54 protein-coding genes are annotated in these 57,201 nt (G+C 65.8%); 27 read left to right on the forward strand and 27 right to left on the reverse strand.

The window, feature by feature from the left end; all coding sequences use genetic code 11:
• Positions 1-295: 295 nt before the first annotated feature.
• Positions 296-928 (reverse strand): TetR/AcrR family transcriptional regulator, encoded by a 633-nt coding sequence (locus DY467_RS17180; RefSeq protein ID WP_164637725.1) that lies wholly within the window; start codon positions 926-928, stop codon positions 296-298.
• Positions 929-1,010: 82 nt separating this feature from the next.
• Between DY467_RS17180 and DY467_RS17185 the strand changes: the two genes are divergently transcribed.
• On the forward strand, positions 1,011-1,751 hold the full coding sequence (locus DY467_RS17185; RefSeq protein ID WP_164637727.1) for a 3-oxoacyl-ACP reductase family protein: 741 nt from the start codon (positions 1,011-1,013) through the stop codon (positions 1,749-1,751).
• Positions 1,752-1,758: 7 nt separating this feature from the next.
• Here the strand turns inward: DY467_RS17185 and DY467_RS17190 are convergent, their stop codons facing one another.
• Both DY467_RS17190 and DY467_RS17195 read right to left on the reverse strand, forming a co-directional pair.
• Positions 1,759-2,175: a Ros/MucR family transcriptional regulator gene (locus tag DY467_RS17190; RefSeq protein ID WP_011157358.1), complete on the reverse strand. Its 417-nt coding sequence runs from the start codon at positions 2,173-2,175 to the stop codon at positions 1,759-1,761.
• A 186-nt stretch (positions 2,176-2,361) separates the two neighbouring features.
• Positions 2,362-3,237, reverse strand: coding sequence for a DUF2892 domain-containing protein (locus DY467_RS17195; protein WP_164637729.1), 876 nt, complete (start codon positions 3,235-3,237; stop codon positions 2,362-2,364).
• 266 nt (positions 3,238-3,503) lie between these two features.
• Here DY467_RS17195 and DY467_RS17200 point away from each other — a divergent pair, with 266 nt between their 5' ends.
• Positions 3,504-4,286 (forward strand): class II aldolase/adducin family protein, encoded by a 783-nt coding sequence (locus DY467_RS17200; protein WP_107355003.1) that lies wholly within the window; start codon positions 3,504-3,506, stop codon positions 4,284-4,286.
• Positions 4,287-4,450: 164 nt separating this feature from the next.
• On the opposite strand, the gene DY467_RS17205 is transcribed toward DY467_RS17200, so the two are convergent.
• Positions 4,451-4,588, reverse strand: a complete 138-nt coding sequence (locus DY467_RS17205) for a hypothetical protein (RefSeq protein ID WP_164637732.1) — start codon at positions 4,586-4,588, stop codon at positions 4,451-4,453.
• A gap of 161 nt (positions 4,589-4,749) precedes the next feature.
• Between DY467_RS17205 and DY467_RS17210 the strand changes: the two genes are divergently transcribed.
• Positions 4,750-6,747 carry a methyl-accepting chemotaxis protein gene (locus DY467_RS17210; RefSeq protein WP_164637734.1) on the forward strand — a complete coding sequence of 666 codons (1,998 nt, stop codon included), beginning with the start codon at positions 4,750-4,752 and terminating at the stop codon, positions 6,745-6,747.
• A 40-nt stretch (positions 6,748-6,787) separates the two neighbouring features.
• On the opposite strand, the gene DY467_RS17215 is transcribed toward DY467_RS17210, so the two are convergent.
• From DY467_RS17215 to DY467_RS17245, 7 genes are all read right to left on the reverse strand, one after another.
• Positions 6,788-7,075, reverse strand: a complete 288-nt coding sequence (locus DY467_RS17215; protein ID WP_107355001.1) for a DUF3325 domain-containing protein — start codon at positions 7,073-7,075, stop codon at positions 6,788-6,790.
• Complete coding sequence (locus DY467_RS17220; RefSeq protein WP_164637834.1) at positions 7,072-8,646, reverse strand: PepSY-associated TM helix domain-containing protein; 1,575 nt, start codon at positions 8,644-8,646, stop codon at positions 7,072-7,074. Before DY467_RS17220 ends, DY467_RS17215 begins: the two co-directional genes overlap by 4 nt.
• A 61-nt stretch (positions 8,647-8,707) precedes the next feature.
• Complete coding sequence (locus DY467_RS17225) at positions 8,708-8,989, reverse strand: DUF3649 domain-containing protein (RefSeq protein WP_164637736.1); 282 nt, start codon at positions 8,987-8,989, stop codon at positions 8,708-8,710.
• The gene (locus DY467_RS17230; protein WP_164637738.1) at positions 8,986-9,720 is read right to left on the reverse strand and encodes a cobalt ABC transporter substrate-binding protein; all 735 of its coding nucleotides are present in this window, start codon (positions 9,718-9,720) and stop codon (positions 8,986-8,988) included. Before DY467_RS17230 ends, DY467_RS17225 begins: the two co-directional genes overlap by 4 nt.
• A gap of 112 nt (positions 9,721-9,832) precedes the next feature.
• Positions 9,833-12,133, reverse strand: coding sequence for a TonB-dependent receptor (locus tag DY467_RS17235; protein WP_164637740.1), 2,301 nt, complete (start codon positions 12,131-12,133; stop codon positions 9,833-9,835).
• A gap of 342 nt (positions 12,134-12,475) precedes the next feature.
• A complete protein-coding gene (locus DY467_RS17240; RefSeq protein ID WP_164637742.1) occupies positions 12,476-13,882 on the reverse strand; it encodes a M20/M25/M40 family metallo-hydrolase in 1,407 nt (468 codons plus the stop codon).
• Positions 13,883-14,067: 185 nt separating this feature from the next.
• Positions 14,068-15,678, reverse strand: coding sequence for a helicase HerA-like domain-containing protein (locus DY467_RS17245; protein ID WP_164572694.1), 1,611 nt, complete (start codon positions 15,676-15,678; stop codon positions 14,068-14,070).
• A gap of 336 nt (positions 15,679-16,014) precedes the next feature.
• Between DY467_RS17245 and DY467_RS17250 the strand changes: the two genes are divergently transcribed.
• From DY467_RS17250 to DY467_RS17340, 19 genes are all read left to right on the forward strand, one after another.
• Complete coding sequence (locus DY467_RS17250) at positions 16,015-16,383, forward strand: DUF2267 domain-containing protein (protein ID WP_164637744.1); 369 nt, start codon at positions 16,015-16,017, stop codon at positions 16,381-16,383.
• Between the two features lie 17 nt (positions 16,384-16,400).
• Positions 16,401-16,808: a DUF4332 domain-containing protein gene (locus DY467_RS17255; protein WP_012495381.1), complete on the forward strand. Its 408-nt coding sequence runs from the start codon at positions 16,401-16,403 to the stop codon at positions 16,806-16,808.
• Between the two features lie 65 nt (positions 16,809-16,873).
• Entirely contained in the window at positions 16,874-17,731 is an 858-nt protein-coding gene (gene folP / locus DY467_RS17260; RefSeq protein WP_164637746.1) for a dihydropteroate synthase, read from the forward strand.
• Positions 17,728-18,093, forward strand: a complete 366-nt coding sequence (gene folB, locus DY467_RS17265; RefSeq protein WP_107343809.1) for a dihydroneopterin aldolase — start codon at positions 17,728-17,730, stop codon at positions 18,091-18,093. Before folP ends, folB begins: the two co-directional genes overlap by 4 nt.
• Before the next feature lies 1 nt (position 18,094).
• Positions 18,095-18,586 carry a 2-amino-4-hydroxy-6-hydroxymethyldihydropteridine diphosphokinase gene (gene folK, locus DY467_RS17270; protein WP_164637748.1) on the forward strand — a complete coding sequence of 164 codons (492 nt, stop codon included), beginning with the start codon at positions 18,095-18,097 and terminating at the stop codon, positions 18,584-18,586.
• Positions 18,587-18,743: 157 nt separating this feature from the next.
• Positions 18,744-20,615 (forward strand): methylmalonyl-CoA mutase subunit beta, encoded by a 1,872-nt coding sequence (locus DY467_RS17275; protein ID WP_164637750.1) that lies wholly within the window; start codon positions 18,744-18,746, stop codon positions 20,613-20,615.
• Positions 20,612-21,076 carry a GFA family protein gene (locus tag DY467_RS17280; protein WP_164637752.1) on the forward strand — a complete coding sequence of 155 codons (465 nt, stop codon included), beginning with the start codon at positions 20,612-20,614 and terminating at the stop codon, positions 21,074-21,076. Before DY467_RS17275 ends, DY467_RS17280 begins: the two co-directional genes overlap by 4 nt.
• A gap of 62 nt (positions 21,077-21,138) precedes the next feature.
• Positions 21,139-23,298 (forward strand): methylmalonyl-CoA mutase, encoded by a 2,160-nt coding sequence (gene scpA, locus DY467_RS17285; protein WP_164637754.1) that lies wholly within the window; start codon positions 21,139-21,141, stop codon positions 23,296-23,298.
• Between the two features lie 65 nt (positions 23,299-23,363).
• Positions 23,364-23,621: a type II toxin-antitoxin system Phd/YefM family antitoxin gene (locus tag DY467_RS17290; RefSeq protein ID WP_164637756.1), complete on the forward strand. Its 258-nt coding sequence runs from the start codon at positions 23,364-23,366 to the stop codon at positions 23,619-23,621.
• A gap of 5 nt (positions 23,622-23,626) precedes the next feature.
• Positions 23,627-24,028: a type II toxin-antitoxin system VapC family toxin gene (locus tag DY467_RS17295; protein WP_246701567.1), complete on the forward strand. Its 402-nt coding sequence runs from the start codon at positions 23,627-23,629 to the stop codon at positions 24,026-24,028.
• Between the two features lie 35 nt (positions 24,029-24,063).
• A complete protein-coding gene (locus DY467_RS17300; RefSeq protein WP_107343802.1) occupies positions 24,064-24,378 on the forward strand; it encodes a nucleotidyltransferase family protein in 315 nt (104 codons plus the stop codon).
• Positions 24,379-24,405: 27 nt separating this feature from the next.
• Complete coding sequence (locus DY467_RS17305; RefSeq protein ID WP_319942051.1) at positions 24,406-24,723, forward strand: HepT-like ribonuclease domain-containing protein; 318 nt, start codon at positions 24,406-24,408, stop codon at positions 24,721-24,723.
• 40 nt (positions 24,724-24,763) lie between these two features.
• A complete protein-coding gene (locus tag DY467_RS17310; protein ID WP_164637762.1) occupies positions 24,764-25,552 on the forward strand; it encodes a DUF3298 and DUF4163 domain-containing protein in 789 nt (262 codons plus the stop codon).
• A gap of 196 nt (positions 25,553-25,748) precedes the next feature.
• Positions 25,749-26,342 carry a beta-class carbonic anhydrase gene (locus DY467_RS17315; RefSeq protein WP_164637764.1) on the forward strand — a complete coding sequence of 198 codons (594 nt, stop codon included), beginning with the start codon at positions 25,749-25,751 and terminating at the stop codon, positions 26,340-26,342.
• An 86-nt stretch (positions 26,343-26,428) separates the two neighbouring features.
• Positions 26,429-27,418 carry a methylmalonyl Co-A mutase-associated GTPase MeaB gene (gene meaB, locus DY467_RS17320; RefSeq protein ID WP_164637765.1) on the forward strand — a complete coding sequence of 330 codons (990 nt, stop codon included), beginning with the start codon at positions 26,429-26,431 and terminating at the stop codon, positions 27,416-27,418.
• Entirely contained in the window at positions 27,415-28,065 is a 651-nt protein-coding gene (locus tag DY467_RS17325) for a pyroglutamyl-peptidase I (RefSeq protein ID WP_164637767.1), read from the forward strand. The genes meaB and DY467_RS17325 overlap by 4 nt, the downstream gene beginning before the upstream one ends.
• A 66-nt stretch (positions 28,066-28,131) precedes the next feature.
• Complete coding sequence (locus DY467_RS17330; RefSeq protein ID WP_164637770.1) at positions 28,132-28,410, forward strand: hypothetical protein; 279 nt, start codon at positions 28,132-28,134, stop codon at positions 28,408-28,410.
• 104 nt (positions 28,411-28,514) lie between these two features.
• Positions 28,515-29,873, forward strand: a complete 1,359-nt coding sequence (locus DY467_RS17335; RefSeq protein ID WP_164637772.1) for a TIGR03808 family TAT-translocated repetitive protein — start codon at positions 28,515-28,517, stop codon at positions 29,871-29,873.
• Positions 29,874-30,005: 132 nt separating this feature from the next.
• Complete coding sequence (locus tag DY467_RS17340) at positions 30,006-30,245, forward strand: PilZ domain-containing protein (protein WP_011157331.1); 240 nt, start codon at positions 30,006-30,008, stop codon at positions 30,243-30,245.
• Between the two features lie 100 nt (positions 30,246-30,345).
• Here DY467_RS17340 and DY467_RS17345 read toward each other — a convergent pair whose 3' ends face one another.
• The 7 genes from DY467_RS17345 to DY467_RS17375 all read right to left on the reverse strand — a co-directional run bounded on the left by DY467_RS17345 (position 30,346) and on the right by DY467_RS17375 (position 38,978).
• The gene (locus DY467_RS17345; RefSeq protein WP_164637774.1) at positions 30,346-30,789 is read right to left on the reverse strand and encodes a four-helix bundle copper-binding protein; all 444 of its coding nucleotides are present in this window, start codon (positions 30,787-30,789) and stop codon (positions 30,346-30,348) included.
• A gap of 165 nt (positions 30,790-30,954) precedes the next feature.
• A complete protein-coding gene (locus DY467_RS17350) occupies positions 30,955-33,264 on the reverse strand; it encodes a TonB-dependent receptor (RefSeq protein ID WP_164637776.1) in 2,310 nt (769 codons plus the stop codon).
• Positions 33,265-33,417: 153 nt separating this feature from the next.
• On the reverse strand, positions 33,418-33,852 hold the full coding sequence (locus DY467_RS17355; RefSeq protein ID WP_349627651.1) for a hypothetical protein: 435 nt from the start codon (positions 33,850-33,852) through the stop codon (positions 33,418-33,420).
• A gap of 222 nt (positions 33,853-34,074) precedes the next feature.
• The gene (locus tag DY467_RS17360) at positions 34,075-36,141 is read right to left on the reverse strand and encodes a methyl-accepting chemotaxis protein (protein WP_164637778.1); all 2,067 of its coding nucleotides are present in this window, start codon (positions 36,139-36,141) and stop codon (positions 34,075-34,077) included.
• A gap of 442 nt (positions 36,142-36,583) precedes the next feature.
• Positions 36,584-37,102 (reverse strand): TIGR03809 family protein, encoded by a 519-nt coding sequence (locus DY467_RS17365; protein WP_164637780.1) that lies wholly within the window; start codon positions 37,100-37,102, stop codon positions 36,584-36,586.
• A gap of 476 nt (positions 37,103-37,578) precedes the next feature.
• Positions 37,579-38,412 (reverse strand): hypothetical protein, encoded by an 834-nt coding sequence (locus DY467_RS17370; protein ID WP_164637782.1) that lies wholly within the window; start codon positions 38,410-38,412, stop codon positions 37,579-37,581.
• A complete protein-coding gene (locus DY467_RS17375) occupies positions 38,409-38,978 on the reverse strand; it encodes a sigma-70 family RNA polymerase sigma factor (RefSeq protein WP_012495371.1) in 570 nt (189 codons plus the stop codon). Before DY467_RS17375 ends, DY467_RS17370 begins: the two co-directional genes overlap by 4 nt.
• Positions 38,979-39,365: 387 nt before the next feature.
• Here DY467_RS17375 and DY467_RS17380 point away from each other — a divergent pair, with 387 nt between their 5' ends.
• Both DY467_RS17380 and DY467_RS17385 read left to right on the forward strand, forming a co-directional pair.
• Complete coding sequence (locus DY467_RS17380; protein WP_164637784.1) at positions 39,366-40,526, forward strand: GGDEF domain-containing protein; 1,161 nt, start codon at positions 39,366-39,368, stop codon at positions 40,524-40,526.
• Positions 40,527-40,563: 37 nt separating this feature from the next.
• Positions 40,564-41,673 carry a DUF2336 domain-containing protein gene (locus tag DY467_RS17385; RefSeq protein WP_164637786.1) on the forward strand — a complete coding sequence of 370 codons (1,110 nt, stop codon included), beginning with the start codon at positions 40,564-40,566 and terminating at the stop codon, positions 41,671-41,673.
• Positions 41,674-41,695: 22 nt separating this feature from the next.
• Here DY467_RS17385 and DY467_RS17390 read toward each other — a convergent pair whose 3' ends face one another.
• The 4 genes from DY467_RS17390 to DY467_RS17405 form a co-directional block, all read right to left on the reverse strand.
• Positions 41,696-43,921, reverse strand: a complete 2,226-nt coding sequence (locus tag DY467_RS17390; protein ID WP_164637788.1) for a TonB-dependent receptor family protein — start codon at positions 43,919-43,921, stop codon at positions 41,696-41,698.
• 59 nt (positions 43,922-43,980) lie between these two features.
• The gene (locus DY467_RS17395) at positions 43,981-44,325 is read right to left on the reverse strand and encodes a DUF2946 family protein (RefSeq protein ID WP_234822347.1); all 345 of its coding nucleotides are present in this window, start codon (positions 44,323-44,325) and stop codon (positions 43,981-43,983) included.
• A gap of 116 nt (positions 44,326-44,441) precedes the next feature.
• Positions 44,442-45,080, reverse strand: a complete 639-nt coding sequence (locus tag DY467_RS17400) for an NrsF family protein (protein WP_164637838.1) — start codon at positions 45,078-45,080, stop codon at positions 44,442-44,444.
• Positions 45,081-45,082: 2 nt separating this feature from the next.
• Positions 45,083-45,628 carry a sigma-70 family RNA polymerase sigma factor gene (locus DY467_RS17405; protein WP_164637790.1) on the reverse strand — a complete coding sequence of 182 codons (546 nt, stop codon included), beginning with the start codon at positions 45,626-45,628 and terminating at the stop codon, positions 45,083-45,085.
• 254 nt (positions 45,629-45,882) lie between these two features.
• Between DY467_RS17405 and DY467_RS17410 the strand changes: the two genes are divergently transcribed.
• The 3 genes from DY467_RS17410 to DY467_RS17420 all read left to right on the forward strand — a co-directional run bounded on the left by DY467_RS17410 (position 45,883) and on the right by DY467_RS17420 (position 49,102).
• Positions 45,883-46,620, forward strand: a complete 738-nt coding sequence (locus tag DY467_RS17410; RefSeq protein ID WP_164637792.1) for a hypothetical protein — start codon at positions 45,883-45,885, stop codon at positions 46,618-46,620.
• Between the two features lie 85 nt (positions 46,621-46,705).
• A complete protein-coding gene (locus DY467_RS17415) occupies positions 46,706-47,485 on the forward strand; it encodes an enoyl-CoA hydratase (RefSeq protein ID WP_164637794.1) in 780 nt (259 codons plus the stop codon).
• A gap of 198 nt (positions 47,486-47,683) precedes the next feature.
• Complete coding sequence (locus tag DY467_RS17420; RefSeq protein WP_164637796.1) at positions 47,684-49,102, forward strand: TolC family outer membrane protein; 1,419 nt, start codon at positions 47,684-47,686, stop codon at positions 49,100-49,102.
• A gap of 420 nt (positions 49,103-49,522) precedes the next feature.
• Here DY467_RS17420 and DY467_RS17425 read toward each other — a convergent pair whose 3' ends face one another.
• The 5 genes from DY467_RS17425 to DY467_RS17445 form a co-directional block, all read right to left on the reverse strand.
• Complete coding sequence (locus tag DY467_RS17425; RefSeq protein ID WP_107343781.1) at positions 49,523-49,849, reverse strand: hypothetical protein; 327 nt, start codon at positions 49,847-49,849, stop codon at positions 49,523-49,525.
• A 199-nt stretch (positions 49,850-50,048) separates the two neighbouring features.
• Entirely contained in the window at positions 50,049-53,171 is a 3,123-nt protein-coding gene (locus DY467_RS17430) for an efflux RND transporter permease subunit (RefSeq protein ID WP_107354968.1), read from the reverse strand.
• Positions 53,172-53,331: 160 nt separating this feature from the next.
• Complete coding sequence (locus DY467_RS17435; protein WP_107343779.1) at positions 53,332-54,570, reverse strand: efflux RND transporter periplasmic adaptor subunit; 1,239 nt, start codon at positions 54,568-54,570, stop codon at positions 53,332-53,334.
• A gap of 218 nt (positions 54,571-54,788) precedes the next feature.
• A complete protein-coding gene (locus DY467_RS17440) occupies positions 54,789-56,186 on the reverse strand; it encodes a CoA transferase (protein WP_164637798.1) in 1,398 nt (465 codons plus the stop codon).
• A 50-nt stretch (positions 56,187-56,236) separates the two neighbouring features.
• The gene (locus tag DY467_RS17445; protein WP_164637800.1) at positions 56,237-57,187 is read right to left on the reverse strand and encodes a LysR family transcriptional regulator; all 951 of its coding nucleotides are present in this window, start codon (positions 57,185-57,187) and stop codon (positions 56,237-56,239) included.
• Between the last annotated feature and the right edge of the window lie 14 nt (positions 57,188-57,201).

Genomic DNA, 57,201 nt, shown 5'->3' on the forward strand with positions numbered 1-57,201 from the left:
GGCCAGCCACGCCAGCGGGCTTTCACTGTCGTCCATCGTGACGCGCGCTAGCCCGTCGGCCGTCATGATGTCGCGCTCCGTGAGATCCAGATGACTGGCACGAAAACCGTCGACTTCGGCCCTGCCCTGCGCGCGTGGTGTGGTGGACTTCCGTCCGCGACGTTTGACCTGCATCTCGGTCCGACCTTTCCTAGAGCTTGATCTAAGAAAATATTCCCACAACGAGACCGGCGCCGCAAGGGCATCAAACACGCAGGATCGGATTTTTTTCCTCAGCCAGCAACCCGCGCGGCCATCATGCGCCCCAGTGCGTCAGAGCATGGCGGGCCGCCGCCGCCAGCTCGGCACGGCTGGCACCGTCGCGGGCCAGGATCGACATGCCGGCCTGGACGGCCTGATAGAACCGGGCAACCGCATGGATGTCGGACGACGCCGGCAACTCTCCCGCCGCAACGGCCTCGCTCAAGCGCGCTTCGAGGCGCTGCAGCGTGACCGCACGGGCGCTGCGCACCATCTCGCCTAGTTCGGCGTGTCCTTCGCTGCCCACGGCCGACAACGTGACCATGCAGCCGGGCGGATGATCGTCAGGCGCCCCGGTCAGCGCGGAAGCGGAGTCGAGCAGAAAAGCTTCCAGCGCCTCGCGCGCGGTCTGCGCAGTGTGGAACCGACCCCAGACCAGTTGCTCGTAATTCGCTTCGTAGTGTCGCAGCGCCTCGGCGTAGAGCGCCTCCTTGGAGCCGAATGCGGCGTAAAGGCTTGGCGGGCCGATTCCCATCGCCTCGGTCAGGTCGGCGATCGAGGTCGCCTCATAACCCTTGATCCAGAACAGCCGGGTGGCCTCTGCCAGCGCGCGCTCCCGATCGAATGCCCGCGGCCTTCCGCGCGGCCGTGCGGGGCGATCGTCGAAGGGCTGATCTGATTTCTGCATTAATCGCTATATAAATCGCTTGCCGACCTCCGGCAATTCGCCTACGAATTATATATCGATTACTACAAAAAAAGAGGATGACATGGTTGAGCTGACGGGTAAGCGGGCGCTGATCACCGGAGCCTCGCGCGGCATTGGCGCCGCAATTGCGAAGGAACTGGCCGCCAAGGGCGCGGACGTCGCCATCACCTATGAGCGCTCAGCCGAACGCGCCGCCGAGGTCGTGCGCGTGATCGAGGGCGAAGGACGTCGCGGCTTCGCGCTTCAGGCGGACAGCGCTGATCCGGCGGCCTTGAAGTCCGCAGTCGACGAGGCTGCGACCAAGCTCGGCGGCCTCGACATCCTGGTCAACAATGCCGGTATCGGCCGCGTCGGTCCGATCACCGAGCTCAGCCTCGCCGACATCGATGCGCTGCTGAACATCAACGTGCGCGCAGTGGTGCTCGCGTCGCAAGCCGCGATCCCTCACCTCGGACAGGGCGGACGGATCATTTCGATCGGTTCGACCCTCGCCGAGCGGGTGCCGTTCGCCGGCTCGACCGTTTATGCGATGACCAAGTCGGCGCTGCACGCATTCACGCGCGGCCTGTCGCGCGAGCTCGGGCCGCAGGGCGTCACCGTCAATCTGGTGCAGCCTGGATCGATCGACACCGACATGAACCCGGCGAGTGGCGAACAGGCCGACCAGCTCCGCGCCCTGACGGCGCTCGGGCGCTACGGCAAGCCTGAGGAGATCGCCGCCGTGGTCGCGTTCCTGGCCAGTCCGTCCGCAGCCCTGATCACCGGTGCGATGATCACCGCTGACGCCGGCTTCTCGGCTTGACGGCGGATTACTTCCGCCGGCGGCGCTGCTGGCCGAGACCCATCTTCTTGGCCAGTTGCGAGCGCTCCACCGCGTAGTTCGGTGCCACCATCGGGTAGTCCGCGGGAAGTCCCCACTTCTCGCGGTACTGCTCCGGCGTCATCTTGTACTGCGTACGCAAATGCCGCTTCAGCGACTTGAAGCGTTTGCCGTCTTCCAGGCAGATCAGATATTCCGGCGTCACCGATTTCTTCACCGGAACGGCCGGCTTGGCCGGCTCCTGCGGCGCCACCTCGGGGCGACCGGCCGACAGCCGCTGCAGCGCGGCGTGGACCTGACCGATCAGCGCCGGGATCTCGCTCGCCTGGGTCGCATTGTTGCTGACATAAGCCGAGACGATCGATGCGGTCAGCTCGATGTAGCTCTTGCCTGGGGTGTCACTCATCGGCCGTCCTTCGTCGTCGGTTCGAAACGCGCCGCGCGGCAGGCCGCGGGCGCGTTGGTCAAATTGTTGGGATACTCGGTGGTATTTTGCAGATCGCCGCCGCGCGGCGAATCTAACCTTGCCAATACCGAAGTCTATTTAGGGTGGTGCAGTCCAGCAAGGTAGACCAACAGACGAACCCGCGCCTTAGCTGCGCTGTTCGAGATGCTCGCGCAATTCATCGATCGACTCGAACCGCATCATGCCTTCCGGCATCTGCGCCTCGATCGAACCGTCGGAATACAGCGAATAGGCCATGCCATCGACCACGCCGGATTTCAGCACGGTGACCTGCTGCATCTCCTCACTGCGCGGAGCCGGCGTCGGCTCCAGCAGGCCGGACCGTTCCGGCGGCGGCGGCGTCTCGTCACCACCCGCTGCGGACCGCTTGCGCGGCCAGGCATCCTCGAAATTGCGTGCTGAGCCTCCCAACAGGTCGCCGGACGGCGCCTCGCCGCCGGCCTGGGCCGCGCGCTCCCGCTCGCGGCGGGACGAGGCGAACAACAGATTGCGCCGCTTCGGCGGCGTCTGCTCGTCCTCGGGCTCGGGCGACGACGTGTCGAGCGGCGCAGAAGGCGGTGGCGGTGGTGGCTTGATCTCGAGCGGCGCCGCAGCCCGCTGGCGCAGCCGGTCGCGCGCTGCGGCCTCCTCCTGCCAGGGCATCACGCCTGCGGGCTCAGCAGCGGGCGAGAGCGGCTGAGGCGGCGCGGACGGCTCCGACCGGTCGCCGGGGAACAAGGCATCACTGTCGGCGCCCGCAGCCGGCGGTTGGGGAAACGCGGTCCGCTCCGGAGCCCGGGTGACGCTGGTCTCGATGTCCTCGGTGCCGAGGCCGGCGCCGATCGACCGCAGCTCACGGATCACCGCCGACAGGCCGAGCAGCAGCGCGCCAGTGCAGAAGCCGATCACGCCGGACAGGATCAACGTGTTGCCGAAGCTGAATTCCTTGACCGGGACGCCGACGATGATCGACGCCGCTCCGGCCAGCAGGAAGACGATGCCGGCGACCAGAAGCAATATCATGCTGTACTCCACTCCGGGGCGGAGCGCCTCGGTAGCCCGCGTTACGATAGCGTCATCCGTCCCAGATCGGCAATCGCCTCAGGCCTTTGCGAACAACTTGTTGGCGCCGCGGTTGCGGACCCTGCCGCCTTCCCGGCAGGATTGGGGCACCGCCCCGCCACATGCCTGCTGCGCTCCGGTCGGCGCTTGCTGCAAGGCATTCGCAGCACTAGGCTTCCGCCAAGTCAACGCGCCGGGCAACGGCGCCCACACCGAAGAGGAAGCGCATGTCCCCAGCCGAAGCCGCACGCCTGAGAGAAGTCCCCTCCGACATGACCGAGGCCGAGTGGGAGCAGCGGGTCAACCTCGCCGCCTGCTATCGCCTGGTCGCGCTGTACGGCTGGGACGATCTGGTCGACACCCACATTTCGGCTCGGGTGCCTGGCCCCGAGCATCACTTCCTGATCAATCCCTACGGGCTGATGTTCGACGAGATCACCGCCTCGAGCTTGGTGAAGGTCGATCTCGACGGCAACCAGCTCACCGAGAGCCCGTACAAGATCAACCCGGCCGGCTTCACCATCCATTCGGCGATCCATGAGGTCCGCGAGGACGCCGGCTGCGTCATTCACCTGCACACCCCGGACGGCACCGCGGTGGCGAGCTGCATGGACGGCCTGCTGCCGATCAACCAGACCGCGCATTTCGTCACCGGCGACCTCGCCTATCATGACTATGAAGGCGTCGCGCTCGATCACGACGAGCGGCCCCGGCTGCAGCGCGACCTCGGCGACAAGAACCACATGCTGCTGCGCAATCATGGCACGCTGACCGTGGGCCGCACTGTCGCCTCCGCGTTCGAGCGGATGTATCATCTCGAGCGCTCCTGCACGATGCAGGTCCGCACCAAGATGCTCGGCCCGACGGCCTACCCGCTCGAGCAAATGGTGATCGACAAGAACCACGACCTGATCGCCAATCGCGACGCGATGGAGCTGCGCTCCACCAAGCTGGTGTGGCCGCCGCTGCTGCGCAAACTCGACCGCATCGATCCGAGCTATCGGAGCTGAGCGGGCCAACACTGTCACGCGAGCGCAGCGAAGCGATCCAGAGGCTCAGCATACCGAGCTGGATTGCTTCGTCGCTTCGCTCCTCGCAATGACGGCTGAACGCGCGGTTGAAATCTGCAAAGGCGATGCTATCCTCTCCGCATCACCCTCTACGCTATTGGAATTCAAACGCCGCCCAATTCCGGGCGGCGTTTTTGCGTCGGCACGCGACCATCGGCGCCGACATCGATTTGTGACGTAATTATTACGCCGCGCTTTTCATCACCACCATCGCGCTCATCAACGTCGCGCCGCGCGCGCAAGTAATCGCTCCTCGAAAGATATCTCTGCTTCTGAAAATTCCACCTCGTAGATTTACCGAATGTTGGTCTCTGCCGTCCATGGGTGCGCCGCCGCCAACTAACAGATGGCGACTCGCGAAGAAAATAACCTTCGCAAAACTGTCACCAACCTCGGTTGCCCGATGCGTCAGTTGTATTCCGCTTCGAAACACGTTCTGAAATCTCTGTTCAACCGCATCAAGATCGGTCTCCGCTTCAAGATCGCAGTGCTCGGTTTGATCGGCGTCGCCCTGGTCGGCTCCGCCTGCCTGCTCGGGCTGAGAGAGGCAGCCGAGGCGGAGCGCAGATCGGAAGCCAGCGTGGCGCTGCGCTTTGACGTCATGCAGCTGTCGGCCGACTACCTGCAGGCGGGATTGATCGCCAACGAATTCCTGCGCACGTCGGACGACAAGCTGATCGCAAAGCACGAGGCGGTCGCGACGGCGGCCAAGCACCGGCTCCAGGACATCGAGCAGCGGCTCGGCCGAACCGACAGCGACGCGGCGGCGAAGCAATCGACGGCACTGCTTACGGGCCTCAATCTCTATCTCACACGTTTCCAGAATCTGCTGTCGGCCAAACGCGTGCTCGGTCTCACCGAGCAGGACGGATTGCAGGGCAAGCTGCGCGAAGCGACCAGGCGGCTCGAAGCGAAGCTGGCTGAGATCGACGATCCCCGCCTGTCGGTGCTGATGCTGACGATGCGTCGCCTGGAGAAGGATTTCATCCAGAAGGGCCGCGAGAAGGACGGGGACGATCTGATCGAACGGGCCTCCGATTTCGCTGGCGCGCTGGCCAAGAGCGATCGTGCCGCCGACCAGAAGAAGGAGCTAACGACGCTGATCGGCGGCTACAAATCGAGCTTCCTCGCTTTCATGGTCAGCCAACAGAGTCTGAACGAAGAGACCGAAGACTTCGGTTCGGTGTTCGCGCGCACCCGGCCGACGCTGGACGCGCTGATGACGAGCGCAGAGGCGCGCTATCGGGCTTCCCAATCGAGCGCGGCCCAAGTCCGAAAACTGCTCAACTGGATCATCGGCGGCGTCACCTTGGGCGTGGCGACACTCGCTCTCCTGGTCGGTCAACGCATCGCCGGCTCGGTGACGCGGACCACCGCGGCCATGCAGCGGCTCGCCGCTGGGGATTTCGACGCGGTGCTGCCGGGACTGGAGCGGCGCGACGAGATCGGCGAGATGGCGCGCGCTGTCGAAGCCTTCAAGGCAGCGTCGCAGCGCGCCGCGCGCGAAGAGGCTGAAGCTAAGATCGCGCAGCAGCAGATCGAGGCCGAGCGCCGCAGGGACGGCATGCACAAGCTCGCCGACGGCTTCGAGGTCGCGGTCGGCAAGGTAATCGAAACCGTGTTTCTAGCGTCGAGCTCGCTTGAGTCATCGGCGGGCTCGCTCACCCACACCGCCGAGACGTCACGCCAGCTCACGATCGCGACAGCGTCGGTCTCGTCCGAGGTGAGCGCCTGTGTCGGCACAGTTGCGGCGTCGGCCGAGCAACTCCTCGCCTCCGTCGACGACATCGGCCGGCGGATCGAGGAGTCGACGACGATGACGGCCGCAGCCGTGCGGCAAACACGGCAAACCAGCGAGCACGTGCTGCAGCTCGCGCGCGCCGGCGATCGCATCGGCGATATCGTCGGGATGATCCAGACCATCGCCCGCCAGACCAATCTGCTCGCCCTGAACGCCACCATCGAAGCCGCACGGGCTGGCGACGCGGGGCGCGGCTTCGCCGTGGTCGCCTTCGAAGTCAAAGCCCTTGCCGAGCAGACCGCCAAGGCGACGCACGATATTCAGCGGCAGGTCGCGGATATCCAGCAAGCGACACGTTCGTCGGCCGGCTCGATCGACCAGATCGTCGGCCTGATCGAACGGGTCTCGGAAACGATCGCGACCATTTCGGCCGCGATCGAGACGCAGGGGCTGGAGACGCGGACCATGTCGGACCACGTGGCGAAAGCTGCGAGCGAGACCGTCCATGTCGCGACCAGCATCGAACAGGTGCAGCGCGGCGCCGAACATGTCGAAAGCGCCTCGCGCGAAGTGTTCGCTGCGGCGCAGTCGCTGGCGAACGACAGCAACGTGCTGCGGCGGGAAGTCGCCGACTTCCTAGGCTCGGTACGTTCGGCCTAGGCGCCGGCGACCGCGAGCGAAGGGGGGCGGAGTCGCGGGCTCACTGGCGCAATCCGACCCGGCGGCCGTAGCCGATCAGCGCACAGTACACCAGAGCGGCCGCCAGCGTGGTGTGGCCGCTGAATTTGACCAGGCCGAAGCCCCAACCGGATACGTCCACCAGCACGGCAAGCGCGAGCGTCAGCAAGCAAGCACCGATCGCGCGCAGGGCGATCACCACCGGCCGCCGCAGCGAGCGACGCAGGATCTCATGCTGCGGCCGGCGCATGGCGAATGCGAATGCAGCGAAGCCCAGCAGACACAGGGCTTGAGCGAGCGCGTGGCTCATGTCGCCGCCTCGCCCGACATCGTTGGGAGCGCGTCGCGCTTCGCTAAGCTGCGCGGCGGGCGAACCCGCGCGCCCTGACGCGCGGTGCGGATCGCCAGCACGGCGTGCAGCAGTGCCAGCATCCAGCACATCAGGTCGGTGCCGACGAACACCCAATCGCCGACCGCGAAGCTGTGCCACAGCGGACGCTGGGTCGTCATGGCGTTGAGCACCGGGATCAGCGCCAGCAATCCAGCGGCCGCCCACAGCTGCTCGACCCAAGCCGCCCGCGCCGGCCGCAGCAGTGCGTGGAGCAAGGTCAGCCCCCAGACGATGAAGAACACATGGATTTCCCAGAACGCCCGGTCCGCCATCGCAGTCGGCAACAGGCGGTTCGCCCACAGGAACGCCGTCATGGCGATCGAGAGTCCTGCGATGCTGGCGATGTTGAGCCGCTCGACCAGGCGAAATCCAAAACACGGCCGCTCCGGATCAGGCAGCTTCTGCCGCCGCTTCACCGTCCACATCACCAGGCCGGTACCGACCATCGCGGTGCCCATGAAGCTGACGATGAAGTACAGCCACCGGGTCTCGAGGTCGCTGAACCGTCCGATGTGCAGCGCGTAGAGTACGCCGCGGGTTTCGGCCGCCGCACCGACGCGATCATGCACAGAGAGTAATTTGCCGCTGACGCCATCGAATTCCAGGTAGTCGGGACTCATCGAGACGCGCCCGGCATCGCCGCGGGTCACCGCGATGCGGGCTGCCGCGTTGCCCGGATTGGCCGCGTTGACGCGCCCGACATCGGACGTGCCCCAGCGCATCTGCGCCTGCCGCACCATCGCTTCGATCGAGCCGAGCAGCGCCGCGTCTGCGGCGGGATTGCCGGGCGGGATGAAGGCATTGAGCTCCGCCATCAGTTGCTGGCGCTCGGCCGGCGTCTTGATGGCGGCGCGCTCGCCCCATGGCACGTACAGCGCCATCAACGTCACCAGCCCGGTGTAGGTGATCATCACATGAAACGGCAGGCCGAATACCGACAACGCGTTGTGCGCGTCGAGCCAGGAGCGCTGGCCCTTGCCCCAGCGGAAGGTGAAAAAGTCGGTGAAGATCTTCTTGTGGGTGATCACGCCAGCGACGATCGCAATCAGCATGAACATCGCCGCGAGACCGGCGAGCAGCCGTCCCCAGAACGGCGACATGTAATAAAACTGAAAATGGAAGCGGTAGAAGAAGTCGCCGCCAAGCGTCCCCCGAGCTTCGACCTGACGGCCGGTCACCGGATCGAAGTGGCCTTCTCCGAAGCCACGCGCATCCTGCGCGACGGGAAGCCGCCAGAACGCATAGACGCTGTTGCTGCGCCCCTCGGGAAGCTTGATGCTCCACTGCGTCGCGCTCGGCGCAATCCGGCCGATTTCATCGGCGACACGCTGCGCCACCACCGCCGGGTCCAGCGCCTGCATCACGCGCGGCAACTCGGGCCGCATCCACTGCGACAGTTCCTCCTTGAAGAACGACACGGTGCCGGTGAGGAACATCGCATACAGCACCCAGCCGAGCAGCAGCCCGGTCCAGGTGTGCAAGCCCGACATGCTCTGCCGGATGCCGCGATGGGCGGCTTGTCGATCATGCTTGGTCACGCGATGCGCCCCCTCAGGAAGCAAACCACGCCAGCGGCGCCAGCACCGCGACGACGACGGCTAGGCCGATCCATGCTCTCAGCGCGCTCCGCGCCGCGAACGCCCAGATCACCACAGCCGTACACACCGCGAAGCTCGCCAATTGACCCGTGAGCACCGCCTGCGGCTTGCTGATCGGCAGCGCCAGCACTGCGACGCTGAGCAGCGCCGCGATCCCGTAGCCGCCGGCCGCCGCCGCGACGATGCGCGCGATCAACGGACCGATCGTCCGCGCGCGATGTACCCGCGCGGTCATTTGCTCGGCGCGGCCGGCGTCGCCGGCGGACCGGGCGGAAGCGGCGGCAGGCCGTCGGCCTTCTCGTAAGTGACGGTGGTGGCGTAGCTCACCGCATCATAAGGCTCCGCCCCCTTGGCACCGAAGCGCTCGCCAGCGGTTTTGTCGTTGAGGCTGACTTCGGCGACGTAAACGCCCTTCCACGGCATGTCGAAGCTGACCAGCCCCTGCGCGTCGGTGTGCGCTTCCTTGGCCCAACCCGACTGCGTCGTCAGCGTGACCTTGGTCTTCGGCTTCGGCTGATCCTTGAACACCAGCTTGAACTGGCCAGGCTGCCCGGTCGGCACCAGGTCGAGCACCAGCTTCGGCTGCTGCGCGGCAAAGCCAGTGATCAGCCGCGCGGCCGGATAGAACCAATTCCGCACGTCCTTACCCTGCTGCTTCCAGGTGTACAGTGGATAGTTTGCGTCCTCGGCCACGATGCTGTCACCGGCCGCAGCGGCGAACGGCAGCTTGAACCCGCTCGGGGTCTTGCTCGCCTCCGCCTTCTGCTCACCCTTGGCGGACAACAGCGTGCCGGTGACCTTGCTGAATTTATCGAGCAGCCCGGGCGAGGCTTCGCGCAGATTCTCGCCGAACTCGCCGAACCGGACCACGGCCTGGCCGTCCGCCTGCTCGATCCAGATCTGATGCGCCTGCGCGGACGCGGCGGCGCCGAGCAGCGCAACGATCGCGAGAGAGAGCTTGTTCATGTCGTGCTCCTTGTTGGCTTGAAGATCGCGTGCCGGACGACAGGCCTCCGACACGTGGATGCCCGGCACGAAGGCCGGGCATGAAGTCGTTGCGTGCGCTGCGCGCGTTCGATCAGAAATCGAACGCCGCCGAGAGCAGATAGGTGCGCGGCGCACCCACGGTGACGTAAGTGCCGGTGGTGAGCCAATAGGTCTCGCCAGTAACGTTCTCGATATTGGCGCGGAAGGTGACCGGCTTGCCGGTGAGTGCCGTCGTGGTGTAGCGCGCGCCGATATCGAGACGGGTCCAGCCCGGGAAGCTCAGCGTGTTGGCCGTGGTGAGATAGGCGCTGCCGGTGTGGATCACTCGACCGTTAAGCGCGAGCCCGCTGACCCATGGCGTATCCCAGTCGAGCCCGGCGGAGAACGTCCTGTCAGGAACGCCGGCCGCGGCATTGCCGCGCTGCGTCGGGTCGGTCGGATTGGTCAGTTCGGGATTGATGAACGTCGCACTCGCCATGCCGCGCAGCCCGGGCAGGATCAGGCCATAGACGTTCAGCTCCAGGCCTCTGTTGCGCTGCTCGCCGTCGTAGGCCTGCGCATTAGCCGCCGTGGTGATCAGGCTCGGACGGGCGATCTGGAACACCGCTGCGGTGGTGGTGATGGTGCCCCAGTCGACCTTGACGCCGGCCTCCTGTTGCTTCGACTTGTACGGCGCCAGGATCGTGCCAGCGTTCGAGAAGTTGCCGCCGACAATGGTGCCGCGCGTGAGACCCTCGGCGTAGTTGGCATACAGCGACACGTTGGTCCACGGCTTGACGACGATACCGGCGAGCGGTGTCGTGGCGCTGGCGTCGTAGGTCGAGGTCAACGCGCCGATGTTGGTGCCGGTGGTGGCGTAACTCTCCTGCTTCACCATCTGATGACGGCCGCCGAGCGTCAGCAGCACCGACTCGTTCAGGAACGACATGGTGTCGACCACCGCGACGCTGGTCAGCGTGCTGTCGGAGGCGTGCCGCGGCGCGTAGCGGTCCGACGTCACCGCCGGCAGCGGCGCCGGGTTGTAGATGTTCGACGCGGTGGTGCCGCCCTGGATGTAGGCGTTGCCCGCCTCCTGGAAGAACCCGGTATAGGCGACGTTGAGCTTGTGGCCGATGAAGCCGGTGTCGAACCGCGACCGGAAGCCGACATTGCCGCTGACGGTCTTGGTGTAAGAATCGTAATACGTATTCTGGACGTTGAAATTGCCGAGCGCATCCACCGCCGTCGCCGAGCGCGGGAAGGTCTGGTAGTTCGAGCCATCACGATAGCCAACGCCCGCATAGGCGGTCAGCCAGTTGGTCAGGTCGTATTCCAAAGCGGTTGCGGCCGTGTTGTCCTTCTGGCGCAGCCTCGTGTCGGGATACCAGTTGCTGCGTGCATCAGGCGGCGCCGGAATCGCAGTGGCGGTCGGCAGCAGGCCGATCTGCGGGCGGAAGTTGTCGGTGTTGTCGTTTTGCGAGAATAGATCGAGCGTCCAGCGAAGCCGATCGCCGCGATAGTCGATCGCCACCGCACCCAGACCCGACTGGAAATTTCCGTCTCTGATCGAGGCTTCACCGTTACGACCAACGCCGTTGAAGCGAACGCCCCACTCCTTGTTGGCGCCGAACCGCTGGCTGGTCTCGAGATGCAGTCCGTAATTCGCCGCGCTCATGAAGAACGGCGTCAGTCGCGAGAACGGCTCGTCAGTAGCACGCTTGGTGACGATGTTGATGCCGCCGCCGACGGCTCCGCTCGGCGCGATGCCGTTGATCAGCGCGCCTGGACCCTTGAGCAACTCGATCCGCTCGATGATCTGGGCCGGAACGCGCTGCGACGATGCGAGGCCATACAGACCGTTGAGGCCAACGTCGGTCGCCCTGACCTCGAAGCCTCGGATGATGAAAGTGTCGTCGAAGCCGTCGCTACCGGTCGACAGCCGCACTGAGGAATCGTTGATCAACGTGTCGGCGGCGGTGCGAGCCTGCTGGTTCTCGATCAATTGCGAGGTGAAGTTGACGGTCGAGAACGGCGTGTTCATCACGCTGGTCGCGCCGAGCAGGCCGAGCGTGCCGCCCCGCGCCACCTGGCCGCCCGCATAGGCCGGCGCCGGCGCGCCGATGGTGCGGGTCGAGCCCATCGTGGTCGGCGGCGCGGCCGGTGGGGGCGGCGGCTCGGCGGCGCGGCGCGGCGCTACCCGCGCGGCGCGCTGCGGCGTGGCGCGTGGCTGCGCGGTGCGTGTGGTCGACCGTGTACGCTGCTGCGGCGCATCGACCGAGACCGGCGGCAACACGCGCGCTTCGGACTCCTGGGCAGGCGCCGAGGATGGCGCGAGGCCGGCCGCGCACAGCGTCAGCACGCCGGTCGCGACGCCCAGATACAAACGATTGTTGCTGGCCTTGAAGTTGCTCACACCACGCCCCCGGTCACTCGTTGGTGTCCGGGTAGGAGATGAGGGATGGTGAGGCAACGGATGCGATTTAGAATTGATATACGCACGCCATCGCAAGCGCCCGGCACTTAGAACGAGTCTAGTAAGCGACCTCTCCGCTCAGTATCACGCCGGTGAACGCAACGCGGCGAGCCGGGCGCCAAGGAACACCTTGGCGCATCGCGGCTTCGCGCAGTTTGCTACTCACCACGCGGGAGCGAAACAGCCATGGAACCGATTTGGAAAGATTCTGGATTTGCGCGCAGTGGCGCAAATCCAGAGCAGGCCTCGCGCAATGCGAGGTGACGATCTGACGCGACGGTTTCAGCGCGGCGCGTCAGCCAGCGCACCGAGAATCCGCACCCACGAACGGATGCCCTTCTGGAAGCTGGTGAGGTTGTACTTCTCGTTCGGCGAATGGATGTTGTCGTCGTCGAGACCGAAGCCGATGAGCACACTGTCGAGCCCGAGCGTACGCTTGAAATCGGCGACGATCGGGATCGACGCGCCGGAGCCGATCAGCACCGCTTCCTTGCCCCACTCCTCGGTCAGCGCGCGGCTCGCCGCGGTGAGCGGCTTCATGTCCCACGGCAGCGCGATCGCTGCGCCGTTGGAGTGATCGAGAAACTCGGCGCGGCAATCGCCCGGCAGCCGGGCGGTGACATAAGCGCGGAACGCATCGCGGATTTTGTTGGGGTCCTGCCCTTCGACGATGCGGAACGACACCTTGGCAGAGGCTTCCGCCGCGATCACGGTCTTCGATCCCTCGCCGGTGTAACCGCCGACGATGCCGTTGATGTCGCAGGTCGGTCGCGAGATCAGCTGCTCGATCAACAGACGATCGTCCTCACCGGCCGGAATCGACAGCCCGATCGGGCCGAGAAAACTCTCGGCGGTCAGGTTCAGTCCCTTCCACTGCGCCAGGATCTCCGGCGGCAGATCCTTCACGCCGTCATAGAAGCCCGGAATGGTGATGCGGCCGTGCTCGTCGTGCAGGCCGCCGAGAATCCGCGTCAGCACCCGGATCGGATTCTGCGCGCCGCCGCCATAAACCCCGGAATGCAGATCGCGGTTCGCCGCCTTGATCTTCACCTCTTCATAGACGAGGCCGCGCAGCGAGGTGGTGATCGCCGGCGTCGCCGGGTCCCACATTCCGGTGTCGCAGACCAGCGCGAAGTCGGCGGCGAGGTCCTTCTTATGCGCATCGAGGAACGGTACGAAGTTCTTCGAGCCGACCTCCTCCTCGCCCTCGATCACGATGGTCAGGTCGATCGGCAGTTCGCCGGTGGCGTCCTTCCACGCCCGGCAGGCTTCGATAAAGGTCGAGAGCTGACCTTTGTCGTCCTGCGCACCACGCGCCACGATGATCTTGCGGCCGTCGGCATGGTCGGCGATCACCGGCTCGAACGGCGGCCGATGCCACAGCTCCAGGGGATCGACCGGCTGCACGTCGTAGTGGCCATAGAACAGCGCGTGCGGCCGGTTGCCGGTGTTGCCCTTGGCCTTCGCCACGATCGCCGGATGACCGGCGGTCGGCCTTACCTCGGCATCAAATCCGATCGACGCGATGTCGGCGCAAAGATGCTCCGCCGCCGCCTTGCAGTCCGCCGCAAACGCTGGATCGGCCGAGATCGACTTGATCCGCAGCAGTGCGAACAGCCGCTGCAGCGCGGAGTCGAAATCGGCATCGGCGCGGGCAAGCACCGTTTGAACGTGAGAGCTGGCGGACATGCTGTGTTCCTCGTGTGAACTCGTCATGCCCGGCCTTGTGCCGGGCATCCACGTCTTGCGGCAGGCACCGCCGGTAGACGTGGATGGCCGGGACGAGCCCGGCCATGACGCATGATAGGCAAATAGCTCGAACTATGAAGACGTCAGGATGCAGCGCGCGTCTGCAAACCTGCGATCCTCTCGCCTCACCGTCGCAGCATTCCGCCGAGCGTGCCACGCACGATCGAGCGACCGACCGAACTGCCGAGCGAGCCGCCGACCTTCTTGCCGAGCTCGGCGGCAACGCCGCCGACCACCGTGGTGGCGACGGTGCGGGCAACATTGCGAGCGACGAGTTGGCCGGTGGTGAGCTTGCCGCGCGGCGTGTTGGTGCCGAACACGGTCGAGAACAGCCCGCCGAGCTGACCGAGAATGCCGCCCTCGCCCGGTGCCGCATCTTCATTCGCTGACTTGCCGTCGATCCGGGCGCGCAGCTTCTCGTAGGCGGATTCGGAATCCACCGCGGTGTCGTATTTGCCTCGCACCGGGCTCGCGGCGATGATCGCCTTGCGCTCTTCCGGCGTGATCGGTCCGATCCGCGCCGACGGCGGCCGCACCAGCACGCGCTCGACCATCGCCGGCGTGCCGTTGCCTTCGAGGAACGACACCAGCGCCTCGCCCTTGCCGAGCTCGGTGATCGCCTTGGCCGTATCGAGCTTCGGGTTCGGTCGGAAAGTGTCGGCCGCGGCCGCCACCGCCTTCTGGTCGCGCGGCGTAAAAGCGCGGAGCGCGTGCTGCACCCGATTGCCGAGCTGCGCCAGCACCCGGTCCGGCACGTCGATCGGGTTCTGGGTGATGAAGTACACGCCGACGCCCTTGGAGCGGATCAGCCGCACCACCTGTTCAATTTTGTCCATCAACGGCTTCGGCGCGTCGTTGAACAAGAGGTGCGCCTCGTCGAAGAAGAACACCAGCTTCGGCTTGTCGGGATCGCCGACTTCCGGCAGCTCCTCGAACAGCTCCGACAGCATCCACAGCAGGAAGGTCGCGTACAGCCGCGGATTGGTCATCAGCTTGTCGGCGACCAGAATATTGACGAGGCCGCGGCCCTGGCTGTCGGTGCGGATGAAGTCCTTGAGCTGCAGCGCCGGCTCGCCGAAGAACTTCTCGCCGCCCTGGTTTTCCAGGACCAGAAGCTGACGCTGGATGGTGCCGACGGTCTGCTTGGTGACGTTGCCGAGCGACTGCGCGGCCTGGCGGATATCGGCATTGACGTCGCCGGCTTCGGCCACCTTCTGCGCGATCGGCGCTATCGCATCGAGCATCGCGCGCAGATCCTTCATGTCCATCAGCGGCAGGCCCATGTCGTCGGCGACACGGAATGCGACGTTGAGCACGCCCTCCTGCACGTCGTTGAGATCGAGCATCCGCGACAACAGCAGCGGTCCCATCTCGGAGACGGTGGCGCGCACCGGATGGCCCTGCTCGCCGAACACATCCCAGAACACCGTGGTGAACTGGTCGGGCTGGAATTTCAGCCCGATCTCCTGGGCACGCTTGAGGATGAAGTCCTTGGCCTCGCCGACCTCGGCGATGCCCGACAGATCGCCTTTGATATCGGCCGCAAACACCGGCACGCCGGCGCGGGCGAAGCCTTCCGCCATCACCTGCAGCGACACCGTTTTGCCTGTACCGGTGGCGCCGGTGACCAGGCCGTGGCGATTGGCGAGCGCCAACGTCAACCACGCCGGCTGTTCGCCCTTACCGATAAAAATCTTGTCTTCGGTATCACCGCTCGCGATGCCGCTCGCCGCCATTTCTTCGTTTCCTCGCACAGAACATTCCAACCGGCGATCGATCGCCCGGCGCAACACTCATCCTGCCAATCACAATGGAACCATTCAACGATGATCGCGGCGAGACGTTGGCGCGATATTCACCCTACCGCGCGCAAACGACGCTCGATGCGTGGCTTCGCGCTGCCCCAGCAGCATATCTCGCGTCGTCGCCTTTGCAATGTTGCAACACTTGCGGAGCGAAATGCCGCCGAGTCGTCGACTCGATGACGAGGGTCGCTTGTGTTTCGTTGCGGAGCGGATCAGGATGATTTTAGAACATGGACCGGTGATAAGAACCGGCGTGGCGGGGGCGTTATGGACGAGTTGATTGAAAGACTGGCCGACAAGGCCGGTCTGGAGAAATCTGTTGCCGACAAGACCATCGGCATCATTCTCGCCTTTCTCCGCAATGAAGGACCGCAGGAGCCGGTCCAGGCTTTGATCGACAGCATTCCGGGTGCCGAGGCTGCGATCGAAGCGGCAGGCTCCTCGCGTGGCGGGCTGAGCCGCCTGATCGGCGGCGGCGTGATGGCGATGGGGACGAAGCTGCTCGGCCTCGGCCTCGGCATGTCCCAGATCCAGACGATCGCCCGCGAACTGTTCAAAGCCGGTCGCGACAGAATTGGGGCGGAGAAGATGGGCGCCATCATCGAAGGCACGCCCGGCCTCCGCCAGTTCACCTGAACCTAGTATCGAGTGCCATGACATATCCAATCGCTCAGCTCGACGGCATCACCGAGGTTGCCGCGAGCAAATTGAAATCGGTAGGAATTCGCACCACCGAAGCGCTGCTCGAAGCCGCCCGGACCGTGAAGGGCCGCAAGGCGCTCGCCGCGAAGACCGGCCTCACCGAGCAGCAATTGCTGCAATGGGCCAACCTCGCCGATTGCATGCGGGTTCCCGGTCTCGGCAAGGCGAAGGCCGATCTGCTGCGCGCCGCCGGCGTCTCGACGCTGCGCGAGTTCACCCACCGCAATCCGGCGCGGCTGGCGCAGAACATGAAAGAGGCCAATCTCAAGCGCAAACTGGTGCGCGCGCTACCCTCCGAGAAAGAAGTCGGTCAACTGATCGAGCAGGCGCGCAAGCTGCCATTGAAAATCACCTACTAAGGTCCGGCGCGCCGGCGCAGCCCGCCGCTTGACAGGCTTTCGCGGACCGCGCAAAGCGCTGGCGCATGACCGCTTCCCCATCGCTGACCGCATCGCCCGCCGCTCCGGCCAACCCGCCACAGCTGCGCGATCTGCTGGCGCGTCCCGCCGCGGCGGTGATGGGCATTCTCAACGTCACGCCGGACTCGTTCTCCGACGGCGGCGATTATCTCGCCCCCGAGCAGGCGCGTGCCCATGCGGCCGAGATGATCGCGGATGGCGCCGAGATCATCGACATCGGCGCCGAGTCCACCCGTCCCTACGGCTCGCAGCCGGTGACCGCGGCCGAAGAGCTGCGGCGGCTGCAGCCGGTGCTGGAAGCGGTGGTCGCGCTCGGCACGCCGGTGTCGATCGACACCATGAAGGCCGAAGTCGCCGCCTGGGCGCTCGACCATGGTGCCGCGATCGCCAACGACGTGTGGGGATTGCAGCGCGATCCCGAGATGGCCGGCGTCGTCGCTGCGCGCCGCGCCCCAGTGATCGTGATGCACAATCGCGACGCCGCCGATCCAGCCATCGACATCGTCGCCGACATCAACGGGTTCTTTGAGCGCTCGCTGACGATCGCCACCAAGGCCGGGATCGCCGAGGAGCTGATCGTGCTCGATCCCGGCATCGGCTTCGGCAAGACGCCGCAGCAGAGCATGATCACGCTGGCACGGCTGCGCGAGTTCTCAAGCTTCGGCCGCCCGCTGCTGATCGGCGCCTCGCGCAAGCGCTTTATTAGTACGATCGTGCCGAGCGAACCGAAGCAGCGGCTCGGCGGTTCGCTCGCCGCGCATCTGATCGCCGTCGAGAACGGCGCCAAAATCATCCGCGCGCACGACGTCGCCGCGACCTCACAGGCACTGAAAGTCGCCCACGCCATCAGGGACAGCCGATGAACGACACCATCTTCATTTCCGGCCTGGTGCTGCACGCCCGCCACGGCGTGATGGAGCACGAGACCGAAGTCGGCCAGCGTTTCGTGATCGATCTCGAACTCACCGCCGATCTGTCTGAGTCCTCGCGCACCGACCGGCTCTCCGACACGGTGTCGTATTCGAACGTGGTGGCGTGTACCACCGCGGCGTTCAAGGACGCCAACTACCGGCTGCTCGAGCGCGCGGCTGGCGCGGTCGCCGATGCGATCCTGACGAGCTTCGACAAGATCACCGCGGTGAAGGTGACGGTGCACAAGCCGCACGCACCGATCCCGGCGATCTTCGACGACGTCGGGGTGATCATCACCCGCAGACGGAGCTGAGATGCCGCGCGCCCTGATCGCGCTCGGCGGCAATGTCGGCGACGTTCGCGCCACGTTCGACAAAGCGATCGCCAATATCTGCGGCATGACGCAGGCCGAACTGATCGCGCGCTCCCCGGACTACGCGACGCCGCCGTGGGGCGATGAGCAGCAGGACCGCTTCGTCAACGCCTGCGTGGCGATCGAAACCGCGCTCGATCCGCACGCGCTGTTGTTCACGCTGCACAAGATCGAGAAGCGCTTCGGTCGCGACCGCGCCAACGAACGGCGCTGGGGTCCGCGGACGCTCGATCTCGACCTGCTCGCCTATGACGACGCTGAGATCAATCGGCCGGACCTGACGCTGCCGCATCCGCGGCTGTTCGAGCGCGCCTTCGTGCTGGTGCCGCTGCTCGACATCGTGCCGGACCAGGTGATCGCCGGCCGCTCGCTGAAAGATGCCCTCGCCGGGCTGTCGACTGCCGGGATCGAACGGCTGCCGGACCGCGGCTGAGCCGCCGCTTCTGGGAATATCCCGCAACACGGTCCGCCGCAGTGCACAGGGCGCAATCTCGTCCTTATTGCCTCAAACAACCGTTTGGCATCGCCGTCCGCACGTGGCATTTTCCGGCCAAATCACGTTCCGGTATTCTGGGAGTTCGATTTCACCGATGTCTTCTGCAAACCAAGAGCTGCGGCTCGCCGCCGATTTCGCCCCGGCCGGCTATGAAGACTGGCGCAAGCTGGTCGACGGCGTGCTGAAGGGCGCACCGTTCGAGAAGCTGATCAGCAAGAGCTACGACGGCATCCAGATCGATCCGATCTACGTGCGGGCGCGCAACGCCGCCCCGATCGCCGGCCGCGCTCCCGCGGCGCCGTGGCGGATCATGCAGCGGGTCGATCACCCGGAGCCGAAGGAAGCCAACAAGCAGGCTCTGCAGGACCTCGAAAACGGCGCCACCGGCCTGACGCTGGTGTTCGCGGGCAGCGTCGGCGCGCGCGGCTTCGGTCTGCCGGCCACTCAGGAAGCGATCGCGCAGGTGCTGGAGGGTGTCCACCTCGACGCCGGCATCGCGATCGAACTGCAGTTCCCGCCGCAATCCTGTGACGTGGTCCGCCACCTCGCCGACCTGATCAAGAGCCGCGGCACCGATCCGGCCGCCTGCGACATCCGCTTCGGCATCGATCCGCTCGGCGCTCGCGCCGTGCAGGGGGCGAGCGCCACCGAGTGGAGCGAGATCGCCAAGGGCCTCGGCGACGTCGCCGCCGGCCTCGCCAGCGCCGGCTTCAAGGGCCCGTTCCTGGTCGCCGACGGCCGCGTGATCCACGATGCCGGCGGCTCGGAGGCACAGGAGCTAGCCTACGTGCTCGGCTGCAGCGTCGCCTATCTGCGCGCGCTGGAGGCCGCCGGTGTCGCGCTGGATGCCGCCCGCGGCATGATCTACGCGCATCTGTCCGCGGATGCCGATCAGTTCCTGACGCTGTCGAAGTTCCGCGCGCTGCGGCTGCTGTGGGCGCGGATCGAACAGGCCTGCGGCGTGACGCCGAAGCCGCTGTTCGTCTCCGCCGAGACCGCATGGCGGATGCTGACCCAGCGCGACCCCTACGTGAACATGCTGCGCGCCACGATGGCGACCTTCGCCGCCGCGCTGGGTGGCGCCAATTCGGTGCAGGTGCTGCCGCACACGCTGGCGCTCGGCCTGCCCGACGCATTCGCCCGCCGCGTCGCCCGCAACACGCAGCTGGTCCTGCTGGAAGAGTCCAACCTCGATAAGGTTGCCGATCCGGCTGCGGGTGCCGGCGGCATCGAAGCGCTGACCAAGGAACTGTGCGACGCCGCCTGGACCCAGTTCCAGGAGATTGAACGTGCCGGCGGCGCGCTCGCCGCACTGCAGGCCGGCCTGATCCAGCCGAAGGTCGCGGCCAGCCGCGCGGCCCGCGACAAGGCGATCGCCAAGCGTCGCGACGTTCTGACCGGCGCCTCCGAATTCCCGAACCTGCACGAGGCACAGGCCAAGGTGCTCGACGTCAAGCCGGCCGCGGTGCCGCCCGCCGGTGAGGCGAAGATCAGCTTCACGGCGCTGACGCCCATTCGTCTGGCGACCCCGTTCGAAAGCCTGCGCGACAAATCCGACGCCGTGCTGGCCGCGAAGGCGTCGCGGCCGAAGGTGTTCCTGGCCAATCTCGGCACGCCGGCCGACTTCACCGCGCGCGCCACCTTCACCAAGAGCTTCTTCGAGACCGGCGGCATCGAGGCGATCGACAGCGAGGGCTTCACCGAGGCGGCTGCACTCGCCGACGCCTTCAAGGCATCCGGTGCGGCGTTCGCGTGCCTGTGCTCGTCCGACAAGGCCTACCCGACCTATGCGGCCGCGGCCGCCCAGGCGCTGCGCGCCGCGGGCGCGAAGCGGATCTATCTGGCCGGCCGCCCCGGCGAGCAGGAGAGCGCGCTGCGCGAAGCCGGGGTGCAGGAGTTCGTGTTCGCCGGTGGCGACGCCTTGGCGACGCTCAGCGACGCCTGGAAGGGCATCGAAGCGGCATGACGGGGACCGGCAAAGCGGTGCTCTCCGGCGGCTGCCAGTGCGGCGCGATCCGCTACGCGCTGTCGGCCCCGCCGCTGAGCACGGCGCTGTGCCATTGCCGAATGTGCCAGAAGGCGACCGGGGCACCGTTCGCCTCGATGGCCGAGGTCGCCAAGGACAACTTTGCCTGGACCCGCGGCCAGCCTGCGTCGTTCCGTTCCTCCTCGGTCGCCGAGCGCGACTTCTGCAAGGACTGCGGCACCCCGCTGGGCTATCGGCTGCAGTTCTCCGACAGCATCGAGATCCTGACCGGAACCTTCGATCGGCCGGACCGGGTGGTCCCGACCATGCAATACGGCACCGAAGCGAGGCTCGGTTGGACCGGGACGATCGCGAACCTGCCGAGCAAGACCACGTTGCAGAACTACGGGCCCGACAGGCTGGCACAAGTGTTCAGCTATCAGCAGCCGGACCACGATTAACCCGACGAAATGACGAGAAACGGCAGCCGTGCTACGATGGGCTGTAGTGAGATCAGATAAAAATGAGCAAGATTCCGAACTTCGCCGAGATCGCATTCCAGCCCACCGCCGCCCCTGCCCCTGCAGGTGAGGCCCAGCCGTGGCTGACGCCCGAAGGCATTCTGGTCAAGCCGGGCTACTCCGAGGCGGATGTCGCCGGCATCGATTTTCTCGACACCTGGCCGGGCGTCGCGCCGTTCCTGCGCGGCCCCTACCCGACCATGTACGTCAACCAGCCGTGGACGATCCGGCAATATGCCGGATTCTCGACCGCTGAAGACTCCAACGCGTTCTATCGCCGCAACCTCGCCGCCGGTCAGAAGGGCCTGTCGGTGGCGTTCGACCTCGCCACTCACCGCGGCTACGACTCCGATCATCCGCGCGTCGCCGGCGACGTCGGCATGGCCGGCGTGGCGATCGACTCGATCTACGACATGCGCACGCTGTTCGCCGGCATCCCGCTCGACCAGATGAGCGTGTCGATGACCATGAACGGCGCGGTGCTGCCGATCCTGGCGCTGTATGTCGCCGCCGCCGAGGAACAGGGCGTCTCCCCGGAGAAGCTGTCGGGCACCATTCAGAACGACATTCTGAAAGAGTTCATGGTGCGCAACACCTACATCTATCCGCCGGTGCCCTCGATGCGGATCATCTCCGACATCTTCGCCTACACCTCGCAGAAGATGCCGAAGTTCAACTCGATTTCGATCTCCGGCTATCATATGCAGGAAGCCGGCGCGACGCAGGACCTCGAGCTCGCCTACACGCTCGCCGATGGCGTCGAATACGTCCGCGCCGGCATCGCGGCCGGTCTCGACGTCGACAAGTTCGCGCCGCGGCTGTCGTTCTTCTGGGCGATCGGCATGAACTTCTTCATGGAAGTCGCCAAGATGCGCGCGGCGCGTCTGCTGTGGGCCAAGCTGTTGACGCAGTTCGACCCGAAGCAGCAGAAGTCGCTGAGCCTGCGCACGCACTGCCAGACCTCCGGCTGGTCGCTGACCGCGCAGGATGTGTTCAACAACGTGATGCGCACCACGATCGAAGCGATGGCGGCCACTCAGGGCCACACCCAGTCGCTGCACACCAACGCGCTCGACGAAGCGCTGGCGCTGCCGACCGATTTCTCCGCTCGAATCGCACGTAACACCCAGCTGTTCCTGCAGCAGGAGAGCGGCACCACCCGGATCATCGATCCGTGGGGTGGCTCGTACTATGTCGAGCGGCTGACCCACGACATCGCCGTCAAGGCCTGGGCTCACATCCAGGAAGTCGAAGCGCTCGGCGGCATGGCCAAGGCGATCGAAGCCGGCGTGCCGAAGCTGCGCATCGAGGAAGCCGCGGCCAAGACCCAGGCGCGCATCGACACCGGCCGGCAGTCGGTGATCGGCGTCAACAAGTACAAGCCGACCGACGAGGCTCCGATCGACGTGCTCAAGGTCGACAATTCGACAGTGCGCCGGCTGCAGATCGACAAGCTCGGCCGGTTGAAGAAGGAGCGCGTCCAGGCCGACGTCGACGCCGCGTTGTCGGCGCTGACACGCTCGGCTTCGGAAGGCAACGGCAACCTGTTGGCGCTGGCAATCGACGCCGCGCGCAAGAAGGCCACCGTCGGCGAAATCTCCGACGCGCTCGAGAAGGTCTATGGCCGGCATCGCGCCGAGATCAAGTCGATCACCGGCGTCTACAAGCGGGAGGTCGCATCGATGGCGGACCGGATGGAGAAGGTGCAGGCACTGATCGATGCGTTCGAGGACGCCGAGGGTCGTCGCCCGCGTATCCTGGTCGCCAAGATCGGCCAGGACGGCCACGACCGCGGCCAGAAGGTGATCGCCTCGGCATTCGCCGACATCGGCTTCGACGTCGACATCGGGCCGCTGTTCGCGACGCCGGAGGAAGCCGCCCGGCAGGCGGTCGAAAACGACGTCCATATCCTCGGCGTGTCGTCGCTCGCCGCCGCGCATCTCACCGCGGTGCCGGAACTGAAGGCCGCGCTGAAGAAGCAGGGCCGCGACGACATCATGATCATCGTCGGCGGCGTGGTCCCTCCGCAGGACTACGACGCGCTGGTCAAGTCCGGCGCCGAGGCGATCTTCCCGCCCGGCACCGTGATCGCCGACGCCGCCGAGGAGCTGATCCACAAGCTCAATGCCCGGCTCGGCCACTCCAGCCAGGCGGCGGAGTAGCTGCGGGCTTCAAGACAATGCCGGCTTGATTTGACGAACTAGTCTAACCAGACTAGTTTGTCTTCATGAAGCAGGTCGGCATTTTCGAAGCGAAGACCCACCTGTCGAGCCTTCTCGACGAGGTCGAAAACGGCGCCGAAGTGACAATCACGCGGCACGGCAAGCCTGTCGCGCGGCTGGTTCAGGCGAGTAATGAGCTGTCGGCCGATACGATCGCGCGACGGCGTCAGGCGATCCGCAACTTGCGCAGCTTGGCGCGCGACCTCAAACTGAATCCGACCCACGACGAGATCAAGAGCTGGATCAACGAGGGACGCCGTTGATCGTCATGGATGCATCCGCCGCCCTGGCGATGTTTCTGGATGAGCGCGAGCACCTCACCAACGATGAGGTGTTTGAAAGCTTGGCGGACCAGCAATTCGTCGTCCCGGCGCATTGGCATGCTGAAATCGGCAATGCGCTTACCACGAACGTTCGTCGTGGTCGGCTCCCTTCCGACAAGCTCGAATACGCGCTGCACAACCTGAAGATTCTCGAGGTGATCACGCAATCACCTCCGGAACTTGACGAAGTCGCCGGTGCGGTCCGTAGGGCGCTGGATTCCGGACTGACCTATTACGATGAGCTCTATGTCCGACTGGCCGAAGTCAGGAATCTTCCGCTCTTCACCTTCGACAGCCAGATGAGAAAAGCGGCGCGACAGCGCGGCGTCGAGATTCTTCCCGTGTGACTGCAGCGCCAAAGGCAATCTGCTATACTGACACTATGACCGCCGTCGCCGACATGCCGTTGGACACCATCCTCGCCAGATTGCGCGAGAGGGGTGATGCATTGCGCGCAGAAGGCGTGGCCAAGCTATATGTGTTCGGCTCGCGTGCCCGCGGTGACGCGCGACCGGACAGTGATCTGGACGTGCTGGTGGAAGTGCTGCCGGATACCGAGCTGACTTGGAAGACGCCGCTCGAGATCGGCTACATCTGCGAAGCGGCCACAGGCATCCCAGCGCACGTCATGCTGCCCAGCGAGTTAACACCACGTATCAGAGAGCGAATGGCCGACGATCTTGTCGAGGTGCTGTGAATGCCCCCTTCAACGGAAGACAGGCTGTTGGACATTCTGCGCTCGACGTCTCGCGTCCTAAGCCTCGTCGAAGGACGCAGCTTCGATGAATTTTCGCAAGACGAAGTGCGCCGTATGGCGGCCGAGCGTTATCTGGAGATCGTTTGCGAGGCAGCACGCAAACTCCCGGATGAGCTGAAGCACGAGGCGATCGACATAGACTGGCGTAAGATGACCGACTTTGCCAATCGGCTGCGTCATGCCTACCACGCGATCGACGTCGAGATCGTCTGGGACATTATCCATCATCATGTCCCTCCTCTGCGTTCCTTCGCCGAGCGGCGCATCGGAGCTGCCAATTCGTAATCGATTTACCCTTCTCCTCGCGACTGTGGTCAGGCTCGATATGCTCTCATCTCACTTCCGTGTTTACCCACTCGTCATTCTGGCCTGTCTGGCAATCGGCTCCCCCGCCCTCGCCGAGCCGGCGAAGCCGAAGCCTGACTTCGCCGTGAAGACGAAGGCCATCGACGGCACGGTGACGCTCGATGCCGGCGTCAAGGCTGATGCCAAGCTCGCAGAGAACTGTCTGGCCGAGGGCAAAAAGTGGATCGCCGAGCGGCGCACCGAGGCCGAGCCGGAATTCAAGAGCGACCCCGAGCTGTTCCGCAACGGCCCGTGGACCTACGAGCGCAGCTACACGACGGATTCGCTGGTCGCGGATCGCTACGTCTCGATCCTGCGCACCGACTACAGCTACACCGGGGGCGCCCATCCCAACACCGATATTGATACCATCCTGTGGGACAAGCAGCTCACCAGGCGTATCAGCATCCGCCCGTTCTTCACCGACCTGTCCGACGGCAGCCCGGCGATGCGGGCGATGGTCGAGGGCATCGTCACCGCGCTGAAGGCGGAAAAGAAGGAGCGCGGCGCCGATGAAGAAGACACCGCCTACATCAAGAGCATCGAGCCGAAGCTTTTGAAGATCGGGCCGGTGACGCTGGCGCCGTCGACCACCGCGGGGAAAAGCTCGGGCCTCACCTTCCACTACGCGCCCTACGCGGTCGGTGCCTATGCGGAGGGTGAATATGAGGCGTTCGTGCCGTGGACGACGCTGAAGCCGTATCTGTCGGCCGACGGCAGTGCGATCTTCGGTGGCGATCGGCCGAAGCAGGAGCGTAAGGCCGAGTAGGCCATCGTAGGTCTCCTGGCGGTTTAGAACAGGCCATCTGCGGCGTGCGCGCTTGCCAGCAGAACTCCTCTGCCCTGCGCCGAACAACGAACGCCGCTTCTGCGCAAACTCTGCTTTTTTGCTGACGATTTCCATTCGCTGCACCGGTCCGGTGCGGCGAGCGGAAAGCTGTCAGCAATGTTGCGGAGTGGACGAGATGACCAAGCCAGCCGGCAATTACGACGCCGTGTTATCGGCCAACAATCAGTATGCGAATGACTTCGGCGACAAGGCCAATCTGGCGCTGCCGCCGGCACGGCACTTCGCGATCCTGACCTGCATGGATGCCCGGCTCGATCCTGCCAAATATGCCGGCCTCGCCGAAGGCGACGCGCACGTCATCCGCAACGCCGGCGGCCGCGCCTCCGACGACGCGATCCGCTCGCTGGTGATCTCCCACAAGCTGCTCGGCACCCAGGAATGGTTCGTGATCCATCACAGCGATTGCGGGATGCAGTTGTTCACCGGCGAGGTGATCGCCGATCTGCTCGAGGACAATCTCGAGACCGCCAGCTTCGACGGCCATCACTGGAGCAATCCGAAGCACGGCGGCGGCTCGGTCGCCGGTCATTTCGTGCACTGGCATACGTTCCAGGACAACGCCAAGAGCGTCACCGAGGACGTCGCGCGGATCCGCAGCCATCCGCTGGTGCCGAAGCACATCCCGATCTACGGCTTCATCTACGACGTGAAGACCGGCCGGCTCGACGAGGTCGCCGAGGCCAGCGCCGCCGGCAAACCTGCCGCCTGAGGCGTCATCAACAGGGAGATCGGCGCGCGGCCGTTCCGCGCCGGACTCCCCTCGCCCCTGGCGCCCAATCGTTGTAAACGGGCGCCATGAATTCAGCCCGACGCACCGGCGACATTGCCCATCTCGCCAGCGAGGTCCGCAGCGGCCATCGCGCCGCGCTGGCGCGCGCCATCACCCTGATCGAAAGCCGCCGCGCCGATCACCAGGCATCGGCGCGCGCGCTGGTGCAGGAGCTGCTGCCCGAAACCGGCCGCGCGATCCGGGTCGGCATCACCGGCTCGCCCGGCGTCGGCAAGTCGACCACCATCGACGCGCTCGGCATGTATCTGATCGAGCAGGGTCACAAGGTCGCGGTGCTGGCGGTCGATCCGTCCTCGGCGCGCACCGGCGGCTCGATCCTCGGCGACAAGACCCGGATGGCGCGGCTGTCCGCCGAGCCGGACGCCTTCATCCGTCCCTCACCCTCTTCCGGCACGCTCGGCGGCGTCGCGGCCAAGACCCGCGAGGCGATGCTGCTGTGCGAGGCCGCCGGCTTCGACGTCGTGCTGGTCGAGACCGTCGGCATCGGCCAATCCGAAACCGCGGTCTGCGACATGACCGATTTCTTTCTGGCACTGATGCTGCCGGGCGCCGGCGACGAGCTGCAGGGCATCAAGAAGGGCCTGGTCGAGCTCGCCGACATGATCGCCATCAACAAGGCGGACGGCGACAACATCAAGCGCGCCAACCTCGCCGCCGGCGAGTATCGCGCCGCGCTGCATATCCTCACCCCGCGCTCACCGAACTGGCAGCCGCCGGTGAAGACCTATTCGGCAATGACCGGCACCGGCATTGCCGAGCTGTGGCAGGCGGTCTTGGACCATCGCGCTGCGACGACACCGTCGGGCGAATTCGACGCGCGCCGCCGCGAGCAGCAGGTGAAGTGGATGTGGACGCTGCTGGAGGATCGCTGGAAGGCCAAGCTGCGCAGCGACCCGGCGATCCGCGCCAAAGTGAAATCCACCGAGGCCGCCGTCGCCGAAGGCTCGATCACGCCGACGCTCGGCGCCGATCGGGTCGCGGAGCTGATCGGGTGAGCGGCCTGCGCATCCTGATCACCGGCTTCGGGCCGTTTCCCGGAGCGCCCTACAATCCGACTCCGCAATTGGTCGACCGCCTCGTCAAGCTGCGACGGCCGGCGTTCGATGACGTGGTTCGCGTCGGGCATATCTTCAACGTCAGCTACCGTGCGGTCGATCGCGACCTGCCGGCGCTCCTCGCGCAGCACCGTCCCGATGCGCTGCTGATGTTCGGCCTCGCCGCATCGACCCGACACGTCCGGATCGAGACCCGCGCCCGCAATGCGATCACCACGCTGTGGCCCGACGCCGACAAGGTGACGCTGCGCCATGGCAAGATCGCGCTTGGCGAAGACGCGCGGACGTTCGGCGCCCATGGCGCGCGGCTGGCCCGCGCCGCACGGCTCACCGGGATCGATGCGCGGCTGTCGCGCGACGCGGGTCGCTATCTGTGCAACTATCTATGCTGGCGCGGAATCGAAGCGACGCAAGCCCCACAGGGCCCTCAGCTCGCCGCCTTCGTCCACGTGCCGCTACTCAGCCGTGACGGCACCGCCTGGCCGGGAAGTCGGATCACCGCCGAGCAACTGGTCGATGCCGGCGAAGCGATGCTGCTGGAGCTGGTGCGGCTGACCCGGCAGGCCCGCCGCGTTGCGGCCCGCTGAGATCGCATCGCTCACCAAAGAAACCCATCGTGCCGCCCGGCGTTGTCTTCCTCCGAGGAGGAACCGATGCCGTACGCGCTGTTCTGTGACGATGCCAGGGTCAGCAAGATCTATCCGTCCCAAGCCGACGTCTGGAAGCACGCCAAGGAGAGCGGGCTGGTGATCGACACGGTCGCCGACACCGAAACCGAAGCTCCGCGCCACGTGCTCGACAACGGCTACCAGATCCGAGCCTGCGCGCCGGAGCCGGGCGAAGACCCGGAGCGCAACGAACGCGAGGCCCGGGCCGCGCGGCGTGATCAGTTTGTACCGCCTCAGCGTGAGCCGGACCACGCGCAGGGTTAACCCTACCGCAAAACATCATGCCGCCGGTCCGCCGCCTTGGCCCGCGCCTCGACGGAATTTGCGTTAGCTGTGAGGATTAGGTTTTCGCCCACAGAGCACGCGCCATGGCCCTGCACCGCCGCGACTTCCTCACTACCCTTGCGACGACCAGCGCCCTGGCGCTGACCGCATCTCCGCTCGCTGCGGCCCCGACCTCGCGCCGCGGTCGCGACGCCGCGCTGTCCGGCGTCCGGCCCGATAGCAGCGATGATCAGACCTTGGCCTTGCAGCGCGCGATCGACGATGCCGCCGAACGGCGCGTGCCGCTGGCATTGCCGCCCGGCAATTATCGAACCGGCACACTGCGGCTGCCGTCCGGCGCGCAGCTGGCCGGTGTGCGCGGCGCCACGCGGCTGATCTTCACCAGCGGGCCCTCATTGTTCGACAGCCAGGGCGCCGAAACTGCGACGCTGTTCGGCCTGGTGCTCGACGGCGCCGGGATTCCGCTGCCGAGCCGGCGCGGGCTGGTGCACTGTATCGCTGCGCAAGACCTGCGGATCGAAGACTGCACGATCACCGCCAGCGGTGGCTCGGGCATCTGGCTGGAGGCCAGCTCCGGCGCGATCAGCAACAACTCGCTGACCAAGATTGCGGTGACAGGCGTCGTCTCGTTCGACGCCAAGGGGCTGCGGGTCGACGGCAACACCATCATTGATACCAACGACAACGGCATCGAGATTCTGCGCACCTCGCTCGGCGATGACGGCACGCTCGTCACCGGCAACCGGATCGAAAACATCAAGGCCGGCCCGGGCGGCTCCGGCCAGTACGGCAACGCCATCAACGCGTTTCGCGCCGGCAACGTGGTGATCAGCGGCAACCGCATCAAGGATTGCGATTACTCCGCGGTGCGCGGCAACTCGGCTTCGAATATTCAGATCACCGGCAACAGCGTGCTGAACGTACGCGAGGTCGCGCTGTATTCGGAGTTCGCGTTCGAAGGCGCGGTGATCGCCAACAACACGGTGGACGGCGCAGCACTCGGCGTCTCGGTCTGCAACTTCAACGAGGGCGGCCGGCTCAGCACGGTGCAAGGCAACATCATCCGCAATCTCAAGCCGAAGCGACCGATCGGCACGGCGCCTGACGACGACGCCGGGATCGGCATCTATGTCGAAGCCGACACCGCGGTCTCTAGCAACGTGATCGAGAACGCGCCGTCGTTCGGCATCGTTGCCGGCTGGGGCCGCTATCTGCGCGACGTTGCGATCACCGGCAATGTCGTGCGCAAGAGCTTCATCGGCATCGGCGTGTCAGTGATGGACGGCGCCGGCACCGCGACGATCACCGGCAATGTGATCGCCGAGACCCCGCGCGGCGCGGTGGTCGGCCTCGACCACGCAAGACCAGTAACGCCGGATCTGATGACACCGGGCGCGACGCGGTTCACCCAGGTCGCGCTCGGCCACAACACCACCCGGTGACGACGCGGCCCGGCGGCTTCCTGCGCGCAAACGGGGGCCTTTGTACTTTGTTGTACGTAGCTGGCCGCACTGTGGGCGTTTTTTGAGGGATGCGTTCACAGAAACATAAAATTCTCATGCTCAAACGGCCGAATGGATGAGCAGAGAAAAACGCCTCGGCGGCGCGTCCTGAAGGCTGCAACCATCGAGTTCGGCGGCGGCGCGATCGACTGCAGCGTCAGGAATATCTCGGAGGCCGGCGCGGCGCTGGATGTCGTCACGCCTTTGTTCATCCCCGACCGCTTCACGCTCTACGTCCCGAGCGATCAGATCAAACGAGCCAGCCGCGTGATCTGGCGAAAAGAGAAACGGATCGGGGTTTCGTTCGATTGATCGAGCGCTGGGACCGGACCTGGCAAGCCAGGCCCGTCAATTTTCCTGCTCGCTTATCGACACCGCCACAAGAACGGCTCGGTGGCGGCGGCAAGCGATCTCACACCGCGCGGCAGGCGTCGGCGCAGGCTTTGCACGCGTCGGCGCAGGCCTTGCAGGTGGCGTGATGTTCGGCGTGCTTGCGGCATTCCTTTTCGCAATCCTCGCACACCGCCAGCGCCACCTTAGCCATCGCCGGCAGGTTCGGAGAGCCGAGGGATGCGAGCTTCTGCAGCGTGGCGCACACCGACAGCATCTGGTCGACCGACTTGGCGCAGGCCGCGAGCGAGGTGTCGCCGGCCGCGAACGACTGCAGGCAGTGCGCGATGCAGGCCTGCCCGGTCTTGACGCAATCGGACGCGGTTTCGATCAGCTTGGCGTTGGCCGGCGTAGCGCCGGCGGCCGCAGCATGCATGTGGGCGCTATGGTCCTCAGCGGCGAGCGCGGGCGAAGCCACAAAGATCGCGGCACCCAGAACGGTCAGAAGATTGCGGCGGTCGAGCATGATGAACTTCCCTTTGCGTGGAGTACGTCTATCTACTCGAGCCGGATGAAAAAACAATCACGCGCCGACCTGCGATTGTAGTCGATTATTCTCTTCGTAGTCCTACGCGGCTTCAAGGCCGGCGAATGGGGCCGCTGCCAGAATCGAAAGCGGCCCCACCCACCATCAGAACGACACGGTCAGGCGGGTGTTGAACGACCGCCCCATGCCCGGCACGCCATAGCCCCAGATCGGCGACGATCCGCCCATCATCGAGGCCGCGCGGTAGTCGACGAGATCCGCTCCGCCGAGCGGCAGCGTGTAGAACTTGTCGAAAACATTATCGACGCCGACATCGAGCCGCACGTTCTCCCAGCGATAACCGGTGCGGAGGTTCAGCAGCGCGTAGGCCGAAGTCGTGGTCTCGTTGTGCACTTCGCTGACCTGGGTCTTGGCGCCGACCAGTTGCAGCTCGATGCCGTTGACCCAGCCGCCGAGCTCGTGATCGAGCCCAAGCTTCGCATTGACCGGCATCACATGATACAAGTTGATGCCGTCGGTGCGCTGGCCGTGCACGTAAGCGAACTGCCCGCGCAGCACGCCTCGGCCGTAAGCCGAATTGTCCCACGCCGTCAGCCGTCCGTCGAGATTGACGCCGTAGAGTTCGGCGTCGTGGTTGGCGAACTGCAGGAACACGAAGGCGTTGGTCTTGGTCAGGTTCGCCGCATTGCAGGTCGAGCTGCCCGCGATGAAGCAGCGGTTCACGTCGATGTAGTCCTGCACGTAGCTGTAATACGGCGTAACGCGAACCTCCCACAGCTTCTGCGCCGGATCGTGCCACGCCGCGGTGAAGCTCACGGTGTGGGCCTTTTCCGGGTTGAGGTCGACGTTGCCGACATAGCCGTTGCCGTCGCCGAACCAGCCGATCATCTTCATCGCCATCGCGGTGTTCGACCAGGTGTAGCGCTCGTACAAATTCGGCGAGCGGGTCTTGCGAGCGAAGCCGAGTTCGAACTGGCTGATCGCGTTGGGCTCGTAGCGGATCAGCGCCGAGCCGTCGAAATTGACGTCGGTGCGATCGCGGTCGCGGCCATTGAAGCGTGCCGCATCGGCTGCGTACATCGAGCTGTAGCCCTGGACGTTCCCGGCGCCCACCCACACCACGTCGTTGCGCAGACCGAACAGTGTGGTCCATTCCCGGTTCCAGTGCCGCTCCCACTCGACGAAGGTGCCGAGCCGGGTGCGGCGACCGTCGTTGATGTTGATGAAGGTGTTGGGCGACATCATCATCCCGGAGCCCGGCACCGGATCCCACCAGTCGTCGAGCCGATACGCATGGGTTTCGTTGCCGATGCGGATCAGATCGTGGTCGGAGGCAATCACCGAGGCCTTGATGTTATAGCCGAGGTCGGTGCCGCGGGTGTCCATCGGCATGTTGCTGACCTTGTCCGGCGCAATGAAGCCCATGGTGTGCCGGATGCGGTGATAGAACGCCGATGTCTCCAGCTTGCCCCAGTCGAACACGCCGTCGTAGCGGCCGTTGACGAACATCGACCGGTTGGAAACCATGTCCATGTACTGGTTGACGTAGCCCTGATACGGGATGAATTGCCCGCCGACCTGCAGCGTGAACAGATTGCCGGCGCTCTGCCGCGAGATGCTGACGGCGTGGTTCTGCACCTCCCACAGCGTCGACTTCACCGTCATGCCGTTGCCGGCCTTGTAGTTGCCGGAGCGTGCCCAGCCGCCGGTGTAGGTGACGCTGGTGTCCTGATTGGCGATCGTCGCACGCGCATCGACGCCGTAGGCGTTGCCGTTGCTGCGATAGAAGCCGGAGACGGTCGCGGTGGTCAGCAGGCTCGGCCCGGTTGCAAACTGCGGCGGGGCGGTGGTGACGTCGATCTTGCCGCCGATGTAGTCGCCGCCGACGCTGACTGGCGCCACGCCGAGATAGGCGCGCATGCTGGCGATCATCTGCGGATTGACGAAGGACAGCGGCGGATTCATCTCGTTCGGGCACGCCGGGCTGATCAGCATCGAGTTGATCGCCACCTGCACCCGATCGGCACCGACGCCGTTCAGTGCCGGCAGGCTGGAAACGCCGCCTGCGCCCCACACTGCGCCGCCCGGAATGTCGGTGATCAGCGAGGCGCTGTCGCTGGTGCCGAGGCTGCGCGTCGCCGCTGCCGAGCCCGGCAGCGTCGAGGCTGAGGCGGACACCGGCTCAGACGATGGAGCGGCGGGCGGCGGAGGCACCGCAGCGTCGCGGATCACCGGCCCGCGCTGCGGCGACGGCGTGGTGGCGCGCACGCGCGGTTTGGCGCGCGGCGTCGCGGGCTCGACCACGATGGTCGACAGATTGCTCGCAGTTTGGGCCGAAGCGGGCGCCGACGAAAGCGAGACGGCCGAGAACGCGATCGCCGCGCACGGCAACGACAGCAGCGAGGTGGACAGCAGCAATGACCGGCGCAAGCCGGCGGACAGAACGGATGACATGACGAAACTCACGGAAGATCGAACGCGCGCAGCGTCTGGCTGGCGCAGGACATCTGGCGCCGTGCGCTGCGACGAGCAGACGCGACGGTGACAGCAGCGAAACGGCAAAGCATCGCCCCACGCGCAGAAACGCGCGATCAGCGACGGGTGCGGTTACGCGACGTCCGGAGGTCCGCGAGCGGAGTGGGAGGAGACCGGGGCGCTACGCGGAGCAGCCTCGGTGAGAGGCCAGCGCTGGGCCAGCCACGCCCAAGCCAAGCTCGGCGCCGCGGTGACGACCAGCGACGGCGGAGGCAGGCTGCAGACCAGGACGCAGGCGATGCACTTGAAGTGCACCACCACCCGATCCTGCGACTCGGCCGGCGCGGAGGTGTCGATCGAATGGCAGATGCCGGCGCTGGCGAGAACGTCGATCGAGGCGGCGCTGGCGGCCGGCATCGCCGACAGCGCGATCTGCAGCAGCAGCGCGAGGGTGACGATCCAACTGGTCGACATCCGCAGCGCGGCGCCGAACCAAGCGGACTCGTTACGGACCGCGAGCGATCGGCTCGGACGGCGCGCATGCGCGGCCGCCGCTCTTGCCTTCACTCCGTTCCGCAACGCCCTCAGCACATTCGTCCCCAGCCTGTGCGGAGAGCAAGTAATCACAGCGCCGAAGGTGCAACAATACGGCGAAGTAATGAGATACCGCAGTTCATGACATTTGGAATAGATGTCACTTTTGCACCACAGGTCACCCAAACGCGCGCGCCCGGGACCAAGCCCGGGCGCGACGCATCAGTTGCAAGTTGCTAGCGATAACGTGACGGCTTACGCCGCGCGCACCGTCTCCATGAAGCGATCGACTTCGTCCTTCAGGCGCGTGCTGTCGCGCGACAGCGACTGTGCGGCGGACAGCACTTGCGACGAGGCCGAACCGGTCTCCGTCGCGCCGCGCTGCACGTCGGAGATGTTGGACGAGACCTCGTGGGTGCCGCGCGCAGCTTGCTGCACATTGCGCGAGATCTCCTGCGTCGCCGCGCCCTGCTCTTCCACCGCAGACGCGATGGTCGAGGCGATCTCCGACATCCGCTCGATGGTGCCGCCGATCTCGCGGATCGCGCCGACCGACTCCTGCGTCGCGGACTGCATACTGCTGATCTGCGAGCTGATCTCGCCAGTCGCCTTGCCGGTCTGCTCGGCGAGCGCCTTCACTTCCTGCGCCACCACCGCGAAGCCGCGGCCGGCATCGCCCGCGCGCGCCGCTTCGATCGTGGCGTTGAGTGCGAGCAGGTTGGTCTGGCCGGCGATGGTGTTGATCAGGTCGACCACGTCGCCGATCCGGTTCGCCGCCTGGGCGAGCGTACCGATCCGGTCGTTGGTCTTGCGCGCCTGCTCGACGGCTTCGTTGGCGATGCGCGCCGCCTCCTGCACCTGACGGCTGATTTCGGTGATCGAGGACGCCATCTCTTCGGTGGCCGAGGCCACCGACTGCACATTGGCCGAGGCCTGTTCGGACGCCGCAGCGACCGAGCCGGCGAGCATCTGCGAACGTTCGGCGGTGGTGGTCAGCGTACCGGCCGAAGCTTCCAGTTCGGTCGAAGCCGAGGTCACGGTGTCGATGATCTCGCCGACCGCGCCTTCGAAGTGATCGGCGAGGCGCTGCATCTCGGCCTTGTGCTCGGCGGCGACGCGCCGTTCAGCCTCCTCCTGCTCGGCCTTCAACCGGTCGAATTCGCGCGAGTTGTTGCGGAACACTTCGACCGTGCAGGCCATCAGCCCGATCTCGTCCAGGCGGCCGGAGCCGACGATCTCGACATTGGTGTTGCCGGCAGCAAGCTCCTTCATCACGCCGGACATCGCCACGATCGGGCCCGACACGGCACGGCCGATCAGCCAGGCGAGCAAAATGCCGACCGCGAGCGCGCCGAGGGTGATGACCAGGATCTGGGTTTGAGTTTCGCTGATCAGCGCCTCGGTCTGGTGGCCGATCTGCTTGGATTCGGTCAGACCGGACTGCTTGATCGCCGCGGCATCACCTGCCAGCGACTCAGCGACCTTGGTCATCGACGCGATCGCCGCGTCGATTTCGTTGACGTCGCGAACCGACTGCTGGAAGCCGTCCGCATAGATTGCGAGGTCGGCTTCGATCGCGGCGAGCTGCTTGCGCTCGGCGTCTCCCGTCAGGGCGGTCTTCATGGTCGACAGCGAGGTGCGAAAATCCGCCAGAGCCTTTTCGGCGCCCGCTTGCGCGGACTTCTCCAGCCGGACTCCGAGCACCTTCGCTGCGCCGAGCCGCAGCAGCAGGAACTGCTTGAGCGATTGCGCGACCAGAAGCGACTGATCGCTGTTGCCGTCGCCGCTCATCGTGGAGGACTGCAGCTGCTCGAGCTTGCTGACGATCCGTTGCCCGACCGGCCCCAGCACGGTCAGCGACAAGCGGTTCTGATCCTGGCGCAGCTTGGTCAGCCCCTCGAACTGGGCGACGTAGGAATCGACCTTGTTGCTGAGGTCGACCATGGCGGCGCGCCGGCTCGCGAGACCCATCTGCTGCAGCGATTGCTTAATGTGATCCTGCAGTTCGGTGCGGCGCTTGGTGGCTTCGGCGATCAGATAGTCTTCGCCGGTGAGGCTGTATTCGCGCACGGTGCGACGAAACGAATTGAAGTCCTGTTCGACGTCACGCACGGCGTCGACGACGCCCACGCGCTGATCGAACTTGGCGAACGCATCACCGACCTTGCCGAAGCTGGAATAGTTGAGGACGGCCAGGACGGCCATCAGCACCTGCACGGCGGCGAAACCGATGGCGATTTTCACCCCGATCTTGCGGTTGGTGAAGAACGAAAACATGCCCGCAGAACTATGCGGGACAGGCGACGATTGAGCACTAGGCATGATCTCTTTCCCGACGAGGCCGCGCGAAAGCGTGGCTGCACTCAGCGCATGAAAGAGAGATCCGCAGCACGTCAGGGACGCGCACGTCGCCGCGAATCCCCCTGCTGTGATTTCATCTTATGAGCGAATCCAGAACCGGTTCGCACGCAATAAGTGCGCGGAAATTCGTTCCAATCCGTTAAATATCAGCGGCGCAATTCGGTGCGCATTGGCGCCAGTTTGCGCTCATCGCGGCCTCGGCTGCTGTGTTCAAGTTTGATCAATGTCAAACGGCGCCGCAAAGTCGAACTAACAGTTGATGTTAGTAAGCGCAGCTCGGACAGATGGAGCTTGAGCCGCGCCATCGGCGCAGACGACTCAATACGACGAAGGTCGCATCGGCCACGCTGTGGATGAATGACGCGCACGCGCACCTTCGCGCGAATCAGCGCGGGTGTGCGCGTCAGCCCGCTTTGCGGAGCAGCGAGTAGCGTTGCTCGAGCCGCGCCGGATCGAGCGCGTGCATCCACACAGGGACATCATCGGGGACGATCGCCGGGGCCGGCTCCGGCGCAATCGGGGCGCGCACCGGCTCGGCGGCTTTGACCGGCTTTGCGGGAGCGGTGACGCGCGGCGCCTGGGCAGGCTTGGGTGCCGATTGGGGCAGCGTGTACGAGGGCGAGCCGTTCACCACCTCGCCGTCGAAGTAGAACGCCACCCGCGGCGGGACTGTCTTGTTGTGGCCGAGCCAGGACAGATCGACCGGACGATTGTCGAGAGTCGCTTCGCGATTCAACAAGCCGCGCCAGGATTCGACGGCGGCCTTGGCTTCCTGGACGTTTTCAAGAAATTCGAGCTCGCCGAAGAAGCGCCGCCAACGGCCTGTTTCGAACAGCTCGGTGAGGTAGTCGAGCCGCTGTTCTGCGAGCAAGCACCAGCGCTGGACGAGCGCACGCCCACGCTCTGCGTCGGTCTGTTCCATGGTCGGTCCGCCAGGAGAGGAAAAAGGAACGCGACGCAACTTACGAATCGACGCAAAGCTTACGAACAATGTTGTTAACAAAAATTTACCATGTCCAGCGCAGCGGTAACTTGGAGCTCCGCCGCGGCCCGACCTCGTATTACTGCGGGTATTTGGAGGGCGTCCCAGTGGCTCGGCCGCCGAATCGGGCCGGAAAACGAAAGACCCGCCCGGGGGGACAACCGGGCGGGTCACAAGCCATATCAGCGCAGGGGTGGATGGGCGCTCGCGCCGACTGGCCTCGTTTGGGAGGTGGTGTCCGCTCCCACAACGATTGGTCAGCGGACAACGCACACACGTTCAATCCGGTTGCAGATTTTTTCTCGCGCGCGAGGTTGTGAGATGGAGTGAGCAACGCCGCGCCAGCCGTCAGCGACGCGGGCAGAGATGTGCCGCGCCACAGCGCCCAAACAGTTGCCTTGTGCAGTGCGAAGTAATCAGGGAGCCGGCAGCACCACGCTGACGACCGGCTCCTTTTGCAGCCGGCCGATCAGATTCTCCTGATCCTGCTTCGACAGTGGCTGCGTGCCGAACTGCAGCCGGAACAGCCCGCCTCGCGAGCTGTCGACCACCACGGCATTATAATGGTCGAGCAAGGCGGCGATCTCCGAAGCGCGCGCTTCGGGCGCGAACTTGACCAGCACACGCGGGCCGGATTGCGGCGCAAGGCTCCGTACCACAGGTCCGCCCGACCGCTCCGCCATCACCATCGGCGGCGCCGGTTTGCTGGCTTCTGCCGGGCGATCGGCCATCGCCGCCGCGGGCGGCGAAACCGACGCGGGAGCCGGAGACGATGCCGGCGCGCGCGCCACCTCGGGCTGCGGCTGATAGGCGGCGGTCTGCACCGGAGCCGCATGCGGCCACGTCAGCAGCGCACCGATCAGTCCGGCCTGCAACAGAAGCGCAAGGCCGGCGACCGACGCCGACCACGCCAGCGCCTTCGGCGACAACCCGGAAAAGAAACCGGCAAAGCGCGCGCCGAGCCCCTGCCCGGCGCCCGGCGCCCGGGCCGGCTCGGCATCGATCGCAGCGAACAGCTTTTGCATCGCGCGCGACGACGGCGCGCCGAGACTCTCATTGAGCTCGATGGTCGAGGCATATTCTTCGAGGATGACGGCATATTGCCGCGCCAGCGCCGGATCGCGATCGAGCGCATCCGCGACACGGCGGGCATCGCGGGCACTCAGCGTGCCGGCCGCGTACCACGGCAGCAGCGCCTCGACGTCGCCCGGCTCCCGGGGATCCGGCATCGTGTTGCTCATCGCCATCATGGCCAGCCTCGCTGCACGCCGGCCGCCTGCAGCAGATCGGCGAGTTTCTTGCGTGCGTAGAACAGACGGGTTTTCACCGTGTTCTCCGGAATTCCGACGATCTCGGCGACTTCTTCGATGGATTTCTCATGGTAGTACACCAGATCGACGATCTCTCGATGCTCGGGCGTCAGTGAGGTCAGGCACTTCCGCAGAGCTTCGCCCGTGTCCTTCTTCTGCACCGCGATCTCCGGATCGTCGGAAGGATCCTCGATCGCGGCGGCAGCCTCGTCATCCAGTTCGGCGTCCTTACGCCGTCGCAGCGCCGACAGCGCCTTGAACCGCGTGATCGCCAGCAGCCAGGTTGAAACCGAAGACCGTCCCTCGAACTTGCCGGCCTGCCGCCAGACGTCGAGGAAGACTTCGCTGATAAGATCCTCGGCGATCTGTTCGTTCCGAACGAGGCGCAGACCGAACCGGAAGACTTTGACGTGATGCCGTCCATACAGGACCTGCATCGCGACCCGGTCCCCCTGGGCGATCCTGGCGATCAGGACGTCGTCGGTGGCTGCCTGCTTGGTACTCACTGGCCGTCTCTTGGATTTGGTCGGCCGGACATCGCAGAAGGTTCGATAAATAAAAGCAAATTTTCGATCCTCGGAATGGCCGCAGGTCCCGATTCCAGCGCGAAACGGCGTCCAAACCGGCAAGATCGCTTTGCCAGCCCACCTCCGCGGGCAGCGTGAGTCGCCGCGCCATGTTGGCCGGAGGTTACCAAGCCGAGATGCGGTTTGCGCGACATATTCACAGCTCAATCCTGGCACGCCGCCGTGGCTGTCCGGGAAATCCCGCGCAAAACCCGTTGGAATCAACCTGCTAGCAGTCCTTATCAACCCCTGCGAGCAAATGGCAGATACCAAAACGAAAGGCTTTTCCCAGTAGGTTCCCGGAGAGCAAAATCGACCGGACGGACGATGGGACCAACTGCCGCGCTGTCGGGCACCCTGCCCGACCCTCAAACCAGGGCTGAAGACGCCAGGGCAGAAGACGCGCGCACCCTTGCGGTCCGTGGCCGACGGATGCGTCAGCGCCGGCACATGCTGGACCTGATCGCCGCCAGCTTCATGATCGATGCGGCGATCCTGCTGATCTACGTCCAGGCCGGCACGATCCCGTCAATCGTGGTGGTGGCATTCGCCGTTTCCGGCGCCCTGGTAGGCGGCATTTTGTTCGCGATGTCGGAATCCGGATTCAACGATCGCTTCTCCGACCACTATCTGACGGTGCCGATCGCCATCACGACGCTGGCGCTGATCATCGGCTTCACGGTGTGGGCGCCGCAGATCGGCGCCTTCTTTCTGTTCGAACTGTTCGTGGTGTTCGGTTTCGCTTCGCTGCGCGCCGATCGCCGGCAGGCACTGATCCTGTGGTCCGCGCTGCTGTGCGCGCTGGTGCCGCTGTTCCTGCTCACCGATCTGCCGATCGGGATGCCGCACGACAATTCGCTCGAACGGCTCGCCACCCTGCTGGCGCTGGTGCTGACGGTCGGACGCTGCACCTTCATCGGGGTGTTTTCCAAGGCGCTGCGGGACTCGCTGTACAAGCGCGGCGCCCAGCTCCGCGAGGCCTATCAGCGGATCGAGGAGCTGGCCGAGCTCGACGAACTCACCGGGGCCTATAACCGCCGCTGCATCATGCGGCACCTCGACAACGAGATGGAACGCGCGGCGCGGCACTGCGAGTCGCTGTCGCTGGCGCTGATCGACCTCGACTGGTTCAAGCGCATCAACGACACGTTTGGTCATCCGATCGGCGACGAGGTGCTGCGCACTTTCGCCATCACGATCTTCGCCAACATCCGCAGCTTCGACCGGTTCGGCCGCTACGGCGGTGAAGAATTCCTGCTGCTGCTGCCGAACACGTCCGACGACGAAGCCCGTCTGATCCTCGACCGGCTTCGCATGATCGTCGCCAATCTCGACTGGAGCGCGTTCTCGCCCAGCATGATGGTGACGCTGTCCGCCGGCGTCACCACCATGACGCTCCAAGAATCCACCGAAGCCGTGCTGGCACGGGCCGATCGCGCACTCTACGAGGCCAAGCACGGCGGACGAAACCGAGTTGCCTGCGCCTGAAGAAACAGGCGCCCTGTCTTCGCTCTAGGAAAGAGTAATGACTTCAAGACCAACGAGGCCGGCCCTCCACCTGCTCGATGAATTGCAGGCGATGCTGGCGCACGGCACCGTGGCGCGCCGCGTCGAGACGCTGCGCCGCGTGACCGACCTGTTTCTCGACGGCGTGGACTACAACGACGAACAGATCGAGGTGTTCGACGACGTCTTCACCTGCCTGGTCGAGGACATCGAATCCAACGCCAAGGAGCTGCTGGCGCAGCGGCTCGCCAATGTGCAGGCGCCGCCGCGGATCATCCGGCAACTCGCTTTCGAAGACCGGATCGAGATCGCCGCGCCGGTGCTGTCGCAGTCGGAGCAACTCGACGACGCCACCCTGATCGCCAATGTGCGCGCCAAGAGCCAGCAGCACATGATGGCGATCTCGATCCGCCGCACCCTCAGCGGTGCCGTCACCGACGTGCTGGTCGAACTCGGCAATCCGGCGGTGGTGCAGAGCACCGTGAAAAACCCCGGCGCCGAATTCTCCGACAACGGCTATTGCGTGCTCGCCCGGCGCGCCGAACATGACGACGGCCTCGCCGACGCGCTGGGCCAGCGCACCATTCCGCGGGCGCAGTACCTGAAGATGATCGCCATCGCTTCGGCGACCGTGCGCAGCAAGCTCGAAGCCGCCAATCCGCACGCCGCCGCCGATGTCAGCAACGCGGTGCGTCAGGCCGGCCGGCTGGCCCGCTCGGCGCCGCGCGGCATCAGCCGCCAGACCTCGATCGCGCACGGGCTGGTGCGTTCGCTGTTTGAGGAAGGCCGCATTGACGCCGTCGCGGTGCACAGCTTCGCCCAGCAGCGCAAATTCGACGAGACCAATCAGGCGATCGCCTGTCTGGCCAACATCACGGTCGAAACCGCCGAAGCCATGATGGTGGAATCGCGCGACGAAGGAGTGCTGATCCTCGCCAAGGTGTGCAACCTGACGTGGGCGACGGTGCGCGAGATCATCGACATGCGCGACGAGATCAACGGCACGCATTCGCACGATCTCGAGGAATGCCGCGACACCTATGAGCGGCTGCGCACCTCCACCGCCCAGCAGGTGCTGCGCTTCCACCGGATGCAGCAATCCACCGCCGCCGCACCGCCGGCCGCCTGAGCGGCCGGCGACGGCGTTTCGCCTACCACCTCGCCTTGAAGCCGGCATAGACGGCGCGGCCGGTGCCGGGTTCGAACAGCGGCGAGTTGGCGTTCGCCTTGTCGATGATGCTGGCCGAGGCGATGTAGGTCTTGTCGAGCAGGTTGCGGCCTTCGATGTAGATCGAATACGGCCCGCCGTTGTCGATGCCCGCTTTGAGGCCGAGCAGCGCATAGGGCTCGGTCTGAAGCGTATTGGCGCTGTCGACGTAGTAGGCCTGCGGCACCCATTCGACGTTCGGGCCCATATAGAAGCCGTTCGGATTCTTGTAGAGCAACTCGGCGCGTAGATAGTGCCGCGGGGCGCCGGGCAGCAGGTTGTTGCCGAACTTGGCGTCGCCGTCGAAGCGGAAGTCGTTCAGCGTGTAGGCCATGTTCAGCCACAGCCGGTCCGGCGCGCCGGCGCGCTCGAACAAATGCTTGAACAGCGTCACGCCGAGGCCGGCTTCGACACCTTGATGTAGGGTGCGGTCGGCGTTGGTGACGTTGCAGTTGCCGAACGCGCTGTAGAGACACAGCAGTTCGTCCTTGATCTCGGCCCGGTACAAGCTGAGATCCCAGGTGACGTCGGGACGGCGCCCGCGGGTGCCGATCTCGTAGGTCGTGGCGCGCTGCGGGCGGATGCTGGTGAACGGGATCGTCGGAATGCCGGGGCCCGACGCACTCTCGCCGAAGCTCGGCACCTCGGCACTACGCGAGACGTTGGCGAAGGCCTGCCAGTTCGGATCGATCTGCCAGAGCAGTCCCCCCTTTGGGCTCCACAGGTTGAACTCGGTGGAGCCGGACTGATCACCATCCGACAGGAAGCGATCGCGGCGGTCGCGGGTGGCGTGCAGGAATTGCGTGCCGCCGACCAGCGCAACGTTCTGCAGGAAGTAGAACGAGTCCTCGATATAGACGCTGGTGTTGGTCGACTTGTCGAGCGACGACGACGCCAGCGCACCCTTGTTGCCGGCGACGTTGACGTACTGCTTGTTGTCGATCCGGCCGTTCAGCAGGTTGACGCCCGCAACTAGACGATTCCGATAGCCGCCGATGATGCGATCGTCGGTGACTTTGGCGAAGCCGCCGTAGTCCTGGTAGCGATAGTCAAGCCACTGGAAGATCGGATGCATCAGATGGCGGTCGACGCCGAAGGCGCCGAAATCGACCACGGTGTCCTCGAACCGGATCGTGGTCTTATTGGCGAGTCGCACGGTGTCGATGTTGCGCTGCTGATCGAGCGCGACGTTGCCGGGCGCCGCGGTCTGCGGCGAATTCAGCGCGATGTCCTTGGTAACGGTGCCGGGGATCTTCTGCCGGACGCTGTTGGCGTTGAGATAGAACCGCGTCTCGATATCCGGCGTGATCTGATAGCCGACATTGCCGCTCAGCCGGTACGCCTGGCCGTCGCTGTGATTGCGGAAGCCGTCCGCGGCCTGCGCCGAAGCCGTGACGTAACCGTCCCAGGCTCCGTTGACGCCGCCGGCATTGGCCTGCAGCCGGCGATAGCCGAACGCGCCGGCATCGACGCTGACGCCGTTGGGGAACGGATCGCGGCCGGTCTTGGTGACGAAATTGATCGCGCCGCCGAGCGAATTGGCGCCGAACTGCAACGCGTTGGCGCCCTTGTAAACCGAGACGTAGTTGTAGGCGGTCGGATCGATCTCCTGGAAATCGCCATAGCCGTCGGCGGTATTGATCGGAATGCCGTCCATGTAGAGCTGCACGCCGCGCAAATGGAAATTGCGCGAAAGGCCCGAGCCGCGGATCGACAGCCGGGTGTCGTCGCCCCATTTCGGCTGCGCGAAAACGCCCGGCACGTAGTCGAGAATGTCCTTGATGGTGCTCGCCACGGTCGAGTTGCGATAGGCGTTGGCCGGCACCAGCGCGACGCCGCCCGGCGTCTGCTCGATGTCGCGCAGCGCCTGCTGCACGTTGAGCACGGTCAGCGCCGGCCCGCGCGCGACCTCGCTTGCGGCCGGTGCCGCGGACGGCTGCACGGCGGGGGTGGTGCTACGCACCGCGCGCGTGGACTGCGAGACGGCGCGCGGCTTCGGACGCGCCGGCGCCGGACGGGCGGCTTGATCGGGCGCCTGCACGGTGACCGGCGGCAAGGTGCTGTCGGAACGGCTTTGCGCCGCGGCGGGCAAGGCGACGAGGCAGGTGGAGACGAGCGCGGTGGCGTGCACAAGCAAATGCCTGCGCGACCGCGGGAATGCGGATGACATGACGGAACTCCGGCAACTGATCGGACGATGAGGTGGACGCGCGCAAGCGCGCGCGATCGTCAGGTCAGAACCGGCGGGCCGCGGGGCTGATGGGCAGGAGACGGCCGCAGCGCGACGAATGGCGTCGCGCGCGGGACTTCGTAGCGGATGCTGAATGCGATCCGGATCGCGAGCGCCGGCGACAGCGGCGGCGGGGTCGCGCTGACATGCTGGCCGAGGCACAGCGGGCAGCGGATCGGAACGGCCTTGGCCGGCTGGCCGGCATCACCCGCGGCGCCATCATCCACGGCAGCGATACAGAACTCGTGACCGGTGATGAGTTGAACCGGAGACTGTCCGGCGAGCAGCGTGCTGGCGAGTACGACATTGAGCACAAGCGCGTAGGCAGCGACCCAAGCCGCCACCAATGCCCTCGCCCGCCGTCGTGAAAACCCGCTCATGCAGCGCCCCTTGGTGTTTTGCTACCACAGGCGCAAAGCGAGTCAAATTCATTCGCGATCAGTAACGTCCCGGAGGTGTCTCAGTAACGCAGCACCCGGGGCCCCAGCACGGCGCCGAGGCCGGCGACCATCACGGTCGCCAGCGTGTACCAGGTGGCGACAAACAGCGGGGAATCGTCGACGCAATGCGCGGCATACAGCGTGCCGGCGAGCCCGGCCGACAGCATGCCGGCGAGCGCGCCCGCGAGCGCCGGACGCGACGGCGCGCCGCGGCGCAGCCCCACCAGCGCGGCGCCGAGGATCGGCAGCGACAGCACCGGGATCGAGCCGAGGCACAGCAGCGAGTTGTGACCGAGCAGCCGCGTCATCGCCGAGGTGCGATGCGGCAGCATCGCTTCGGCGCCGATCGCGAGGCCGAGGATCGCCAGCGGCGCCAGCAGCAGCAGGCGCCAGCCTTTCGCCGTCGCCTCCGGGCGCGACAGATGCAGCGCGACGATGATCGCCGACAGCGACAGCGCCAGCGTCACCACGAATTTCAGGTCGAAGAACGGATTGCGCATCGCCTCGTGCAGATCCGGGCGCAGGCCGAGCGTCGTCAGCAGCAGCGCCGCCGACACCGGCAGCGCCACCAGCAGCGCGGCGGCCAGCACCTGCCCGACTGGGCGATCGCGGCTGGCACCGTCGGCAGCGAGCGCTTGGATCAGGCGATCGGTTTCCATGGTCACACCGTTCTCAATTTGGCGGCGAGCGCCGATAGGCCGCGATGTAGCGCCACCCGCACCGCGCCCTCGCTCATCGACAGTTTCGCCGCGGTATCCTTGATCGAGGCGCTGTCGACCGCGATCGATTGCAGCACGTCGCGTTGCCGCGGCGGCAAGCCTTCGAGATGCCGCGTCACTTCGCTGGCGGGCAGCGTCTCCGGTGCCGGTTCGCTTGCCAGCGTGTCGGCGAAGTCGTCGATATCGACGAACACCCGGCTGCCGCGGCGGCGCAGCGTATCGATCAGCTTGTTGCGAGCGATCGCAAACAGCCACGGGGCGAACGGCGCGCCCGAATCCCAGGTGTGCCGCTTCAGATGCACCGCCAGCAGAATGTCCTGCACAATATCCTCAGCCTGATCGACTGGCTGGCCGGCGCGGGCGAGACCGCGCCGCGCCCCTGCGCGCAGCACAGGCGTGACACTCTGGAGTAGCCGCCGATACGCGATGCTGTCGCCGGCATTGGCTGACCGCATCAGGTCGGTCCATTCGTCGTCACGTCCGCGCACGCACGCTCCCGTCCAACAATTCGGCCCTAACTGCGGTTCGTTACGCCCCACCGGGGCGATCACGGAGTCGTGAGGCAAACCGCCAGACGACGGCGGTTGCCGGCCGTTGCCATAGCACCGAACGACGCCCCGCAGCCACTTCGCGCCACTGCCCAGATGTTGCCGCGGATCGGCAATGTTTCCTCATGGTTTGGCCGCGCTGACGCCACCGCCCCGCGCTTTCTGGTCGCGGGCTGGCGAATGGGGAGAATGTCATGGACATCAAAGCCAGCGGGCGCTCGGCTCTGATCATTGCAGCAGGATTGACGGTGGGGTTGTGGTGCGTTGCACCCGCAACACCGAGCTTCGCGGCGCCACAGGCCGCCGCCAGCGATAGCGGAAGCGCCGCCAAGCCGGCGCCGAAGAAAAAGGCCGTCAAGCACCACGCCAAGCCGGCCAAGGCCAAGCAGGCCCAAGCCAAGCCTTCCGAAACCACTTCGTCCGACACCGAACAGTCCGAGACCAAGCAGTCCGAAGCCAAGTCGGTGGTCAAATCCCCGGTCGAGGAAGGCCGCGCCGCCGACGCCCAGACCGAGCCGAAGCCGCTCGCCGATGCCAGCGGTGCCCTGCCCGCCTCGATCGCCAATGCCAATGCCCAGGCGACACCGGCCGAAGCCGCTCAGGCCCAGCCGACCCCGTCCACGGAAGCCAGCCAAGCTGCGGCACCGGCCACCGCCGCTGGCGCGACCAACCCCGCCGTGATTGCCGCCGACCAGGTCAACGCTCTCGACCGCGCCGCAACCGATGCGCCGCAGCTTCAGGCGCAAATGCAGCCGCAACAGCCTGCAGCCGCCGAGACCGCAGCCACCCCGCAGCCGCAAGCCGACACGCAGGCCAAAGCCACCACCCACGACGATGATGCGTGGGACAAGCCGTCACTGATCGGCAAGATCTTCATCGCGGCCGGCGGCCTCCTCACTCTCGCCTCCGCGGCGCGGATGTTTATGGCCTGAGGGCGTCTGCGCCCACCCCTTGAAGCCGCTGGCGGCAGCGGGCAGATTGCCCGCGGCCGCGGTCGGCCTTCCGGGGACATGCATTATGAGCACATTCGAATTCATCATCGTCGAGCGTCAGAACGCGGTCGGCATCATCAAGCTCAACCGCCCGAAGATGCTGAATGCGCTGTCGTTCGGCGTGTTCCGCGAGATTGGCGCGGCGGTCGAGGATCTCGAGGCCGACGATGCGATCGGATGCATCCTGATCACCGGCAGCGAGAAGGCGTTCGCGGCCGGCGCCGACATCAAGGAGATGCAGCCGAAGGGCTTCATCGACATGTTCAACGAGGACTTCACCTCGATCGGCGGCGACCGGCTGGCGCGCTGCCGCAAGCCGACCGTCGCCGCGGTCGCTGGCTACGCGCTCGGCGGCGGCTGCGAATTGGCGATGATGTGCGACATCATTATCGCCGCCGACACCGCCAAGTTCGGTCAGCCGGAAATCACCCTGGGCACCATTCCGGGCATCGGCGGCACCCAGCGTCTCACCCGTGCCATCGGCAAGTACAAGGCGATGGATCTGTGCCTCACCGGACGGATGATGGACGCGCAGGAAGCCGAACGCTCGGGCCTAGTCAGCCGCATCGTGCCGGCCGACAAGCTGATGGAAGAAGCGCTCGGCGCGGCCGAGAAGATTGCCACGATGTCGCGCCCCACCGCAGCGATGGCCAAGAGCGCGGTGAACCGTGCGCTGGAAACCCCGCTCGCCGAAGGTCTCGCCATCGAGCGTGACCTGTTCCGGTCGACCTTCGCGCTGGAAGACCGCGCCGAGGGCATGGCGGCGTTCATCGAAAAGCGCAAGCCGAACAACCAGAACCGCTGACAACACGCTGACAGATCGCGGCCGCTGCGTCGGAAAGCGTGCACAATACCGCGCGCCCCATCGTCGCAGCGTTGCCGCATCACAACACCCCCACGCTGCAACGGCGGCTGTCGGGCCCGGTCGATTGCCTCGCGTTGCACTGCGTTCTACAAACGTGCAGGCATCGCGGGGCGGATGTCCAGGAGGGCGCGGGACCGCATGGTTTGGTGGACGAGACTCGTTGGCAGCGCGTATCGCGCTCATCGCTCGGCGTTGACCCTGGGGGTCGCGACGGCGATCGGCGTCGCAGCGGCCGGACCGGTATCGGCCGAAGGACTATCCGACGCGCTGGTCAAAGCTTACCAGTCCAACCCGCAACTCACTGCCGAACGCGCCCGTCAGCGAGCGACTGACGAGAACGTGCCGCAAGCGCTCGCCGGCTATCGCCCGCAGCTTCTGGCCACGCTCGGCGCCGGGCTGCAGCAGGTGCGCAACCTGCTCCCCACCAATACTTACCAGGGCGACACGCTGCGGCCGTGGACGATCGGCGTCACCGTCACGCAGACGCTGTTCAACGGCTTCCGTACCGCCAACAGCGTGCGGGTCGCCGAGCTGCAGGTGAAGTCGGGCCGCGAGGCGCTGCGCAACGTCGGCCAGGGCGTGCTGCTCGATGCGGTGACGGCCTACACCAACGTGCTCGCCAACCAGGCCTTGGTGGCGGCGCAGAAGGCCAACGTCGATTTCCTCAGCCAGACGCTCGACATCACCAAGAAGCGCCTGAACGCCGGCGACGTCACCCCGACCGACACCGCGCAGGCCGAAGCGCGCCTCAACCGCGGACGCGCCGACCTGAACGCGGCGGAAGTGAACCTCGCGATCAGCCAGGCCACTTACGCGGCGGTGATCGGCAGTTCACCGGGCACGCTGAGCAATGCCACGCCGGTCGACCGGCTGCTGCCGAAGAGCCGCGAAGACGCGATCGCGCAGGCGGCGAAGGGCAATCCCGCGGTGCTGGCCGCGGGCTACGATGTCGACGTCGCCACCACCACCATCAAGGTCGCCGAAGGCGCGCTGCTGCCGACCGTGACGTTGCAGGGCAGCGCCAGCCGCGCCAGCCAGACCGACTCCACGCTCGGCACCTACGGCACCGACCAGGCCTCGGTGATCGGCCAGATCAACGCGCCGATCTATGACGGCGGCACTGCCGCGTCGCAGACCCGGCAATCGAAGGAACTGGCGGCGCAGAGCCGCTCGGTGCTCGACCTGGTGCGCAACCAGACCCGCACTGCGGCGATCGGCGCCTGGGTGTCGAATGAAGGCGCCAAGATCGCGGTGAGCGCCGCGGAATCCGAAGTGCGCGCGGCCGAAATCGCGCTGCAGGGTGTCAGCCGCGAAGCCCAAGGCGGCCAGCGCACCACGGTCGACGTGCTGAACTCGCAGCAGGATCTGATCCAGGCGAAAGCCCGACTGATCGGCGCGCAGCGCGACCGTGTGGTCGCGTCCTATACGCTGCTCAGCGCCATCGGCCGCCTCGACGTCCAGAACCTCGGCCTGAACACCCCGGACTATCTGCCCGACGTGCACTACCAGCAGGTCCGCGACGCCTGGCACGGCCTGCGCACCCCGTCGGGGCAGTAAGCGTCGATCCACAACCTTTGACGACGCTGCGGGAGACGCACACAGCGTTCCCACGTCTCCCTCTCTCGTCTTGGCCGGGCTTGACCCGGCCATCCACGACTTTCGCGCAGACGCTCAGCAAACCATGGCTGCCCGGGACGAGCCTGGGTACGACGCCTGCAAGGCGCCGCGTTTTCTAACGACGGTCCGAGAGCGCTTCATCGATTGATGAGAAGCGGATCTGGCCTTTGCCAAGCGTCCGAAGTCCTCATCCTGAGGAGCCCGGCCTCGCCGGGCGTCTCGAAGGATGAGGAGCCACATCGCCTGCGGCGCATGGTTCGAGACGGCGCTTTGCGCCTCCTCACCATGAGGTTCTGCAAGCTGCGACCGCTAGGAAGTGCGGTCCTGATTCCGTCAAAAGCAGAGATGCTCTAAGTGCGCTCAATACGCCTTGAACTGATTGCCGCTAAAGCCGCTAAATGCGTCGACGTCGGGTGCGCTGAAGCCGGCGGCTTCCGGCTGCAGGACGGCGCGCGGCGGAAAGCGATCCTCGCGCGGCGGGAATGCCGGGCCATGCGTTGCGGTCACAGTGGCGGCGGTGTCGCCGAGCGCGCGGCCGGTATCCAGGCTGATGAAATGCTGCTGGGAACACGCCAGACAGAACACCGGCTCATAGCTCGGCCGATCCCCGCCGACCACCTCGTCGGCAAGCCAGGTCTGAGTCATCAGACCATTCTGCGGGCATCGGTAAACCAGAAGCTTGGCCATGGTTGAATGTTGCCATGGCCTCGCGTGCCCTCCTTGACTCAGGTCAAGAGGCCGCTGCGGTGTATCGCCGCGACGGCTTTGTCATCAGGGCGTCACACGGTAACAGCGCAGTTGTTGCGTATTTTCAACACGATCTCGCCACACCCGGACAACTCCTACCCGCGTTACTACGAGGGAGCGCGAATGGCCGGCGGGGCGATTAGTTGGCGCGCCGCCGGGAGAAATACGAGATCAAAACCGGCAGGGTGATGAGAATCACCCCCGGCGCCAGCATCATGCCGGTGACCACCACGATCGCCAACGGCTTCTGCACCTGCGAGCCGATTCCGGTCGACATCGCCGCCGGCAGCAGGCCGACGCCGGCGATCACGCAGGTCATCAGCACCGGCCGGAGCTGCAGCTCGCCGGTGCGGACCACGGCGCGCAGCCGATCGAGCCCCTGGTCGATCAACTGATTGTACTGCGACAGGATGATGATGCCGTCCATCACCGCAATACCGAACAGCGCGATGAAACCGATCGCCGCCGACACGCTGAACGGGATGCCGCTGACCAGCAGGCCCATCACGCCGCCGAAGATCGCCATCGGGATCACGCTCATCGCCAGCAGCGTGTCGGTGAGCGAGCCGAAATTGAAGAACAGCAGCGCACCGATCAGCGCCAGACTGATCGGGACCACGATCGACAGCCGCTTGATCGCATCCTGCAGATTGCCGAATTCGCCGACCCATTCCATTCGCGAGCCCGGCGGCAACTGGACCTGGGCGTTGACCTTTTCCTGGGCTTCGCGGATCGCGCTGCCGAGATCGCGCTCGCGCACCGAGAACTTGATCGGCAGATAGCGCTCCTGATCCTCGCGATAGATGTAGGCGGCGCCGGACACCAGCTGGATGTCGGCGAGTTCGCTGAGCGGGATCTGGGTGATGCCGTTCGGTCCCTGCACGCCGATCCGCAGATTGTGGATCGCCTCGGCGCTCTTGCGATATTCCGGCGCCAGCCGGACGATGATCGGGAAATGCCGGTCGCTGCCCGGCTCGTACAGATCACCGGCAGTGTCGCCGCCGATCGCCACCTTGATGGTGGCGTTGATGTCACCCGGCGTCAGCCCGTAGCGCGCCGCGCGGGCCCGGTTGACGTCGATCTGGATGGTCGGCTGGCCGAGCGAGGTGAAGACAGCGAGGTCCTGCACGCCCTGCACCGTCGACAGCACCGCCTTGATCTTGTTGGCGGTGTCGGTCAGCGCCTGCAGATCGTTGCCGTACAGCTTGATCGAGTTCTCGCCTTTCACGCCGGACACCGCTTCGGAGACGTTGTCCTGCAGATACTGCGAGAAGTTGAACTCGACGCCCGGGAATTTCGCCTGCAGCTGCTTCAGCATCCGCGCGGTCAGTTCATCCTTGTCGTGGCTGCCGGGCCATTGCGAGGCGGGCTTCAGCGGCGCGAAGAACTCGGCGTTGAAGAAGCCGGCGGCGTCGGTGCCGTCGTCGGGCCGGCCATGCTGCGACACCACCGACTCGACCTCGGGGAAGCTGGCGATCAGCTTGCGCATGTCGTTGACGTAGCCGTTGCCCTCGGTGAGCGAAATCGTCGGCGGCAACGTCGCGCGGATCCAGAGGTTGCCCTCTTCCAGCTTCGGCAGAAATTCGAGCCCGAGAAAGCGGGTGGCGATCAGGGTGGTCAGCACCAGGCCCGCCGCGCCGGCCATCACCACCGGCCGGTTCTTCACCGCCCAGCCGAGCCACGGGGTGTAGACCTTGTGCAGCATCCGCATCAGCCAGGTCTCGGTCTCCTGGACATGGTGCGGCAGGATGATGGCGCTCAGCGCCGGCGTCACCGTGAAGGTCGCCAGCAGGCCGCCGGCGAGCGCGTAGGCGTAGGTCCGAGCCATCGGGCCGAAGATGTTGCCTTCGACGCCGGACAGCGTGAACAGCGGCAGGAAAGCCGCGATGATGATCGCAGCGGCGAAGAAGATCGAGCGTGACACGTCCGCGGCGGCGGAGCGGATCGCGTGCTTCTTCATTCCCATGATGGTGTCGGCGGAGATCTGACTGCGCTCTTCGGGCGACAGCACGGTGGTGTGCGAGAGTCGTCTGAAGATCGCCTCGACCATGATCACGGTGGCGTCGACGATCAACCCGAAGTCGATCGCGCCGACCGACAGCAGGTTGGCGGACTCCCCGCGTAACACCAGGATGATCACCGCAAAGAACAGTGCGAACGGAATCGTCGCGCCGACGATCAGCGCGCTGCGCAGGTCGCCGAGGAAGATCCACTGCAGCAGCACGATCAGCAGGATGCCCACCACCATGTTGTGCAGCACGGTGTGGGTGGTGGTGTCGATCAGGTCCTTGCGGTCGTAGATCCGCTCGATCCGCACGCCGGGCGGCAGCAGGCCCGACGCGTTGATCTTGGTGACCGCCTGCTCCACCCGCGCGATCGTCGGCGAGCTCTGCTCGCCGCGCCGCATCAGCACGATGCCCTGGACGATGTCGTCATCGTTGTTGATGCCGGCGATGCCGAGACGCGGCTTCTCGGCGACATTGACCTTGGCGACGTCTTTGACCAGCACCGGATTGCCGTTGTTCGACGCCACCATCGTATTGGCGAGATCGTCGAGCGAACGGATCAGGCCGACGCCGCGCACCACCGCGGATTGCGCGCCGATGTCGACGGTGTTGCCGCCGACATTGATGTTGGAGTTGGAGACCGCCTGCAGCACCTGCGGCAAGGTCAACCCGTAGGCGATCAGCTTGTTGAAATCGACCTGGACCTCATAAGTCTTGGTCTTGCCGCCCCAGCCGGTGACGTCGATCACGCCGGGAATGGCCCGGAAGCGGCGCTGCAGCACCCAGTCCTGCAGCGTCTTCAGATCGAGCACGCTGTAGCCGGGCGGGCCGACCAACCGGTAGCGGAAGATCTCGCCGATCGGGCTGAGCGGCGAGATGCCGGGCTGGACATTGCCTGGCAGCGGCGGCAGCTGTGACAGCCGGTTGAGCACCTGCTGCAGCGCCTCTTGATATGTGTAGTCGAACGAGAACTGCAGTTTGACGTCGGACAGGCCGTACAGCGAGATCGTCCGGATCGTCTTCAGGTTCTTGATGCCGGCGACCTGGGTCTCGATCGGAATCGTAATGTAGCGCTCGATCTCCTCCGCCGAGAGCCCGGGGCTCTGGGTGACGATGTCGACCATTGGCGGCGTCGGATCGGGATAGGCTTCGATATTGAGGTGTTCGAACGCGGCGACACCGCCTGCCAGCACCAGCAAGAACAGCGCGAGCATCAGGAAACGGCGGTTGACCGCGAGTTCGACGAGGCGACCCATGCGGATCGGACCTTTCAGGGCAGGCGGAGGCTGTGAGGCGCTGGTCCGGCGGTTATGTCGATCAATGCCGCAGGCCGTTCAGAAGAACAAGGCGACCGCAGGCTGAGGGCGGGAGCGCCGGCGGCGGGACCGCGCGGCGACGGTCGTGTGCAGACCGGAGTTACCCGGTGGCAGCCCGATCGATGAACAGGCTGCCGCGGGTGATGACCTTTTCGCCCGGACGCAGATTGCCGGTGACTTCGACCAGATCGCCGGCCGACAGGCCCGGCTTCACCGTGCGCAGCTCGATCGAGCGGTCGTCATGCGCGACCCAGACCCGAACCTGGTCGCCTTCGTAGATCAGCGCCTGGCGCGGCACGCCGACGGCCGGATGATCCGACGGCGAGTAGATCGTGACGTTGGCGAACATTTCCGGCTTCAGCAGCCCGCCGGGATTGTCGATGGTGGCGCGCACCGTCAGCCGGCGGGTGGTCGGGTCGATCGCCGCGGCGACGTAGTCGATCCGGCCGGTCAGCGTGCGGCCCGGCAGCGCCAGCACTTTGAAGCTGATGTCCTGGCCTTCGGCGACATCGGCAGCTTCGCTTTCACGGACGAAAGCGGTCAGCCACACCGTCGACAGATCGCCGATCATATAGACGGGATCGCTGGAGCCGGAGTTGACGTACTGGCCCGGACCGACCTTGCGCTGCACCACGGTGCCGGCGATCGGCGCCACGATGGTGGTCTCGGGATTGATATTGCCCTTGTCCTGGAACGCCGAGATCGCGGACTCGCTGAGGCCGAGAATGCGCAGCCGGTTACGTGCGGCTTCAAGCGCCGTGGTGGCCGACTGGAAATCGTTCTGCGCGGTGACCAGCGTCGCCTGGGCCTGCTGATAGTCCTTCAGCGGCACAGCCTTGCCCTCGAACAGATCGCGGGCGCGCTTGTCCTGAAGCTGCGCCAGGTCGAGCTGCGACTTCGCCTTGTTGAGCGCGGTCGAGGCGGTGATGAAATCGTTCTGAGCCTGGACGGTGTCGGGCGCTTCGATCGAAAACAGCGGCTGGCCCTTGGTGACGTGGTCGCCGGGGCGCGCCAGCAGCTTGGTCACCCGGCCCGCATAGGGCGAGAACACCGGGGTGGCGCGGTCTTCGTCGATCGCGATCTTGCCTTCAGTGACGTGCTCGGCGCGGAAGCTGCGGTCGCTCACCGGCTCGATCGTCAGGCTGGCCCATTCGGCTGGGGTCGGGGTGTAGCGGTCGGCACTGCGGCGCGACTGGCTGGAAATATCGGTGTGGCCGCGACCCGGCTGCTTGAACTGAGCCAGCTCGTAACCGCCCACGGCAACGCCGGCCGCAACGCACGCAGCCGCGATCCACCAGGTGCGCCGAAGACGCAAATTTCGAAGAAAATGTTCGCGCATGCCCTGCCTGAGCTCCGGCTTGATCGCCGCGTTGCCTCCCTGACGGCTGATAATGCCCGAATCGTGGCCAGCGCAAAGTGAAAACGGCAAAAATGCGCTTAGCAGCGAATGATGACACCAGCGCGTCAGCCGCCGACCGAGACGCGCGCCTCAATGGGCAGGCTTACGAATTCCATCCTGAACGGCACATTAACCGGTGGAACCGGCGGCCGGAGGCCTTAACCGCGGGCCGGCCAGGCCGCCGGATCGGTCCCCAGCGGCACCGCCGGGCGGGCCCAGGCCGCCGGCGTGGCGCTGAGCACCGCAGAATGCCGGACCGCCTGCAGCGTCCCGAAGCCGGATCGGGCGCGTTCGAGATACGGCGCCGCCGCTTCCTGGCCGATCTCTGGGGTGGCGAGACCGTGCGGCAGCCGCCCCATCTCCCACAGCCATTTGCCGGTGCGGGCCAGCGACACCTGGACGTGCCAACTGCCGCCCTCGCGCGCCTGGCGGGCCTTGGCGATCATCGCCCCGAACGCCATCAGGTAGCCGGTCGTATGGTCGAGGATCTGCATCGGCAATTCCTTCGGTCCGGCGACACCGGCCGCCTGCCCTTCGGCATGGTTGAAGCCGGTGGCGCACTGCACCAGGGAGTCGAAGCCGCGCCGCTCCGCCCACGGCCCCGAGCGTCCATAAGCGGAAAGTGACACGTAAACGATGCCGGGATTGATCGCGGCCGCTTCCTCAGGCGAGAAGCCGAGCGCGGCGAGCGAGCGCGGACGATAGCCCTGGCTAAAGATGTCCGCTTCGGTGAGCAATTCGCGCAGCGCGGCGTGGCCCTCCGGCGTGGTCAGGTCGGCGAAGCTCGACAGCTTGCCGCGGCCGGTGTCGATCACCAGCCAGGGGATCGACGGCAGCCGGGGGCTCGACACCAGCATCACGTCGGCGCCATGCGCCGCCAGCGTCCGGCCAGCGACCGGACCGGCGATCACCCGCGACAGGTCGAGTACACGCAGACCGGAGAGCGGCCGGCTGCCTTCCGGCCACGGCTTCGGCGCCGCCTCGCCGATCTTGGTGATCTCTACCAGCGGCAGCGCATCGAGCGCGGCAGCCTGCGGCAGCGCCTGCCATTCTTCGCGCGATCGCATCAGCGCCACCACGCCGCCGGCCTCATAAGCAGCGGTCTCGAACGCTTCGCCCTCCCACTGCAGCAGCGCGGCCTGCACTGCATCGCGGACCGGCTCGCAGGCGAGCACCCGGCAGACCGCGCCGCGATGATGCGGAAAGTTGGTGTGCAGCCGGACATAACGGCCGCCCTTCACCTGATACACGCCGGCAAGCGGATCCCAAGCGGGCGGCGGCGGTTCGTCGTTCTTGCGCAAGTAGCGTTCGGAGCGGCACTCGATCGCAGCGTGGCGGATGTCGACGCTGACGCCCTGCGCCTGCCCGCTCCGCATCGCCCAGATCTCCGCTGCCGCCAGCCCACTCGCCGCAATCGCCACCTGCGCCGCGGCGTCGACGCGAAATGACGACGGCAGTTGCGGCTCCTCGCCGGTCAGCGTCACGCGTTCCAACGCGGCAGCATCGCCGCCGACGGAGGTCCAGAGATCAGCAAGCAGATCACGGGGAGATTGCATACGCCTTGCCTCCCGGCTCCCATCGGAGCCGCCTTGGTGACGGCGCACGGCTAAGTCGGTCCGCGCGCCGCGCGTTGACGACGATCCGCATAGGCCGGCCCGGCGACCTCGCGCAAGAGGCCACGAAACCAGACCAGCAGCGGATCGCCATGACGCAGATGCGACCACACTAGCGTCATCGGCAACTCGATCTTGGTGAACGGCGGCGGTTTGACGATCAGATCGAAGGCGCCGGCAAAGCGCCGGGCCAACGCGCGGGAGATCGTCGTCACCATGTCGGTCGCGGCGACGGTCGCCAGCGCCGCGGTGAAATGCGGCGTGACCAGCGCGACCCGGCGGCTCACCCCCGCGGCCGCCAGGATTCCGTCGAGCTCCGAGCGACCGTCGTCGAGCAGCGCGATGCCGACGTGGTCGACGTCGGCATAGTCGCCGATCCGCCAGGTGCGTTTGGCTTTCGGATGGCCGCGCCGCATCACCAGCGCGAGGCGGTCGGCGGCGATCGGCATACTCACCGCACCGGGCGGCAAATCGGTGGTGGCCAGCGCGAAAGCGAAATCCAGCGCGCCGCTCTCCATGCGCTCGCGCAGATCCGCGCGGTAGGGCTCGAAGCGCAGATCGATGCCGGGCGCCTCGCGGGCCAGCCGCGCCATCAAAGGCGGCGCCAGCAGTACGGTCTGATTGTCGGACGCCGCGATGCGGATGGTGCGCTGTTCGGTGGCCGGGTCGAACCGGCGTTCGCGAAACAGGTCCTTGAGGTCGGCGACGGCGACGCTCAGGAGCGGCACCAAGGCTTGCGCCTTCGGCGTCAGCACCAAGCCATGATGACCGCGGACCAGCAGCGGATCGGCGAGCAAAATGCGCAAGCGCGACAGTGCGCGGCTCATCGCCGGTTGGCTCAGGCCGACGTCCTGCGCCGCGTGGGTGACGTTGCGCCGGCGCAGCAGCGCCTCGAGCGGCGGCAGCAGATTGAGGTCGAGCCCTGCTAAATTCACTTCGCGCATGATGATGATATAAA

The sequence above is a fragment of the Rhodopseudomonas sp. BR0G17 genome (assembly GCF_010907025.1).
In the GTDB taxonomy this organism is placed as follows: Bacteria; Pseudomonadota; Alphaproteobacteria; order Rhizobiales; family Xanthobacteraceae; genus Rhodopseudomonas; species Rhodopseudomonas palustris_H.

Coding starts and splice junctions, on each gene's coding strand:
- DY467_RS17400 (WP_164637838.1), bottom strand. CDS start 45,080: ATGGAAACCGATCGCCTGATCCAAGCGCTCGCTGCCGACGGTGCCAGC.
- DY467_RS17315 (WP_164637764.1), top strand. CDS start 25,749: ATGACCAAGCCAGCCGGCAATTACGACGCCGTGTTATCGGCCAACAAT.
- DY467_RS17230 (WP_164637738.1), bottom strand. CDS start 9,720: ATGAACAAGCTCTCTCTCGCGATCGTTGCGCTGCTCGGCGCCGCCGCG.
- DY467_RS17195 (WP_164637729.1), bottom strand. CDS start 3,237: ATGATATTGCTTCTGGTCGCCGGCATCGTCTTCCTGCTGGCCGGAGCG.
- DY467_RS17425 (WP_107343781.1), bottom strand. CDS start 49,849: ATGGCCAAGCTTCTGGTTTACCGATGCCCGCAGAATGGTCTGATGACT.
- DY467_RS17415 (WP_164637794.1), top strand. CDS start 46,706: ATGAGCACATTCGAATTCATCATCGTCGAGCGTCAGAACGCGGTCGGC.
- DY467_RS17255 (WP_012495381.1), top strand. CDS start 16,401: ATGACATATCCAATCGCTCAGCTCGACGGCATCACCGAGGTTGCCGCG.
- DY467_RS17220 (WP_164637834.1), bottom strand. CDS start 8,646: ATGTCGGGCTTGCACACCTGGACCGGGCTGCTGCTCGGCTGGGTGCTG.
- DY467_RS17435 (WP_107343779.1), bottom strand. CDS start 54,570: ATGCGCGAACATTTTCTTCGAAATTTGCGTCTTCGGCGCACCTGGTGG.
- folP (WP_164637746.1), top strand. CDS start 16,874: ATGACCGCTTCCCCATCGCTGACCGCATCGCCCGCCGCTCCGGCCAAC.
- DY467_RS17330 (WP_164637770.1), top strand. CDS start 28,132: ATGCCGTACGCGCTGTTCTGTGACGATGCCAGGGTCAGCAAGATCTAT.
- DY467_RS17385 (WP_164637786.1), top strand. CDS start 40,564: ATGACTTCAAGACCAACGAGGCCGGCCCTCCACCTGCTCGATGAATTG.
- DY467_RS17350 (WP_164637776.1), bottom strand. CDS start 33,264: ATGTCATCCGTTCTGTCCGCCGGCTTGCGCCGGTCATTGCTGCTGTCC.
- DY467_RS17370 (WP_164637782.1), bottom strand. CDS start 38,412: ATGATGGCGATGAGCAACACGATGCCGGATCCCCGGGAGCCGGGCGAC.
- folK (WP_164637748.1), top strand. CDS start 18,095: ATGCCGCGCGCCCTGATCGCGCTCGGCGGCAATGTCGGCGACGTTCGC.
- DY467_RS17215 (WP_107355001.1), bottom strand. CDS start 7,075: ATGAGCCACGCGCTCGCTCAAGCCCTGTGTCTGCTGGGCTTCGCTGCA.
- DY467_RS17200 (WP_107355003.1), top strand. CDS start 3,504: ATGTCCCCAGCCGAAGCCGCACGCCTGAGAGAAGTCCCCTCCGACATG.
- DY467_RS17420 (WP_164637796.1), top strand. CDS start 47,684: ATGGTTTGGTGGACGAGACTCGTTGGCAGCGCGTATCGCGCTCATCGC.
- DY467_RS17380 (WP_164637784.1), top strand. CDS start 39,366: ATGGGACCAACTGCCGCGCTGTCGGGCACCCTGCCCGACCCTCAAACC.
- DY467_RS17310 (WP_164637762.1), top strand. CDS start 24,764: ATGCTCTCATCTCACTTCCGTGTTTACCCACTCGTCATTCTGGCCTGT.
- DY467_RS17445 (WP_164637800.1), bottom strand. CDS start 57,187: ATGCGCGAAGTGAATTTAGCAGGGCTCGACCTCAATCTGCTGCCGCCG.
- DY467_RS17245 (WP_164572694.1), bottom strand. CDS start 15,678: ATGGCGGCGAGCGGCATCGCGAGCGGTGATACCGAAGACAAGATTTTT.
- DY467_RS17345 (WP_164637774.1), bottom strand. CDS start 30,789: ATGCTCGACCGCCGCAATCTTCTGACCGTTCTGGGTGCCGCGATCTTT.
- meaB (WP_164637765.1), top strand. CDS start 26,429: ATGAATTCAGCCCGACGCACCGGCGACATTGCCCATCTCGCCAGCGAG.
- DY467_RS17300 (WP_107343802.1), top strand. CDS start 24,064: ATGACCGCCGTCGCCGACATGCCGTTGGACACCATCCTCGCCAGATTG.
- scpA (WP_164637754.1), top strand. CDS start 21,139: ATGAGCAAGATTCCGAACTTCGCCGAGATCGCATTCCAGCCCACCGCC.
- DY467_RS17240 (WP_164637742.1), bottom strand. CDS start 13,882: ATGTCCGCCAGCTCTCACGTTCAAACGGTGCTTGCCCGCGCCGATGCC.
- DY467_RS17390 (WP_164637788.1), bottom strand. CDS start 43,921: ATGTCATCCGCATTCCCGCGGTCGCGCAGGCATTTGCTTGTGCACGCC.
- DY467_RS17440 (WP_164637798.1), bottom strand. CDS start 56,186: ATGCAATCTCCCCGTGATCTGCTTGCTGATCTCTGGACCTCCGTCGGC.
- DY467_RS17290 (WP_164637756.1), top strand. CDS start 23,364: ATGAAGCAGGTCGGCATTTTCGAAGCGAAGACCCACCTGTCGAGCCTT.
- DY467_RS17225 (WP_164637736.1), bottom strand. CDS start 8,989: ATGACCGCGCGGGTACATCGCGCGCGGACGATCGGTCCGTTGATCGCG.
- DY467_RS17250 (WP_164637744.1), top strand. CDS start 16,015: ATGGACGAGTTGATTGAAAGACTGGCCGACAAGGCCGGTCTGGAGAAA.
- DY467_RS17340 (WP_011157331.1), top strand. CDS start 30,006: ATGGATGAGCAGAGAAAAACGCCTCGGCGGCGCGTCCTGAAGGCTGCA.
- DY467_RS17430 (WP_107354968.1), bottom strand. CDS start 53,171: ATGGGTCGCCTCGTCGAACTCGCGGTCAACCGCCGTTTCCTGATGCTC.
- DY467_RS17210 (WP_164637734.1), top strand. CDS start 4,750: ATGCGTCAGTTGTATTCCGCTTCGAAACACGTTCTGAAATCTCTGTTC.
- DY467_RS17360 (WP_164637778.1), bottom strand. CDS start 36,141: ATGCCTAGTGCTCAATCGTCGCCTGTCCCGCATAGTTCTGCGGGCATG.
- DY467_RS17335 (WP_164637772.1), top strand. CDS start 28,515: ATGGCCCTGCACCGCCGCGACTTCCTCACTACCCTTGCGACGACCAGC.
- DY467_RS17180 (WP_164637725.1), bottom strand. CDS start 928: ATGCAGAAATCAGATCAGCCCTTCGACGATCGCCCCGCACGGCCGCGC.
- DY467_RS17275 (WP_164637750.1), top strand. CDS start 18,744: ATGTCTTCTGCAAACCAAGAGCTGCGGCTCGCCGCCGATTTCGCCCCG.
- DY467_RS17190 (WP_011157358.1), bottom strand. CDS start 2,175: ATGAGTGACACCCCAGGCAAGAGCTACATCGAGCTGACCGCATCGATC.
- folB (WP_107343809.1), top strand. CDS start 17,728: ATGAACGACACCATCTTCATTTCCGGCCTGGTGCTGCACGCCCGCCAC.
- DY467_RS17280 (WP_164637752.1), top strand. CDS start 20,612: ATGACGGGGACCGGCAAAGCGGTGCTCTCCGGCGGCTGCCAGTGCGGC.
- DY467_RS17185 (WP_164637727.1), top strand. CDS start 1,011: ATGGTTGAGCTGACGGGTAAGCGGGCGCTGATCACCGGAGCCTCGCGC.
- DY467_RS17365 (WP_164637780.1), bottom strand. CDS start 37,102: ATGGAACAGACCGACGCAGAGCGTGGGCGTGCGCTCGTCCAGCGCTGG.
- DY467_RS17410 (WP_164637792.1), top strand. CDS start 45,883: ATGGACATCAAAGCCAGCGGGCGCTCGGCTCTGATCATTGCAGCAGGA.
- DY467_RS17295 (WP_246701567.1), top strand. CDS start 23,627: ATGGATGCATCCGCCGCCCTGGCGATGTTTCTGGATGAGCGCGAGCAC.